The organism is Pseudomonas sp. B2M1-30, from assembly GCF_025447575.1.
Classification (GTDB): domain Bacteria; phylum Pseudomonadota; class Gammaproteobacteria; order Pseudomonadales; family Pseudomonadaceae; genus Aquipseudomonas; species Aquipseudomonas botevensis.
In genome coordinates, this window is sequence record NZ_JAOEJT010000007.1 from 1 (window position 1) to 56,265 (window position 56,265).

The 56,265-nt window shown below is 61.8% G+C and carries 56 protein-coding genes and 1 pseudogene (1 of these 57 only partly in view); 25 read left to right on the top strand and 32 right to left on the bottom strand.

The features are described 5' to 3' along the window. Positions 1–246 precede the first annotated feature (246 nt). Positions 247–1,221 carry a D-glycerate dehydrogenase gene (locus N8H74_RS15265; RefSeq protein WP_262148540.1) on the top strand — a complete coding sequence of 325 codons (975 nt, stop codon included), beginning with the start codon at positions 247–249 and terminating at the stop codon, positions 1,219–1,221. A gap of 143 nt (positions 1,222–1,364) precedes the next feature. Further along, a complete protein-coding gene (locus N8H74_RS15270) occupies positions 1,365–1,874 on the top strand; it encodes a DUF2165 domain-containing protein (protein ID WP_217830893.1) in 510 nt (169 codons plus the stop codon). A gap of 20 nt (positions 1,875–1,894) precedes the next feature. Here the strand turns inward: N8H74_RS15270 and N8H74_RS15275 are convergent, their stop codons facing one another. Then, positions 1,895–2,797 (bottom strand): DMT family transporter, encoded by a 903-nt coding sequence (locus tag N8H74_RS15275; RefSeq protein WP_217830894.1) that lies wholly within the window; start codon positions 2,795–2,797, stop codon positions 1,895–1,897. Positions 2,798–2,936: 139 nt separating this feature from the next. Between N8H74_RS15275 and N8H74_RS15280 the strand changes: the two genes are divergently transcribed. Further along, positions 2,937–3,812: an AraC family transcriptional regulator gene (locus N8H74_RS15280; RefSeq protein ID WP_217830895.1), complete on the top strand. Its 876-nt coding sequence runs from the start codon at positions 2,937–2,939 to the stop codon at positions 3,810–3,812. Between the two features lie 213 nt (positions 3,813–4,025). Here the strand turns inward: N8H74_RS15280 and N8H74_RS15285 are convergent, their stop codons facing one another. The 6 genes from N8H74_RS15285 to N8H74_RS15310 all read right to left on the bottom strand — a co-directional run bounded on the left by N8H74_RS15285 (position 4,026) and on the right by N8H74_RS15310 (position 10,369). Next, positions 4,026–6,455, bottom strand: a complete 2,430-nt coding sequence (locus N8H74_RS15285; protein ID WP_262148542.1) for a TonB-dependent receptor — start codon at positions 6,453–6,455, stop codon at positions 4,026–4,028. A 141-nt stretch (positions 6,456–6,596) separates the two neighbouring features. Next, positions 6,597–7,586, bottom strand: a complete 990-nt coding sequence (locus tag N8H74_RS15290) for a FecR family protein (RefSeq protein WP_262148544.1) — start codon at positions 7,584–7,586, stop codon at positions 6,597–6,599. Continuing rightward, positions 7,583–8,149 carry an RNA polymerase sigma factor gene (locus N8H74_RS15295; RefSeq protein WP_262148546.1) on the bottom strand — a complete coding sequence of 189 codons (567 nt, stop codon included), beginning with the start codon at positions 8,147–8,149 and terminating at the stop codon, positions 7,583–7,585. Before N8H74_RS15295 ends, N8H74_RS15290 begins: the two co-directional genes overlap by 4 nt. Position 8,150: 1 nt before the next feature. Continuing rightward, positions 8,151–8,477, bottom strand: coding sequence for a DUF3325 domain-containing protein (locus N8H74_RS15300; protein WP_217830899.1), 327 nt, complete (start codon positions 8,475–8,477; stop codon positions 8,151–8,153). Then, positions 8,478–10,067 (bottom strand): PepSY-associated TM helix domain-containing protein, encoded by a 1,590-nt coding sequence (locus N8H74_RS15305; RefSeq protein WP_262148548.1) that lies wholly within the window; start codon positions 10,065–10,067, stop codon positions 8,478–8,480. Continuing rightward, positions 10,064–10,369: a DUF3649 domain-containing protein gene (locus N8H74_RS15310; protein ID WP_217830901.1), complete on the bottom strand. Its 306-nt coding sequence runs from the start codon at positions 10,367–10,369 to the stop codon at positions 10,064–10,066. The genes N8H74_RS15305 and N8H74_RS15310 overlap by 4 nt, the downstream gene beginning before the upstream one ends. Before the next feature lie 175 nt (positions 10,370–10,544). On the opposite strand from N8H74_RS15310, the gene N8H74_RS15315 reads away from it, so the two are divergent. From N8H74_RS15315 to fecA, 3 genes are all read left to right on the top strand, one after another. After that, on the top strand, positions 10,545–11,033 hold the full coding sequence (locus tag N8H74_RS15315) for a sigma-70 family RNA polymerase sigma factor (RefSeq protein WP_217831113.1): 489 nt from the start codon (positions 10,545–10,547) through the stop codon (positions 11,031–11,033). Then, on the top strand, positions 11,030–11,968 hold the full coding sequence (locus N8H74_RS15320) for a FecR domain-containing protein (RefSeq protein ID WP_262148550.1): 939 nt from the start codon (positions 11,030–11,032) through the stop codon (positions 11,966–11,968). The genes N8H74_RS15315 and N8H74_RS15320 overlap by 4 nt, the downstream gene beginning before the upstream one ends. 111 nt (positions 11,969–12,079) lie before the next feature. Beyond that, entirely contained in the window at positions 12,080–14,413 is a 2,334-nt protein-coding gene (gene fecA, locus N8H74_RS15325) for a TonB-dependent Fe(3+) dicitrate receptor FecA (RefSeq protein WP_262148552.1), read from the top strand. Positions 14,414–14,498: 85 nt separating this feature from the next. Here the strand turns inward: fecA and N8H74_RS15330 are convergent, their stop codons facing one another. Together N8H74_RS15330 and N8H74_RS15335 are read right to left on the bottom strand one after the other, a co-directional pair. After that, the gene (locus N8H74_RS15330) at positions 14,499–14,906 is read right to left on the bottom strand and encodes an HPF/RaiA family ribosome-associated protein (RefSeq protein ID WP_217830904.1); all 408 of its coding nucleotides are present in this window, start codon (positions 14,904–14,906) and stop codon (positions 14,499–14,501) included. A gap of 200 nt (positions 14,907–15,106) precedes the next feature. Next, on the bottom strand, positions 15,107–16,054 hold the full coding sequence (locus N8H74_RS15335; protein ID WP_262148554.1) for a LysR substrate-binding domain-containing protein: 948 nt from the start codon (positions 16,052–16,054) through the stop codon (positions 15,107–15,109). Between the two features lie 135 nt (positions 16,055–16,189). Here N8H74_RS15335 and N8H74_RS15340 point away from each other — a divergent pair, with 135 nt between their 5' ends. Further along, a complete protein-coding gene (locus N8H74_RS15340; protein ID WP_262148556.1) occupies positions 16,190–17,566 on the top strand; it encodes an L-serine ammonia-lyase in 1,377 nt (458 codons plus the stop codon). A 24-nt stretch (positions 17,567–17,590) separates the two neighbouring features. Here N8H74_RS15340 and N8H74_RS15345 read toward each other — a convergent pair whose 3' ends face one another. Further along, positions 17,591–17,773, bottom strand: coding sequence for a hypothetical protein (locus N8H74_RS15345; protein WP_262148558.1), 183 nt, complete (start codon positions 17,771–17,773; stop codon positions 17,591–17,593). A gap of 23 nt (positions 17,774–17,796) precedes the next feature. Here N8H74_RS15345 and N8H74_RS15350 point away from each other — a divergent pair, with 23 nt between their 5' ends. Then, positions 17,797–18,114: a DUF3509 domain-containing protein gene (locus N8H74_RS15350; RefSeq protein WP_217830907.1), complete on the top strand. Its 318-nt coding sequence runs from the start codon at positions 17,797–17,799 to the stop codon at positions 18,112–18,114. Here N8H74_RS15350 and N8H74_RS15355 read toward each other — a convergent pair. Continuing rightward, complete coding sequence (locus N8H74_RS15355) at positions 18,111–18,611, bottom strand: phosphate-starvation-inducible PsiE family protein (RefSeq protein ID WP_262148560.1); 501 nt, start codon at positions 18,609–18,611, stop codon at positions 18,111–18,113. The two genes, N8H74_RS15350 and N8H74_RS15355, sit on opposite strands and share 4 nt — an antisense overlap. A 302-nt stretch (positions 18,612–18,913) precedes the next feature. Here N8H74_RS15355 and N8H74_RS15360 point away from each other — a divergent pair. After that, positions 18,914–19,153 (top strand): annotated as a pseudogene (locus tag N8H74_RS15360) (YebG family protein); the annotation flags it as partial. Between the two features lie 171 nt (positions 19,154–19,324). Here the strand turns inward: N8H74_RS15360 and N8H74_RS15365 are convergent. Further along, positions 19,325–20,344: a Glu/Leu/Phe/Val dehydrogenase dimerization domain-containing protein gene (locus tag N8H74_RS15365; protein WP_217830910.1), complete on the bottom strand. Its 1,020-nt coding sequence runs from the start codon at positions 20,342–20,344 to the stop codon at positions 19,325–19,327. Between the two features lie 185 nt (positions 20,345–20,529). Here N8H74_RS15365 and N8H74_RS15370 point away from each other — a divergent pair, with 185 nt between their 5' ends. Further along, the gene (locus tag N8H74_RS15370; RefSeq protein WP_217830911.1) at positions 20,530–21,333 is read left to right on the top strand and encodes a transglutaminase family protein; all 804 of its coding nucleotides are present in this window, start codon (positions 20,530–20,532) and stop codon (positions 21,331–21,333) included. On the opposite strand, the gene N8H74_RS15375 is transcribed toward N8H74_RS15370, so the two are convergent. From N8H74_RS15375 to hmgA, 4 genes are all read right to left on the bottom strand, one after another. Continuing rightward, positions 21,257–22,651 (bottom strand): aromatic acid/H+ symport family MFS transporter, encoded by a 1,395-nt coding sequence (locus N8H74_RS15375; protein ID WP_262148563.1) that lies wholly within the window; start codon positions 22,649–22,651, stop codon positions 21,257–21,259. The genes N8H74_RS15370 and N8H74_RS15375 overlap by 77 nt on opposite strands. A 91-nt stretch (positions 22,652–22,742) precedes the next feature. Then, positions 22,743–23,378 carry a maleylacetoacetate isomerase gene (maiA, locus tag N8H74_RS15380; RefSeq protein ID WP_262148565.1) on the bottom strand — a complete coding sequence of 212 codons (636 nt, stop codon included), beginning with the start codon at positions 23,376–23,378 and terminating at the stop codon, positions 22,743–22,745. A gap of 12 nt (positions 23,379–23,390) precedes the next feature. After that, positions 23,391–24,695 carry a fumarylacetoacetase gene (gene fahA / locus N8H74_RS15385; protein ID WP_262148567.1) on the bottom strand — a complete coding sequence of 435 codons (1,305 nt, stop codon included), beginning with the start codon at positions 24,693–24,695 and terminating at the stop codon, positions 23,391–23,393. 3 nt (positions 24,696–24,698) lie between these two features. Further along, complete coding sequence (gene hmgA, locus N8H74_RS15390; RefSeq protein ID WP_262148569.1) at positions 24,699–26,003, bottom strand: homogentisate 1,2-dioxygenase; 1,305 nt, start codon at positions 26,001–26,003, stop codon at positions 24,699–24,701. 163 nt (positions 26,004–26,166) lie between these two features. Here hmgA and N8H74_RS15395 point away from each other — a divergent pair, with 163 nt between their 5' ends. Further along, complete coding sequence (locus N8H74_RS15395) at positions 26,167–26,958, top strand: IclR family transcriptional regulator (protein ID WP_262148571.1); 792 nt, start codon at positions 26,167–26,169, stop codon at positions 26,956–26,958. Between the two features lie 3 nt (positions 26,959–26,961). Here N8H74_RS15395 and N8H74_RS15400 read toward each other — a convergent pair whose 3' ends face one another. The 9 genes from N8H74_RS15400 to N8H74_RS15440 all read right to left on the bottom strand — a co-directional run bounded on the left by N8H74_RS15400 (position 26,962) and on the right by N8H74_RS15440 (position 39,886). Next, positions 26,962–29,355, bottom strand: a complete 2,394-nt coding sequence (locus N8H74_RS15400) for a DUF6543 domain-containing protein (protein ID WP_262148573.1) — start codon at positions 29,353–29,355, stop codon at positions 26,962–26,964. Positions 29,356–29,508: 153 nt separating this feature from the next. Then, positions 29,509–32,049 carry a LuxR C-terminal-related transcriptional regulator gene (locus N8H74_RS15405; RefSeq protein ID WP_262148575.1) on the bottom strand — a complete coding sequence of 847 codons (2,541 nt, stop codon included), beginning with the start codon at positions 32,047–32,049 and terminating at the stop codon, positions 29,509–29,511. 139 nt (positions 32,050–32,188) lie between these two features. Continuing rightward, positions 32,189–33,565 (bottom strand): DUF1329 domain-containing protein, encoded by a 1,377-nt coding sequence (locus tag N8H74_RS15410; protein ID WP_262148592.1) that lies wholly within the window; start codon positions 33,563–33,565, stop codon positions 32,189–32,191. 14 nt (positions 33,566–33,579) lie between these two features. Then, positions 33,580–35,373 (bottom strand): DUF1302 domain-containing protein, encoded by a 1,794-nt coding sequence (locus N8H74_RS15415; RefSeq protein WP_262148594.1) that lies wholly within the window; start codon positions 35,371–35,373, stop codon positions 33,580–33,582. Between the two features lie 563 nt (positions 35,374–35,936). Continuing rightward, positions 35,937–36,848 (bottom strand): SDR family oxidoreductase, encoded by a 912-nt coding sequence (locus N8H74_RS15420; RefSeq protein WP_217830921.1) that lies wholly within the window; start codon positions 36,846–36,848, stop codon positions 35,937–35,939. Between the two features lie 159 nt (positions 36,849–37,007). Further along, a complete protein-coding gene (locus N8H74_RS15425; protein ID WP_262148596.1) occupies positions 37,008–37,910 on the bottom strand; it encodes an alpha/beta hydrolase in 903 nt (300 codons plus the stop codon). Further along, entirely contained in the window at positions 37,910–38,692 is a 783-nt protein-coding gene (locus tag N8H74_RS15430; RefSeq protein ID WP_262148598.1) for a class II aldolase/adducin family protein, read from the bottom strand. The genes N8H74_RS15425 and N8H74_RS15430 overlap by 1 nt, the downstream gene beginning before the upstream one ends. A 131-nt stretch (positions 38,693–38,823) precedes the next feature. Then, positions 38,824–39,510 carry an LrgB family protein gene (locus N8H74_RS15435; protein ID WP_217830924.1) on the bottom strand — a complete coding sequence of 229 codons (687 nt, stop codon included), beginning with the start codon at positions 39,508–39,510 and terminating at the stop codon, positions 38,824–38,826. Beyond that, a complete protein-coding gene (locus N8H74_RS15440) occupies positions 39,500–39,886 on the bottom strand; it encodes a CidA/LrgA family protein (RefSeq protein WP_262148600.1) in 387 nt (128 codons plus the stop codon). The genes N8H74_RS15435 and N8H74_RS15440 overlap by 11 nt, the downstream gene beginning before the upstream one ends. A gap of 96 nt (positions 39,887–39,982) precedes the next feature. On the opposite strand from N8H74_RS15440, the gene N8H74_RS15445 reads away from it, so the two are divergent. Then, entirely contained in the window at positions 39,983–40,870 is an 888-nt protein-coding gene (locus N8H74_RS15445) for a LysR family transcriptional regulator (RefSeq protein WP_217830926.1), read from the top strand. Here the strand turns inward: N8H74_RS15445 and N8H74_RS15450 are convergent. Next, positions 40,860–41,315: a flavodoxin gene (locus N8H74_RS15450; RefSeq protein WP_262148601.1), complete on the bottom strand. Its 456-nt coding sequence runs from the start codon at positions 41,313–41,315 to the stop codon at positions 40,860–40,862. The genes N8H74_RS15445 and N8H74_RS15450 overlap by 11 nt on opposite strands. A gap of 153 nt (positions 41,316–41,468) precedes the next feature. Here N8H74_RS15450 and N8H74_RS15455 point away from each other — a divergent pair, with 153 nt between their 5' ends. Further along, positions 41,469–41,942 (top strand): PAS domain S-box protein, encoded by a 474-nt coding sequence (locus N8H74_RS15455; protein WP_217830928.1) that lies wholly within the window; start codon positions 41,469–41,471, stop codon positions 41,940–41,942. 54 nt (positions 41,943–41,996) lie between these two features. Further along, entirely contained in the window at positions 41,997–42,602 is a 606-nt protein-coding gene (locus N8H74_RS15460) for a hypothetical protein (RefSeq protein ID WP_217830929.1), read from the top strand. Positions 42,603–42,605: 3 nt separating this feature from the next. Here the strand turns inward: N8H74_RS15460 and N8H74_RS15465 are convergent, their stop codons facing one another. Continuing rightward, entirely contained in the window at positions 42,606–43,565 is a 960-nt protein-coding gene (locus N8H74_RS15465) for a MerR family transcriptional regulator (protein WP_217830930.1), read from the bottom strand. 212 nt (positions 43,566–43,777) lie between these two features. On the opposite strand from N8H74_RS15465, the gene N8H74_RS15470 reads away from it, so the two are divergent. The 6 genes from N8H74_RS15470 (at position 43,778) to N8H74_RS15495 (ending at position 46,837) form a co-directional block, all read left to right on the top strand. Next, positions 43,778–44,347 (top strand): antibiotic biosynthesis monooxygenase, encoded by a 570-nt coding sequence (locus N8H74_RS15470; protein ID WP_217830931.1) that lies wholly within the window; start codon positions 43,778–43,780, stop codon positions 44,345–44,347. Between the two features lie 128 nt (positions 44,348–44,475). Then, a complete protein-coding gene (gene folM / locus N8H74_RS15475) occupies positions 44,476–45,186 on the top strand; it encodes a dihydromonapterin reductase (RefSeq protein ID WP_262148604.1) in 711 nt (236 codons plus the stop codon). Between the two features lie 22 nt (positions 45,187–45,208). Beyond that, the gene (folE, locus tag N8H74_RS15480; RefSeq protein ID WP_217830933.1) at positions 45,209–45,769 is read left to right on the top strand and encodes a GTP cyclohydrolase I FolE; all 561 of its coding nucleotides are present in this window, start codon (positions 45,209–45,211) and stop codon (positions 45,767–45,769) included. After that, positions 45,770–46,141, top strand: a complete 372-nt coding sequence (folX, locus tag N8H74_RS15485; protein ID WP_217830934.1) for a dihydroneopterin triphosphate 2'-epimerase — start codon at positions 45,770–45,772, stop codon at positions 46,139–46,141. Between the two features lie 68 nt (positions 46,142–46,209). Continuing rightward, a complete protein-coding gene (locus N8H74_RS15490; RefSeq protein WP_217830935.1) occupies positions 46,210–46,506 on the top strand; it encodes a DUF1244 domain-containing protein in 297 nt (98 codons plus the stop codon). Then, complete coding sequence (locus tag N8H74_RS15495) at positions 46,499–46,837, top strand: HopJ type III effector protein (RefSeq protein ID WP_262148608.1); 339 nt, start codon at positions 46,499–46,501, stop codon at positions 46,835–46,837. The genes N8H74_RS15490 and N8H74_RS15495 overlap by 8 nt, the downstream gene beginning before the upstream one ends. A gap of 70 nt (positions 46,838–46,907) precedes the next feature. On the opposite strand, the gene trxB is transcribed toward N8H74_RS15495, so the two are convergent. Next, positions 46,908–47,870 carry a thioredoxin-disulfide reductase gene (gene trxB / locus N8H74_RS15500; protein WP_217830936.1) on the bottom strand — a complete coding sequence of 321 codons (963 nt, stop codon included), beginning with the start codon at positions 47,868–47,870 and terminating at the stop codon, positions 46,908–46,910. Positions 47,871–48,180: 310 nt separating this feature from the next. On the opposite strand from trxB, the gene cysZ reads away from it, so the two are divergent. Together cysZ and N8H74_RS15510 are read left to right on the top strand one after the other, a co-directional pair. Continuing rightward, complete coding sequence (gene cysZ, locus N8H74_RS15505; RefSeq protein ID WP_262148610.1) at positions 48,181–48,933, top strand: sulfate transporter CysZ; 753 nt, start codon at positions 48,181–48,183, stop codon at positions 48,931–48,933. A 51-nt stretch (positions 48,934–48,984) separates the two neighbouring features. Next, positions 48,985–50,184 (top strand): glycosyltransferase family 1 protein, encoded by a 1,200-nt coding sequence (locus tag N8H74_RS15510; RefSeq protein WP_217830938.1) that lies wholly within the window; start codon positions 48,985–48,987, stop codon positions 50,182–50,184. A 64-nt stretch (positions 50,185–50,248) separates the two neighbouring features. Here N8H74_RS15510 and N8H74_RS15515 read toward each other — a convergent pair whose 3' ends face one another. From N8H74_RS15515 to N8H74_RS15525, 3 genes are all read right to left on the bottom strand, one after another. After that, entirely contained in the window at positions 50,249–51,352 is a 1,104-nt protein-coding gene (locus tag N8H74_RS15515) for an NADH:flavin oxidoreductase (RefSeq protein WP_262148612.1), read from the bottom strand. Positions 51,353–51,510: 158 nt separating this feature from the next. Then, complete coding sequence (locus N8H74_RS15520) at positions 51,511–51,993, bottom strand: glutathione peroxidase (protein ID WP_217830940.1); 483 nt, start codon at positions 51,991–51,993, stop codon at positions 51,511–51,513. Positions 51,994–52,117: 124 nt separating this feature from the next. Further along, positions 52,118–52,603, bottom strand: coding sequence for a peptidylprolyl isomerase (locus N8H74_RS15525; RefSeq protein ID WP_262148615.1), 486 nt, complete (start codon positions 52,601–52,603; stop codon positions 52,118–52,120). Between N8H74_RS15525 and N8H74_RS15530 the strand changes: the two genes are divergently transcribed. From N8H74_RS15530 to N8H74_RS15540, 3 genes are all read left to right on the top strand, one after another. Next, the gene (locus N8H74_RS15530) at positions 52,602–52,910 is read left to right on the top strand and encodes a DUF3565 domain-containing protein (protein ID WP_217831114.1); all 309 of its coding nucleotides are present in this window, start codon (positions 52,602–52,604) and stop codon (positions 52,908–52,910) included. The two genes, N8H74_RS15525 and N8H74_RS15530, sit on opposite strands and share 2 nt — an antisense overlap. A 61-nt stretch (positions 52,911–52,971) precedes the next feature. Continuing rightward, positions 52,972–55,071: a phosphate acetyltransferase gene (gene pta, locus N8H74_RS15535; protein WP_217830942.1), complete on the top strand. Its 2,100-nt coding sequence runs from the start codon at positions 52,972–52,974 to the stop codon at positions 55,069–55,071. Next, the gene (locus tag N8H74_RS15540; RefSeq protein ID WP_262148618.1) at positions 55,072–55,977 is read left to right on the top strand and encodes an acyltransferase; all 906 of its coding nucleotides are present in this window, start codon (positions 55,072–55,074) and stop codon (positions 55,975–55,977) included. A gap of 72 nt (positions 55,978–56,049) precedes the next feature. Here N8H74_RS15540 and cysN read toward each other — a convergent pair whose 3' ends face one another. Further along, on the bottom strand, positions 56,050–56,265 hold the 3' end of the coding sequence (gene cysN, locus N8H74_RS15545; protein WP_262148620.1) for a sulfate adenylyltransferase subunit CysN. 1,683 nt of this gene lie beyond the right edge of the window; the window shows 216 of its 1,899 coding nt (coding positions 1,684–1,899); its start codon lies off the right edge, out of view; its stop codon occupies positions 56,050–56,052.

Genomic DNA, 56,265 nt, shown 5'->3' on the forward strand with positions numbered 1-56,265 from the left:
CGAGCCACAGCGAGGGGCCGTACGCCGGGGCCCAGACCTTTGCTTCCTTTGGGGCGTTTGCCAAAGGGAGTCGCCGTAAGGGCGAAACCACCAGCCAAAACACCCCAAAAAACGGATATTCACCCCAACCCCCCAAAGCCTGGTCGGCCCAGAGGCCGCCAAGGCACAAGCCAAACCCCACAAAGAAATGTTAGCTTGCTTGGCATATAGGAAATCGAATCCAGCCCAGAGCCGAGCCCAAAGCCAATGAAAAAAACCATCCTGGCCTTCAGCCGCATCACCCCACCCATGATCGAACGCCTGCAACAGGAATTCGACGTCATCGTCCCCAACCCCAAAACCGGTGACATCAACGCCCAATTCAACGAAGCCCTGCCCCACGCCCACGGCCTGATCGGCGTCGGTCGCAAACTCGGCCGGGCACAACTGGAAAACGCCGCAAAACTCGAAGTCGTCTCCAGCGTCTCCGTCGGCTATGACAACTACGACCTCGACTACTTCAACGAACGCGGCATCATGCTCACCAACACCCCGGACGTGCTCACCGAAAGCACCGCCGACCTGGCCTTCGCGCTGATCATGAGCAGCGCCCGCCGCGTCGCCGAACTCGACGCCTGGACCAAGGCCGGCCATTGGCAGGCCAGCGTCGGCGCCCCGCTGTTCGGCAGCGACGTCCACGGCAAGACCCTGGGCATCGTCGGCATGGGCAACATCGGCGCGGCCGTCGCCCGGCGTGGGCGCTTGGGTTTCAACATGCCGATCCTCTACAGCGGCAACAGCCGCAAGACCGAACTGGAGACGGAACTCGGCGCACAATTTCGCAGCCTCGACCAACTGCTGGCCGAAGCCGATTTCGTCTGCCTGGTGGTGCCGCTCAGTGACAAGACCCGCCACCTGATCAGCCACCGTGAACTGGCGCTGATGAAACCGGGCGCGATCCTGGTGAACATCTCCCGTGGCCCGGTGGTCGACGAACCGGCGCTGATCGAGGCGCTGCAAAACAACCGCATCCGTGGTGCCGGCCTCGATGTCTACGAAAAGGAACCGCTGGCCGAATCGCCGCTGTTCCAGCTGAAAAACGCCGTGACCCTGCCGCACATCGGCTCGGCCACCCACGAAACCCGCGAGGCCATGGCCAACCGGGCGCTGGCCAACCTGCGCAGCGCCTTGCTCGGCGAACGCCCGCAGGATCTGGTGAACCCGCAGGTCTGGCGCGGATAAACAAAACGGGCAAGTGCCTTGCAGCACTTGCCCGTTATCGGCCGAGCGGTTATTTGCACACAACTTGCAATTGAACCTGAAACCGAAACAAATACAGCCGCTATAAACTCCCCGGAAATCAAACTCTCTGGAGAGTATTAATCTTGAAAGGCCTGACCACCAACCAACTTGTCCGTTACAGCAAAGTCATTCTCATGGCTTACATCAGTTTTTTCGGCCTGTTGGTGATGTACAGCAACTTCTCCGACTACCCGTCAAACTATGAATACGTCGGACATATCCTCAGCATGGACACTACCCAGATCAACGAGAACATCCGTTATCGGGCAATCACCTCACCCACGCTGCACCACCGGATTTACTGGCTGATCATCACACTGGAAGTGATTTACACCGTATGTTGCCTGCTCGGCACTTATCATTTGTATCGAAAAATCAACGATTGCCCGGATACCTTTCACGAAGCCAAGAAGTTCTCGATCATCGGTCTGTTGATCGCCATGTTCGTTTATTACATATGCCTGCAAACCATCGGCGTCGAATGGTTCGACATGGATACTTCACAAGCATGGAATGCCAAGGACTGGGCCAGACATATTGTCGACTTCCTGTTTCCCTTATTGATTTACATCGTCATGAAAGTTGAGCGCTGAATATCCAGCGCTCACCGGTTTCAGGCCAGTTTGCCGTGACCCGGCACGACCGGCGTGCGGGGTTTGCGGAACACCAGCACGTTGCCCAGCATCACCAGCGCCAGACCGATCAGTGCCGGCGCGGTCCATTGGTAACCCTCGACAAACGCCGAGACGTTCAGCGCCACCACCGGGAACAGCACCGTGCAATAGGCTGCGCGCTCAGGTCCCATGCGCCCGACCAGGGTCAGGTAGGCGGTGAAACCGATCACCGAACCGGGAATGACCAGATACAGCAGTGCGCCGATGTAACGCGGCGTCCATTCCATGTCGAACGGAATGCCTTTGACCAGGCACCACACCGACAGCATCGCCGCCCCGTAGGCCATGCCCCAGGCATTGGTGGTCAGCGGTTTGAGCCCGGCCTTCTGTTGCAGGCTGGAGAGCATGTTGCCGGCCGAAAAACACAGCGTCCCGCACAGCGCCAGGCCCAGGCCGAGCAAGGTCTGCGGACTGGCCTGATGCCCGGCCAGTTCCGGCCAGAACAGCAACCCCAGGCCGCACAGGCCCAGCGCGCCGCCCATCAGTACATTGCGCGCGATGCGCTGGCCGAAGAACACCCGGGCATTGAGCGCGTTCCACAGGGTGGCAGTGGAGAACACCACAGCGACCAGGCCACTGGGAATCCACTGGCTGGCGGTCAGGAAGCACATGAAGTTGACGCAGAACAGGCACAAACCCTGCGCCACGCAGATCAGGTGCCCGCGCCGGTTCATCGGTTGCAGGCGTCGGCTGAGCAGCAACAACGCAAACAGCACCAGCGCCGCGAGGCCGAAGCGATAGACGATCGACACCGGAATCGCCACCACCCCCAATTGCCATTTCAGGGCGATCCAGGTGGTGCCCCAGATCAGCACGGTCAACAGATACAGCGAAAGGTTCATGGCAGACACTCCTCAATTGGCTTTCAGTGTCCGCCCCGCCTCGCCCTTCGCGCTTGCAAAAACTTGCGCTTTTGTCGGGCCGCAGGCTGGCAGCACGACGGCTACGGAGTAGGATGCAAGGCGTTGGAGAGAACCGATCATGGCCGCAATCGATACCCTGCAAATCTTCAAGGCGCTCAACAGCTCGCCGAACTCGCGCCTGGTACACAGCGCCGAGCTGGGTGACGGCTTGTCCGCCGCCCTGTGGACCAATCATCACGACGCCCAGGAATACGAGGCGCCCAGCCACCACACCCTGTCCTGCTACATCGCCGGTGGCACCGGGACTTTTCGCCGGGATCAGCCGGGGCAAAAAGGTGGCCCCGACAAGCTGTGCATCCTGCCCGCCGAGCATGAGTCAGGCTGGGTCATCAATGGCGACATTCGCCTCGCTCATCTGTATTTCAGTGCCGAACAATTCGCCCTCGGCTGCGTCACGCTGCTCGACCGCGAACCTCGGGAATTGCAATTGCGCGAGCAGACCTTTCTCGAAGACCCGCAACAGGCCCAGCGCTTTCGGCAGTTGCTGACGCTGAACTGGGACGAACCCGGCGAACGCCTGCTGACCAGCAGCCTCGCTCACGAATTGATCAGTCATACCCTGCTCAGCCAGGTCGGCGTGCGCCAGGGCTTGCGGTTGAAGGGCGGACTGGCGGCGCATCAGCGCCGGCAATTGGTGGAATTCATCGACGGGCATCTGGCCGACGCGATCAGCCTCGGGCAACTGGCCGGGTTGTGCGCGTTGTCGGAATATCACTTTGCGCGAATGTTCCGCACCAGTTTCGGCCTGCCGCCGCATCAGTACGTGCTGGCGCGACGTTTGAGCCGGGCGCGGGAATTGTTGCGCGGCACGGCGTTGCCGCTGGGGGAGATTGCACTGGCTTGCGGGTTTGCCAGTGCGAGTCATTTCACCAATCGGTTCAGGCAGGTATTGGGCGGGACGCCGGGGGAATATCGGTTGGCGTTTTTGCGGTAGTTTTGTGGTGAGCCCTTTTCCCCTCACCCCAGCCCTCTCCCGGAGGGAGAGGGGGCCGATTGGGGGATATTGAAGAAATACGCCGACCTGAACGATTGGCTATGAATCCATAATCGACTCGATCTTTCAGGTCGATGTATCGCCCAAGACGCCTCGGTCGGCCCCCTCTCCCTCTGGGAGAGGGCCGGGGTGAGGGCCGCTTTGGGCGCAGTCTCAGAACTCCAGCGTGCTCGACAAGGAAATCTGCCGCGAATCCCCCATCGACACAAAGAACCGGCTCGCCGCCGACGTGTAGTAAGTGCGATCAAACAGGTTCTTCACATTGAGCTGGAATTTGACCTTCTGCCCTTCCACGTGGGTGTCGTAGGTCGCAAATGCATCGGCCACGGTATAGCTCGGCAGGTCGAAATCATTGACCGCGTTCCCCGCCCGCTCACCGACATAGCGCGCCCCGGCGCCGACCCGCAACTGGTCGCCGCCGATCACGCTGCCGAAGTCATACACCGCCGACAGCGAGCCGGTGTTCTTCGCCACGTTTTGCAGACGATTGCCTTTGTAGTCCGGATCTTCCGTGACCTCGGCGTCGGTGTAGGCGTAGCTGCCGATCATGCTCCAGCGGTCGCTGAGCTGACCGGTCAGGTCCAGTTCCAGACCACGGGAGCGCACCTCGCCGGCGGCGCTGTAGATCGTCGTCGGGCCTTCGGCATTGGCCACCAGCACGTTGCGTTTCTTGATGTCGAACAGCGCGATATTGCCGGTGACGCGCCCCGGAATATCCAGCCGCGCACCCAGCTCCCAGGACTTGGCCTCTTCCGGCGCGATGCTGCCGTCGAGCACGGTACTGCTGCCGCTCAGCGGAGCGATGGTCGAGTTCGGCTTGAACGATTCGGTGTAGCTGCCGTAGAACGACAGCGAGTCGGTATAGCGATACACCAGGCCGGCGCGCGGCACCCACTTCTGGCCGTTGCTGTCGGTGTTGGCCTTGAACGGCACGCCTTTGCCGGCGTACTGGTCGTACTCCTGGAAGCGTCCACCGGCCACCAGAATCCACTGGTCGTTGAGGTGGATCGAGTCCTGCAGGAACACCGAGTCGCTGCGCAGCAGATCGGTTTGTGCGCTGTCGGCCGGGCTGACCGTGGTGCCCTCGACCTCGCGACCGTACACCGGGTTGACGTAGCTGAAGGTGCTCAGGCTTTTCTGGCGGATCAGATCGGCGCGGTAGATCTTGCGGTACTCGTCATCGACGCCGAATACCAGGTCGTGCTGCATGCCCAGCACATTGACCTTGCCTTCGAGGCTGGCGGTGGTGAAACGGTCGGTGCTGATCGCGCCCTGAGTGCCGTCCATGCTGCGGGTCAGGGTGCCTTTTTTGGTGTCGATCGCGGTCACGCGGACCTGGCTGGCGTCGTAGGTTTCGCGGTTCCAGCTGTAGCCGAAATGGGCTTTCCAGTCGTCGTTGAGTTCGTGGTCGGCTTCGAAGTGATACAGATCCGAACGCCCTTCCATGTCATTGAATTTCTCGTCGAGACGCTCGTTGCGCGAGATGTCCAGCGGATGGTTGGTGCGCGGATCGATCAGAGTGCCCCGGTCGAACGGCGTGAGGAATTCGCGATGCTCGTAGGCGAACAACAGCTTGGTGCGCTCGCCGAACCACGCCAGCGACGGCGCGATCAGGCTTTCGCGGTGAGTGCCGAAGTTGCGCCAGTAATCCTCGTCTTCATGATCCAGCACCATGCGATAGGCCAGCCCGGAATCGCCCAGCGCACCGGTGCTGTCGAAGCTGCCGCCGCTGCCGTTCTTGCCGTCGCCGTAGGTCGAGCCGCGCAGGGTCAGGGCGTTGTACTGCTCAAGCTCGGGCTTCTTGCTGACCATGTTGACCACCCCGCCCGGGTCCTGAATCCCGTACAGCAGGGACGCCGGGCCTTTGAGCACTTCAACCCGGTCCACCGTGGCGTTCATCCCACGGCCCTGCACCACCGGCATGCCGTCGCGCATGATCGAACCGTTGCGGTTGTCACCGAAGCCCCGGGTCATCACCGAGTCCTGGGTACTGCCCAACGTGTTGCCCTGGGTGATGCCGCTGACGTTGGCCAGCGCATCGTCGAGATTGCGCGGTGCCTGATCGCGGATGACCTGAGCGGGAATGACATTGACGGTCTGCGGGATTTCCTGAAGCGACGCCGATGAGCGCATCACCGAACTGGTGGCCGGTGGCTGATAGCTCATCGGCTGATCCAGCACCGAGGTGATGTTGGTGGCGCCCAGGTTCAACGCGCCTTCGGTGGGTTGCGGCTCGAGCGCCAGGGTGTGGCTGTCGGTACGGCGAAAGCTCAGGCCAGAACCGGTGAGCAAGCGTTGCAGCGCCTGTTCGGCAGTCATCTGGCCGTTGACCGCCGGGGCGGTGAGGCCGTACGGCGCTTCATCGGTGTAGACCACGCTTTGCCCGGTGACGCGACTGAAGTCGCTCAAGGCCTGGGGCAACGGCTTGGCGGCCAGGGCAAAACTGAACTGTTTCTGCGCTTGAGTGCTGACGGATTCAGCACCGAGCGCGACGCTCAGCGGCAACAAGGCCAACGCCGAAATACTGAGTGCCGAAACGCCCAACCACTGTTTGACCGAACCCGATTTTGCCCTGGACTTCATTGCTCATGACCTGTGTAGAACCGCACTGGATGCGAATGGCTCGCAGTTTCAGTCACTACACGAATGGGCTTCGGATTTACCTCACACATTTTTTGAAAATATTTTTCGAGAGATGGGTTGCCCGCAAAGGAAGCGGCCGCCTCAGCGCAAGATAATGAGCTGCCCCAAAAGCCGATGTTGCTCGAATCCCAACACCCCTTGCAGGGAATTCAGCACGGCCTGCGGGTCCTTGCTCGGAAAACTGCCACTGACCTTGCGCGCCGCCAGTTCATCGTTGAGCAACACAATCCGCCCTGGGTAATAGCGCCGCAGATCCTCCACCACATCGGCCAGGGTCGACTTGTAGTACGTCAACCAACCCTGGCGCCAGGCCAGTTGCGCTTCGCTGTCCACGGCGTGAAGTTTTTCCGCCTGGCCATCGCCGTAAGCCACCTGCTGACCGGCGGTGAGAACCTGTTGCTCGGCGTCGCGCTGCGGCGTCACGCCGACCCGCCCGGACAACACCGTCACCTGCGCGCCACGGGGTTGCAGACGCACTTCGAACTGGGTGCCGAGCACCCGTGCCTGGCCCTGCCTAGCCTCGACCACAAACGGCTCGCCGGTATGGGTCACGCTGAAAAACCCGGCACCGCGACGCAGTTGCACATGCCGCTCGCCGTGGCTGAAATCCACGGCAATCGCGCTGTCGGCATCCAGTGTCACTTGTGATTGATCGGCCAGGGTCACGGTGCGGATTTCACCCGGCGCCGACACGTAGTCCGCACCCAGGTCATCGAGCCAGCGCTGGGGCTGCCAACCGCTGCCCAGGCTGATCATCAACAGCAGACACGCCGCCATCGCCAACGCGCCCGACCAACGCCGCAGTTGCGAGCGTCGAGGTCGGTCCATCGCATTCAGATAGCGCTGCATCGCCAATGCGTCTTCGTCGGCCAGGGTGCGCGCCGGTTCTTCGCTCAACTCCCACACCACTTGCGCCTGGGCATAGGCCTCGGCGTGAGCCGGATCGGCGCGCAGCCATTGGCTGAACGTGAGTTGATCGCCGGTGCTGGGGCGGTCGTGCAGCAGGCTCAGCCAGGCGAGCGCCTGCTGCTCCTGAGCGGGCGTCGGGATGACGCGGTCGGTGTGATTCACGGTGCTTTCCCTGGCGTGCGTGGCGCGGGTTCGCGCAGGCTGGCCTTGCAGGCCTCGAGGGCGCGCATCATATGTTTTTCCACGGCGCTTTGGGACAGACCCATGGCTTTGGCGATGTCGGCGTACTTGCGTCCATGGATGCGATTGAGCAAAAAAATCTGCCGGGTACGCTCCGGCAAGGCCCGCAATGCCGCCTCGACATGACGCAGATCGTTGCCCGCCTCCAGCGCGGCCTGCGGTTCGCTGCCGCTACTGTCCGGCTCGTCCGCCTGCCAGCCTTCGTTGACCCGCACCCGCGCGCCCTCGCTGCGCAGATGATCGATAGCGATGTTGCCGGCGCAGCGCAGCAGATAAGTGCTCAGTTCCTCGACCTGCACCAGCGGCCTGCGCCAGAAACGCAGAAACAGATCCTGCACCAGATCCGCCGCCGTCGCCCGGCAGCCAACGCGGCGATTCACCAGCGCTTCCATCTGCGAACGCTGCGAGAGGAACACCTGAAGAAAATGCGCACGGGCGCCATGGGGTTCGTCGTCAGGGGATTTTGGCGGATGGCTGATCAGCATTTCAGTTCATGGCCCACGCAGCGACGGGGCTGCCCAGCAAGCTCACGCCGGCCAGCGCCAATGCCAGGCGCGGGCGATACGGCAGCAACAGCACCAGCGCCAATGCGCTGACCATCAGCACCGCGAACCAGTCCACCAGGCCCAGCCCCCAATCCTTGCTCGACACCGCCGCCCACAACGACAGGCCGAGCAGCAGCCACCCTGCGAGAACCAGACCCCGGCGCCGACGTCGCGACGGCTTGCCACCAAGCAGTTCATCGTGATGCCGGGGCATCGCCAGACACAGCGCCGTGAACCCGGCGTAACAGAGCAGCAGCGCCAGCAGCATTCAGTTCGCCCCTTGCTCAAGCGTGATCGGTCGGGCGGTTTCCCGAGGTGTTTTTTTCAGGCTGGCGGTGGCACCGGCGCGCCACATTTTCCACGCGGCCCAGGTCAGAAACAGGCCAGTCGCCAGGCAGGTCAGGTCAAACCCGGCCAGTGCCCAATCGCCCTGGATCAGGGTCACGCCGAGGTGATACGGGGTGGTCAAACCGTTGAGCACCGGCAGTGCGGCGAACAGCGCGGCAGCCAGCGCCAGTTGCTCGATCCAGGCCTTGCGCCCCGGACGCAGCACCGCATGCACGACGCTCAAGCCCCAGGCCATGAAGAAGGCATTGATCTCCCAGTCCGCGCGCCCGGCCAGACTGACCGGCAACAGCCGATTGGCCCAGAAGAACACCGCCACAGCGCCGACCAGTCCGGCCATGCTGGCGATGTTCAGCACCTCCACCAGCCGCAGTTCGAACGGCATCACGCCGCTTCTGGCGTGTTTGAGCTGGCGCTTGCCGAGCCAGATCACCAACCCGGTGCCGATCATCGCCGTGCCCGCCAGACCAACGATGAAATACAGCCAACGCAGGACCGGACCGGCGAAATGGCCCATGTGCAAACCGTAGAAGCCACCAGCAATTGCCATGGCCAGCGGTTGCTGCGGGGACGCATCGAGTATTTGCCCGCTGACACCGTTGAAGGTCACGGCGCTGCCGAAATCATGCACCACCCGGTCCGATCCGCTGCGCGACACCACCACCGAGGCATTGGCATCGCCCGGATTGTTCACCGACACCCAGCCGGCCTCGCCACCCGACCACTGCTCGCGGGCCTTGCCCAACAGCGGTGCCATCGGTGCCAGAGCGGCCGCCTGATTGGCTTTTTCAGGGACGTTGGAGGCGGGAAACACTTCGTCATAAAACGCCCGGACGTTCGTGCCGTAGGAGGCCAGAATGCTCGCCGGCATCACCATCGACATGAAGATCACCAGGCTGCTGTAGGTGATCATCAAATGAAACGGCAGCACCAGCACGCCCAGCGCGTTATGCCCGTCGAGCCAGGAACGCTGGCCCTTGCGCGGGCGGAAGGTGAAGAAGTCCTTGAAGATTTTCTTGTGGGTGATGATCCCGCTGATCAGCGCCACGAACATCACCATGGCGGCGATGGTCGAGAGCCAGCGGCCCCACGGGTAAGGCATTTGCAGCTGGAAGTGGAAACGGTAGAAAAACTCGCCGCCCATGCTTTCCCGAAGCTGCAATTCGGCGCCGGTTTGCGCGTCGAGGGTCTTGCTGGTGAACTGCCCGCGCTCGCCGGGTTTGGCCGCAGACTGCTGCCAGCGCACTTTCAGGCCGGGGTCGCGAGCGTCGGGCAGGCCGATGATCCAGCGCGAGGCGTCGGGGGCATGTTGTTGCAGATAGTGCTGGGCCAGGGTCAGGCTCGCCTCGGCATTCAGCGCGCGGGCAGGGATTTCCGGCTGCATCCAGTGATTGGTTTCGTCCTTGAAATAGGCCAGCGTCCCGGTCAGGAAAATCGCGAACAGCAGCCAGCCGAACAGCAGTCCGGCCCAGGTATGCAACCAGGCCATCGCCTGGCGAAATCCCTCTTTCATGCGTAACCCAATCCACGGGCGACGCCGGAGACGGTCGCCATGATCACGCTCGGCACCAGCAGCCCGACCCAGGCCGACCATGCGCTGCGGCAGGCGAAGCACCAGAGTACCGCCACCAGGTAGACCAGGAACGAGACGGTCATGCCGGTCACCACCGCTTCGGCGCGGTTCAACGGCAACCACACGGTCAGCGTGACGCTGGCGAGCGCCGCAACCAGATAACCGCCGAAAACCGCCGCCAACACCCGCGACGTGACGGCCAGACGATAGGACATGGGAAGTGCGGCGAGTTTGGCTTTCATGTTTCGACCTTGAAACGGGAGCGTCCGACAGACGAGTCAGACTGATGGGTGTCGATATTAATGATAAATATTCTCATGTGCAAAAGAGGTTGATTGCCGGTAGCCACTCATCACCCCTACAATGCGAACAATTCTTGTTTGCTGACGCATGCCCTTTGCGCTCGGAGTGATGCCGTTGTCGTCCGCCCATCCCGTCGAATCGCTCTACCAGGCCCACCACAGCTGGCTCACCGGCTGGTTGCGGCGCAAACTCGGCTGCCCGGAAAGCGCCGCCGATCTGGCACAGGACACCTTCATCCGGGTACTCACCGCTCGCGAACCGCCGGTGATCATCGAGCCACGGGCATTTCTCACCACCCTGGCCAAGCGCGTGCTGTTCAATCACTACCGCCGGCAGGACATCGAACGGGCCTACCTCGAAACCCTGGCGCAGATGCCGGAGGTGGTCGCCCCGTCGGAAGAAGAAAAAGCCATCATCCTGCAGACCCTGATCGAGCTCGACGAACTGCTCGATGGCCTGCCCGGCCCGGTCAAACGAGCCTTTTTGCTGGCGCAGGTCGACGGCCTGACCTACCCGCAGATTGCCACGGAACTGGGCATTTCCGTCGCCACGGTCAAGCGTCATCTGAACAAGGCAGCCATGCGCTGCTACTTCGCCCTGTGAATCCGCCGATGGATTTTTCCGCCCAGGTCGCCGAACAGGCGGTGCACTGGCTGCTGGAAATGCAGCAAGGCCCGCTGAACCCACGTCAGCAACAGGCGTGGCAGCAATGGATCGACGCCCACAGCGAGCATCGCCGGGCCTGGGAACACATTCAGCGGGTCAATTCGCGGCTGCGCGGCTTGTCCTCGCCGTTGGCCCATGCCGCATTGAATGCGCCGAAGTCGAGCAATCGGCGCCAGGCGCTCAAACTGTTGCTGCTGCTCGGCGCCGGCTCGGCAGTCACCTGGGGACTGCGCGAACACACGCCACTTCCTGCGTTGCTCGCCGATTACCGCAGCCCGGTCGGCCAGCGCCGCAAGATCGCCCTCGGCAACGGCGGCCAGTTGCAGCTCAACACCGCCAGCGCGGCTGACGTGCGGGGCGACGGGCCACAACGGCTGATTCGCCTGCTCGAAGGCGAAATGCTCCTGACCGTCACCCAGCCTTTCGAAGTTCAGACCGCCCAAGGCCTGCTGCGCACTCAAGGCGCGCGGCTCAACGTGCGCCAGTTTGCCGATCACACCCAGGTCGCGCTGTTCGAAGGGCGGGTCGAACTCAGTGCCAATGGCCGCGCGCCCATGCTGCTGCCGGTGGCCCGGCAATTGAGCTTCAGCGCCAACACCCTCGGCGAAGCGAAACCTCTGGATGCCAACAGTGGCGCCTGGGCCGACGGCATGCTGGTGGCCGCGCACATGCGCCTGGGGGATTTCCTCGACGAACTCGGCCGTTACCGGCGCGGGCAACTCAAGTGCGATGCCAAGGTCGCCGACCTGCTGATCTCCGGGACTTATCCACTGGACGACAGCGAGCGGATTCTCGATTTGCTGGAAATCAGTCTGCCGGTGCGGGTCAAGCGTTTTACTCGTTATTGGGTCAGCGTCGAAGCCAAGGCCTGAGCAGCAGTGCAACCACTGAAAAATATTTAAATAAACATGAGCCGTTTTTCAGATCTGACGTGACAGAGAAGGAAAGCCCCCCTTGATTCAACCTTCTCAGGATCACCGTCCATGCACCCCACCCGCCTCACACCCCTGGCCCGCAGCCTGCGCAATCTCGTCCTCGGCGCCAGCCTGAGCTTCAGCGCGCTGCCACTTGCGCAAGCCGCCGACGCCAAGGCCTATCACATCGCCCCTTCGTCGCTGGAGAACGTCCTCAACCAGTTCGGCCGTGAAGCCGGTGTGTTGATTTCGTTCGGTTCGCAAGTCACCAGCGGGGTGAAAAGCCAGGGCCTGGAAGGCAATTACACGCCGGAACAAGGGCTGAATGCGCTGCTCGAAGGCACCGGCCTGCAAGCCCGCGCCGAAGGTGGCAACGCGTTCAGCCTGCAACCGGTGAGCGACGGCGCGCTGGAGCTGGACACCTCGAAAGTGGTCGGCGACTGGCTCGGTGAAGCGGCGCAGGTCAACGTCTTCGAACATCCCGGCGCACGCGACGTGATCCGCCGCGAAGAATTTGAACGCCAGGGCGCGACCCAGGCCCGTGATGTGCTCAATCGCATTCCCGGCGTCAACGCCCCGGAAAACAACGGCACCGGCAGCCACGACATGGCGCTGAACTTCGGCATCCGTGGTCTCAACCCGCGTTTGGCCGCGCGCTCGACCGTGCTGATGGATGGCATTCCGGTGCCTTTCGCCCCGTATGGTCAGCCGCAACTGTCGTTCGCGCCGATCAGCATGGGCAACATGGATGCGGTCGACGTGGTGCGCGGCGGTGGTGCGGTGCGTTACGGCCCGCAGAACGTCGGCGGTGTGGTCAACTTCGTGACCCGGGCGATTCCCGACGAGCCGACGGTCAAGGGCGGTTTCCAGACGGAAACCAGTCCGTCGTCGAGCCACGACGGCTTCAAGACCAGCGCCAACCTGCTGGCGGGCGGCACCAACGATAATGGCCTTGGCGGCGCGTTGCTGTACTCCGGCACCCGGGGTGGCGACTGGCGTGAACACAGCGACACCGAGATCGACGACCTTATCCTCAAGGGCAAATACCAGCTCGACGAAGCCAACAGTTTCAACGCCATGGCCCAGTATTACGAAGGCAAGGCCGATATGCCCGGTGGCCTGAACGTCGCCGACTACGACGCCGATCCGTATCAGTCGACACGGCCGAAGGACCAGTTCTGGGGTCGGCGCACGATGTTCAACTTCGGCTATCGCTACCAGGAAGATCGCCGCGAGTTCACCGCCAACACCTTCTTCACCAAGACCTTGCGCAGCGGCTACCTCGATCAAGGCACCTTCCTCTCGCTGTCGCCGCGCGAGTATTGGGTTCGCGGCCTGGAAACCCGCTTCGCCCAGGGCTTCGACCTGGGCGCGACCAGCCACGAAGTCGGCGTCGGCTACCGCTACATCAACGAGGCCGGTCACGAACTGCGCTATCGCACGCCGATCGCCAGCAACGAATATCCGACCACCAACAGCCGCAATGACCGCGACACCCGTGGCGGCACCGAGGCCAATGCATTCTTCGTCGACGACCGGATCGATATCGGCAAATGGACGATCACCCCGGGTGTGCGCTACGAGATGATCGAGTCGCAGCAGACCAACAACCTGACCAACGTCAAATACAAAGGCGACTACAACACTGCGCTGCCGGCGCTGAACGTGCTTTATCACCTGACCGACAGCTGGAATCTGTACGCCAACACCGAAGGCTCGTTCGGCAGCGTGCAGTACAGCCAGATGCCCAACCGCGTGACCAGCGGCGAAGTGAAACCGGAGAAGGCCCGCACCTGGGAGCTCGGCACCCGCTACGACAACGGTGCGTTGCGCGCGGAAATCGGTGCGTTCCTGATCAACTTCGACAACCAGTACGAAAGCAACCAGACCAACGACTCGGTGATCGCCCGGGGCGAAACCCGTCATCAGGGCATCGAGACCAGCGTCAACTACGCCCTCGATGACTTGAGCCCGGCACTGGCCGGTTTCGATGTGTACGCCACTTATGCCTATGTCGACGCGACCATCCGCGAAGACGGGCCGAACAAGGGCAATCGCGTGCCGTTCTCGTCGAAGCACAAGGGCACTATCGGCGTCGGCTACACCGAAGGGCCATGGAAGCTCAACCTCGACAGCAGCTTCCAGAGCGATCAGTTCGCCGACAACGCCAACACCTCGAAGGAAAGCGCCGACGGCAGCACCGGCAAGATCCCGGGCTACATGCTGTTCAGCAGCCGCGCCGGCTACGACTTCGGCCCGCAACTGTCGGACCTGAACGTGGCGGTGGGGGTGAAGAACATCTTCAACACCCAGTACTTCACCCGCTCGTTCGATGACAACAACAAGGGGAAATATGTGGGTGAGCCAAGGACGGTGTATGTGCAGACGTCCGTGGCGTTCTGAGGATTCTTCCTCACCACCCACACCACAAAACAAAACGGGCCTGCAATCGCAGGCCCGTCTTCATTGGGGGGATTAAATCAGCGCATCAACTATTGATCGCTGCCTGTTCATTCTCGAGAAATTCTTCCTCCAGCAGCCGGTCGTTGGCTTTGCTCTGAAGTGGCACCACAGTGGCTCGTGGTTTGCCGCGCAATCTGCCGAACTTGTGTTCCAGCGCGTGTTCGAGTTTTTCCGCCGCACCGTCGAGCGCCTGTTCCAGCGTGTCGGCCTTGTGGGTCACGGAAATCGGTGGCTGGCCTTTCGGCCGCGCTTCCAGTTGGCAGCGCAAATCATGGGGACCCGGTTTGTCACCGTTCTCGTCGCTCAGATGGACTTCGACACGGGTCAGGTCTTCCTCATAACGGTCGAGCGTGCTCTCAATGGTTGTACGTACCCACTCCTCCAGTCGTTTGCTGCTTTGAATATGGTTGTCGCTGTTGACTTGGATTTGCATAGTTCATCCCTTATTTCAGCTAGCTCGCAAGAGGCCTTGAACAGATTTTCGTGACCTCTTGGTTACAACAATCGGCCCGCTTGCCAAACATTTCAACCCCTGAAAAAAGATAAATATTCATACGCAAAAAAAGCCGGACAACCGGGCAAAGCACTGGTAAGGTCGGGAATTGCCTCGGCCCCTCTCGCTGAAAAATCTGCTCACAATTGCCCGTCATTCAGCGGGTGCAGCGTGCGAAAAGTCCCTGCTTCCTCCACCAGCCAGTCATGCACCGCGCGCACACCCGGATGGCTCAGCGCACCCGGCGCATAGAGCAATACATAGCGCTTGTGATTGGGCACCGACAGTCCGAACGGCACGATCAGCGCGCCCCGCTCCAGCTCATCGTTGAGCAACGTGCGCCGGGCGATCGCCACGCCCATGCCGGCAATTGCCGCCTCGATGGTCAGGTGATTGCGATTGAACGTGTGCCCGCGCCGCACGTCGGCACCTTCGAAGCCGATGGCGTCGAGATAGAACTCCCACTCCGCATGTTCATAACTGCCGCGCCAGGCGGTGATGTCATGCAGCAACGGGAAATGCACCAGATCCGCCGGCCCGTGCAGCGGTGGACGCCCGCGCAACAGGCTCGGCGCGCACACCGGAAAAATCTGCTCGTCGAGCAAGGCTGTGGATAACAATCCCGGATAACTGCCGTCGTTCAAGTCGATGGCCAGATCGAAATCCCCTTCATGCAGCGGCACGCTGCTGTCCTCGGCCACCAGGCGCAACTGGATGTCCGGGTAACGCTGCTGCAAACGCGGCAGACGCGGGGTCAGCCATTTGCTGAGGAACGACGGAATCGAACGCACCCGCAGCGTCCCGCTGATCATCCCGGCGTCGAGGCGACGCAGTTCAGCGTCGATGCTGCCATAGGCCTCGTTGACCGTAATCGCCAGTCGCTGGCCTTCCGCACTCAGCTCCACTCCACGCGCCCGGCGATGAAACAGACGAAGGCCCAGGCGCTCTTCCAGCTGTCGGATTTGTTGGCTGACCGCACCGGGGGTGATGTGCAATTCCTCGGCACAGCGGGTGAACGACAGGTGCCGCGCGGCACAGGAAAACACCTGCAGCCAGACGTAGGTCTGGGCGTGCAATTGACGACTCATTGTTTAGTCCTGCTAAAGGCTTTCTTAGGAGGTTTCGTTGGTCACGTCGGACTCAGGACGTCAGTATCGCCGACATTGCGCTTGTCCGACAAAAAATGGCGGCGATTCCTACTCCATTGCTTGTAAGGCTTTAGCATGGCTATCAGTGTTTTTGATCTATTCAAGGTCGGCATCGGCCCGTCCAGTTCCCACACCGTCGGCCCGATGCGCGCCGCCGCGACCTTCGCTCAGGCGCTGATCGAGCAGCATCTTTTGCTCGACGTGCAGCGTGTGGAAATCCGTTTATACGGCTCACTCTCGGCCACTGGCGTCGGCCACGCCACCGACCGCGCCTGCGTCATGGGCCTGATGGGCGAATGGCCGGACAGCATCGACCCGACGACCATCGATCCGCGCATCAAGCAACTGCGCGAAAGCGGTGAACTGTCCCTCGCCGGTCAACGCACAATTGCCTTCAGTTGGCCGCACGATGTCCTGCTGCTCGACGAGAACCTGCCCTACCACCCCAATGCCATGTCGCTGACAGCCTTTGGCGCCAGCGGCCTGTTGTTCGAGCAAACCTACTACTCGATCGGTGGCGGTTTCATCGTCGAAGCGGCGGAAGTCGAGTCCGGCGTAGCGGCGACGGGCGATGTCACCCTGCCCTACGATTTTTCCAGCGCCGCCGAATTGCTGACCCTGTGCAAGCAACACAATTTGCGCGTGTCCGAATTGATGATGGCCAACGAGCGGGCCTGGCGCAGCGACGACGAAATCCGTAAGGGCCTGCTGCATATCTGGTCAGTGATGCGCGAGTGCGTCGAGCACGGCCTGCGCCACGAAGGTGTCCTGCCCGGCGGCCTGAATGTGCCGCGTCGCGCGGCAAAACTGCACCGCAGCCTGTTGGAAATCGGCAAGCCGAACGTCATCAGCTCAACCCTGTCAGCGATGGAATGGGTCAACCTGTACGCCCTCGCCGTCAACGAAGAAAATGCCGCTGGCGGGCGCATGGTCACCGCGCCGACCAATGGTGCGGCCGGGATCATTCCGGCGGTGCTGCACTACTACATGAAGTTCAACCCGCAGGCGTCGGACGATGACGTCGTCGCGTTCTTCATGGGCGCCGCCGCCGTCGGCATCCTGTGCAAGAAAAACGCCTCGATCTCCGGCGCCGAAGTCGGCTGCCAGGGCGAAGTCGGCTCGGCCTGCGCCATGGCCGCCGCCGGTCTGGCGGAAGTGCTCGGCGCCACCCCGGAGCAACTGGAGAACGCCGCCGAAATCGGCCTGGAACACAACCTCGGCCTGACCTGCGACCCGGTCGGCGGCCTGGTGCAAGTGCCATGCATCGAGCGCAATGCCATCGCCGCCGTGAAGGCGATCAACGCCACACAGATGGCCCTGCGCGGCGACGGCAAGCACTTCATTTCCCTCGACCGGGTGATCCGCACCATGCGCGACACCGGCGCCGACATGCACGACAAATACAAAGAAACGTCACGGGGCGGTCTCGCCGTGAGCTGGGTGGAGTGCTGACCGGCCTGACTGCACCGTCAACGGTCAGCCGCCCTGAAACGGGCCACAAATGAACAAGGCGAGCCATGGCTCGCCTTTGTTTTTGCCGGTTCCATTGTTCGACAATTTTCCCGGCATGCGCCTTGCTACATCCGCAGCAGCGGCCAGGGAAAAGCCGATGGTCAGGTCTGGCGAACCAACCCGATCACGGCCGGTCAACAACTGCACGTTCAATCAGGCGGTGACGCATCATGGACAATCCTTTTCAGCTCATTACCGATGCCTTCGCGCCGGACTATCAGATCAACCTGAGCATTCAGGGCCTGGACGGCAGCATCATGCTGACCCTCTCCAGAAGCGGCCGGATCGTGGCCAAACGCATGATCAGCGCTGAACAGCGCAATGATCCCAAACGGCTTAAGCGCCTGGTGCAAAGCATCCAGTTCGGCATCGCCATCGAGCAGGGCCACAGTGCCGTGGCCATCCTCGAAGCCATGACCAGCGGCGACGGGCAAAACCCGCCACCGCCGCGGATCGTCGGCCTGCCGCGCCACTCGATCGCGCTTTAAAGCTCGCCCTTCTCCACCTCGGGATGTTCACCGGAACCCGCGCCGATCTTGCGGTGCGGGTTTTCGATCTTCACCGAGGGGAATTGCGACGAGGCGTAACGCACCACCAGGATCGAGAACGCCAGCAACAGAATCCCGCCGCACAGGTAGATGATGCCCATGTCCGGCGGATTGTGGTGCGACACGTTCGAGATCAGCAGACGGGTCAGTGCGGTGATCGCTACGTAGATCAGGAAACGCACCGGCATGTGGTTGGTCTTGAAGTAAATCCCGACCATCGCCCCGAGTTCGAGATAGATGAACAGCAGCAGAATGTCATCGATCTTGATATGGCCCTCTTCGAGCATCCCGAGAAATTCCATCACCGCTGCCCATGCCGTGACCGCACCAATGGCGAACAGCGCCAGGTAGTGGAAGGTCTCGACGAACAGGTTGCCCAGGGACTCGGCCAGTTGATGCACGTTTTGCCGCAGTTTCTCGGCCCAGTTGATTTTCACGATGAGGTTCCTTAGCCCGGTTCGAGCGGATGATGCGTGTTGGACGTGACGGTTTTTCTGTAGAACGGTGTGCCCGCATGCAGAATCAGGGCCACGCCATCATGGCGAGCCGCCGCAGAACACGCGCCGTGGCGTTTAGCCGCACCCGGGCGCCAGCGCGACGCGCTCGACCTGACAAACCCCGAATCCGGTCTACATTAAAAAGCCACTACCCATGGCGCAGGGATTCGCTTATCCTTTTCGCTGTATATGGATACAGTAGTCGTCAAGACAACTTAACGTGAAGGCATGTGAGGTGGTGAATGGCCGTCGAAGTGGTATACCGCAGCAGCCGAGATCTGGAGCGCTTGTTCATGGATAAAGCCGAAGCTGACCGTCATGACAAAATGCTCGAACTGGCCGAATTGCTGGCCGATGTGTTGCAAAAAGCCGTTCCATCGCTGAACGAGCAGCAAGTGGAAGAAGTCGGGATCTACATGGCGAAGAATCGCGATGTGTTCGCCAAGGCGTTCAAGAGCCAGCCCGATGCCCTGTCGGAGCTGATCAACGCACCGGCCGAGCCGAGTGTCGCCAAGGCCGAAGTCGCCGAAGTGGCGGAACCGGCAGAAGCACCGGCCAAACCGGCCAAGGCGAAAGCCGCGAAATAATCGATGCCCAATTGAACAGGCCCTGAGTCAATGACTCAGGGCCTTTTTCATGCCTGGCGAATGGGCCTATCGGTACAGGACTTTCTCCGCCAACTCGTCCGCCACCCGTGCCGGTGAACGTTTTTCCGCCTGGGCGTGGGCGAAGACCTCGGTCAGCCGCGAGCTGATCTTCGACAGATGCGCGGTGATCGTCGCCAGTTCCTCGCCCCGGTGCTTGAGCGACACATAGATCAAGCCACCGGCATTGATCACATAGTCCGGCGCGTAGAGGATGCCGCGCCGCTCCAGTTGATCGGCGACGTCGAGGTGGGTCAGTTGATTGTTCGCCGAACCCGCCACCGCCGAGCAGCGCAGTTGCGTCACGGTATGGCTGTTGAGCACGCCACCCAGGCCACACGGCGCGAGAATGTCGCAAGGCGTGCTCAGCAACGCATCGTTGGCGATCGGATGGGCATTGAGCTGTTCCATCGCCAGTTGCACCTTGCCGTGGTCGATATCGCTGACCAGCAATTCGGCTCCGGCGGCGTGCAGTTGTTCAGCCAGCGCATATCCGACGTTGCCCAAGCCCTGGATCGCCACCCGCAAGCCTTCGAGGTTATCGCTGCCCAGACGCGCCATGGCGGTGGCACGAATACCGGTGAACACCCCCATCGCCGCATGCGGCGCCGGATCGCCGGCCGAAGTGGTGCTGGTGACATGCCGGGTCTGCTGGGCGATGCAATCCATGTCCGCCACCGAGGTGCCGCTGTCGATGGCGGTGATGTAGCGGCCGTCGAGCTGTTCGATGCAGCGCCCGAAGGCCTCGAACAGCGCGGCGCGGTTTTCCACATGGGCCGGACGGACGATCACCGCAACGCCGCCACCCTGTTCCAGACCGGCCAGCGCGGCCTTGTAGCTCATGCCCTGGGCCAGACGTATGGCGTCCTCGACAGCGGATTCGTCGTTCGGGTAGGCAAGATAACGACAACCACCCAGGGCTGGTCCCAGGCGACTGTTATGAATGGCAACGACCGCCTTCAATCCGCTGACCGGATCGACGCTGAGGTGCAGCGATTCCAGGCGAGTGCTTTGCATGAGAGCAAACATCGTAAGGCTCCCGAATCACTTCCGGTAAGTCGCCAGTATAGGCTTGCGCCTGAAAATTGCAGAAACGCACCGGAATAACCCGCGCCCTCTACCGCGCTTTGCGGAATAACCTGATTGCAGAGCGGCGCGGCACTGGACGAAAGCCGAAGACGGGGCTAAAAACGAGGCATCCCCCGGAGATTTCAATGACCCCGCGCCAACGTTTTTTCGACTGCCTGCACCGCTCGCCGCCCGCGCTGTTCGAAGCCGCGCTGTGGATGGCGGCCGAGCACGACAAAGACGTCGATCCCGAGGCGGTGTTGCAGGACTTCAAGGAACTGCAATTGAAGGTCAGCTACGGCTTGCCGATGCTGCCGGTCAGCGAGCTGGCGCAACCGTTATTGCGGCGGCTGAACGATCTGGGTTTTGCCAAGGACGACTTCACCCCGCTGCGCCCGCAAGCCGCGCTGCTGCCCAAGGTGTTGCAGACCCGGCGCGGCCAACCGCTGGCACTGGCGCTGATTACCCTGGAACTGGCCCGGGGCCTTGAGATTCCATTGGTTGGCGTCAACTTCCCGGGGCATTTCCTGTTGCGCGTGCCCGGCGCCGATCATTTGCTCGATCCCTGTGGCGGGCGGCGTCTGTATCCCAACGACTGGCGCGAACTGCTGCAACGCCAGTACGGCCCGCAGATGAAGCTCAACGCCGATCACCTGCTGACCGCCACGCCGGTGCAGATGCTCCAGCGCCTGTCACGCAACCTGCGCCAATTGCACCTGACCCACGACGACTTCATCGCCGCGCTGATCGACGCCGAACGCGTGCTCGAACTCGGTGACGCAAACGCCGCCGACTACCTCGCCCGCGCCAGCCTGTACCAACGCCTCGACTGCCCGAACGCCGAACGCTTCGATCTCGAACACGCGTTGCTGCTCAGCGACGATCCGATCCAGCGGCTGCGCCTGACCGAACGGCTGGGTCACCTCCCGCCAAATTCAGTGGTTCACTGACAGCCTCCAACGGTGAGCGCACCTGGATAATCAGCAGCGCCGCGATCACCGCTGGAATCGCGCAGAAGAAGAAAATCTGCTGCACCGGAATGTGCATCGCCAGCAGCAGGCTGCCGAACAGCGGCCCGAGAATCGAGCCGAACCGCCCCACGCCCAGAGCCCAGCCGGTGCCGGTGGCGCGAACGTGGGCCGGATAGAAATTGCTTGCGAACGCGTTGAGCGTCAGCTGCCCGCCGATGATGCAGAACCCGGCCGCGATCACGCAGGCCACCAGGTAACGCGGGTTGTCGTGGTTCAGACCGAGCAGGATGGTGCACAAGGCAGCGCCAGCCAGCACAGCGGACAACAGGCGCACCTTGCGCTTGAGCCGGTCGGCGAACCAGGCCATACAGATCGCGCCCAGGGTGCCGGCGAACAGGAACATCGAGGTCACCAGATTCGCTTCATTGAGCTTCAAGCCACTTTCGAGCAACAGCGAGGGCAGCCAACTGATCATGAAATACAGCAGGATCAGGCTGACAAAAAACGTTGCCCAGATCAGCAGGGTCGGTTTCGCGTAACCGTTGCGAAACAGCTCGACGACCGTCAACTTGCTGCCCTGCTCGCGCTGGTTCTGCTCGACCGTCGCGGCGGGTGGTTGCCAGTCCGGCAGCATGCGCGCGGTGACCTTGCGCAAACGCGCATAAGGCGACGCATCACGCAGCAGGCGCGGCAGGGATTCGGGCAGCAGCCACCAGAGGAATGGGAACAGCAGCAACGGCGTGACGCCTCCGGCGAGGAACACCGCTTGCCAGCCGAAACGGTCGATGAATCCCGCCGCGACAAAACCACCCGCCGCCCCACCGAACGAGAACCCGCACGCGGCCAGCGTCACCATCAGCGTCCGCAGGCGCGGCGGCGAATATTCGGACATCAGCGCCATGGCACTGGGCATCGCGCCACCCATGCCGATGCCGCAGATGAAACGCGCGATCATCAGAGTATTCAGGGAATCGGCGAAAACCATCAGCACAGTGAGGCTCGCGTAGATCAGCACACAGGCGAGCAGAATCCGTCTGACACCGAAGCGGTCGGCCAACGGCGTCACCGCGAGGGAGCCGAGGGTCAGGCCCAGCAGGTTGGCGCTGAACACCGGGCCGAACGCGGCTTTTTCCAGACCCCAGTCCTGGGCCAGCGCCGGCACCACATAACCGAGCACCTGGGCATCGTAGCCGTCGGTGACCAGAAGCAAGGCGAGCAGGATCAAGAGCAACCACTGATAACGGGACACAGGACGGGCGTCGAGTGCCGCCCGAAAGCTGGCAATCTGGTTGTGCATCGCAAGTTACCTGTTTTGTTTTTATGTTTTGAGGTGCTGCATGAAGCTTTTGTGGGAGCGGGCTTGCTCGCGAAGGCCGCTCCCACCGGTGTTACGGGGTATCCGGCTGATTCGCCGGATGGGCCTTGATGAACGCCGGATGCCCGGCCGCCAGCGCAGCGACCCGGCGAATCCGTGGATAAGCCTGCAGCGAGACGTTGAACCGTTCGGCCGCGTACAACTGCGGAATCAGGTACACGTCCGCCACGCCCGGCGCTTCGCCGAAACAGAAACCGCTGTCGCCGATCAACTGTTCCACCGTCGCCAGCCCCTGGCTGATCCAGTGGCCGATCCACTCCGTCACTTGTGGCTCATCGTGGCCCGACTGACGCAGACGATTGAGCACGCTGACGTTGTGCAACGGATGCACATCGCAGCCGATCACCGCCGCCACACCTCGAACCCGCGCACGGGCAACGAGGTCGTCAGGCAGCAACGGCAGCTGTGGATAACGTTCCTCCAGGTACTCGATGATCGCCGGCGACTGAATCAGCAACGCGCCGTCATCCGTGCGCAACGCCGGCACCCGGCCCTGCGGGTTGAGCGCCAGGTACGCCGGTTGCCGATGCTCGCCACCCGGCGGCGCGATCAGGTTGACCGGCAACGCCTGATAATCGAGGCCCTTGAGCGCGAGGGCGATGCGCACCCGATAGGACGAGGTGGAACGGTAATAGGTGTAGAGATCCATGAGCCGCTCCTGTCAGCGCGCCGCCAGCACTTTGCCACGGCATTCGCCGAAGCCGATCGAGGCAAAACCGTCGCGGGCGCAGCGGGCGCGCAGGATGATTTCGTCACCGTCCTCAAGGAACTTGCGCACTTCGCCGGAGGCCAGTTCGATCGGTTTTTTGCCGCCCTCGGTGATTTCCAGCAGGCTGCCGAACTGACCGTTTTCCGGACCGGACAAGGTGCCCGAACCGAACAGGTCACCGGCCTGCAACTGGCAACCATTGACGCTGTGGTGCGCGACCATTTGCGCAACGGTCCAGTACATGTAGCGGGTGTTGCTCAGGGTCAGGCGATGGGCCGGCAGGTTCTGCTCGCGCATGGCTTCGGTGAGCAGCAGCACTTCCAGTTCGATGTCGAAGGCACCGCCGGCCTGATCGCGTTTGTCGAACAGGTACGGCAGCGGCTGCGGATCGCCTTCCGGGCGGGCCGGTTGCGCCGCGCGGAACGGCTCCAGCGCCTCGGCGGTCACCACCCACGGCGACACACTGGTGATGAAGCTCTTGGACAGAAACGGCCCCAGCGGCTGGTATTCCCAGGCCTGGATATCACGGGCCGACCAGTCGTTGAGCAGGCAGAAACCGGCGATGTGTTCGGCGGCGTCGCCAATGGCGATCGACTCGCCCATCTCATTGCCCTGACCGATCCAGATCCCCAGTTCCAGCTCATAGTCCAGACGCGCGCACGGGCCGAAGGTCGGCTCGCTCGCCCCGGCCGGCAGGGTCTGGCCTTTCGGACGACGCACATCGGCGCCGGAGGCGCGCACGGTGGACGCGCGACCGTGATAACCGATCGGCACATGCTTGTAGTTGGGCAGCAACGGGTTGTCCGGACGGAACAGTTTGCCGACGTTCTGCGCGTGCTCGATGCCGACGTAGAAGTCGGTGTAGTCACTGATCCGCGCCGGCAGATGCAGCTGGCAATCGGCGGCCGGCGGCAGCAGTTTCGCGCCCTGGGCTTCGATCTTGCCGCGCAGGCTCGAACCTTCGCTGAACAGTTCCAGCAGGCGCTCGCGCAGGGCGACACGGGCCTCGCGGCCGAGTTCGAAGAATGCGTTCAGTTGACCGCCACGGGTGGCCTCGACCGCCGCGCGCGCGGTGCCGTCGAACAGTCCGGCCTCCAGCGCCGCTTGCAGATCGAAGATGTGTTCGCCAATGGCCACGCCGCTGCGCGGTGCCGAGCCGTCGACGCTGAACACACCCAGCGGCAGGTTCTGCAACGGGAAATCCGCATGGCCGTTGGCCGAAGCAACCCAGCTGCGGGTGATGGAAGTCTGAGTCATGGGTTATCTCCGGGTCGGGTCGAACGTGGCGGGCAGCGTGGCCCAGCAGGCGTCGTAAGTGGATTGCAGTTGTGGGCAGTCGAGGGCGAAGCGGCTCGGACGCAGCACCTGGCTGGTCTCGAACATGAAGGCCATGGTGTTGTCGATCTTGGCCGGTTTCAGATCGGCATTGATCGCCTTTGTGCAGGTCTCGCCGTCCGGGCCGTGGGCGCTCATGCAGCTGTGCAGGGACGCGCCGCCGGGCACGAAGCCTTCGGCCTTGGCGTCGTATTCGCCCTGGATCAGGCCCATGAATTCATTCATCAGGTTGCGGTGGAACCATGGCGGACGGAAGGTGTTCTCGGCCACCATCCAGCGCGGCGGGAAGATCACGAAGTCGAGGTTGGCCAGGCCGTGGACGCTGGTCGGCGAGGTCAGCACGGTGAAGATCGACGGGTCCGGGTGATCGAAACTGACAGTGCCGATAGTGTTGAAACGGCGCAGGTCATATTTGTACGGCACGTTGTTGCCGTGCCAGGCGACCACATTCAGCGGCGAATGATTGAGCTCGGTGCCCCACAACTGGCCGAGGAATTTCTGCACCAGGGTGGTCGGTTGCTGCAGGTTTTCGTAAGCGGCGACCGGGGTCAGGAAATCCCGTGGATTGGCCAGGCCGTTGCTGCCGATCGGCCCCAGATCCGGCAGACGCAGCGGTGCGCCGTGGTTCTCGGCGATATAACCGCGCGCCTGTGGGTCGAGCAGTTCGACGCGGAATTTCAGACCGCGCGGCAGCACGGCGATTTCCAGCGGCTCGACATCCAGCACACCCAGTTCGGTGGCGATGCGCAGGCGCCCCAGTTGTGGCACCAGCAGCATTTCGCCGTCGGCGTTGAAGAACACCCGCTCCATCGAACGGTTGGCAAGGTAGGTATAGATGCTGATGCCGGCCGGTTTTTCTGCAGCGGAGTTGGCGGCCATGCTCACCAGGCCGTCAATGAAGTCGGTGGGCTCGCCGGGGATGTCCAGTGGATTCCAGCGCAGGCGATTGGGGGTCACGTCACCCAACGGACCACCGGCCAGTTGCCGTTCCAGTTTGACGAAGGCCGGGTGGTTGGCCGATGGCTGGATCCGGTACATCCAGGTGCGCCGCGCTTCGCTGCGGGTCATGGTGAACGCGGTGCCGGAAAACAGTTCGGTGTACAGGCCGTAGGGGGCTTTTTGCGGGGAGTTCTGGCCGACGGGCAGTGCGCCGGGCAACGCTTCGCTGCTGAATTCGTTGCCGAAACCGGACTGATAAACCAGATCCGACGCGTTTGAATCGAGGTTCATGGAGCCTCCTGAACAGGGAGTCGGCATGGCCGAACGCTCTGGGACAGAGGTCTTGGCACGCCGGGGTTATTTTTATCGTAATTCAATTACGCATAACGTAATTTGCTCGCTATTCAGCGTCAAGCTATAAAGACGCCCATTCGTTCCGGGATACCGCCTCACCATGGAAAAAACCAGCGACAGCAACGGCAAACAGAAAGTCCGCTCCGCCGAAGTCGGCACCGACATCCTCAAGGCCTTGGCCGAGTTGTCACCCGCCACCTCGCTGTCGCGCCTGGCCGAACATGTGCAGATGCCGGCGAGCAAGGTGCACCGTTACCTGCAAGCGCTGATCGCCTCGGGGTTCGCCGAGCAGAACGCCGCCACCAACCATTACGGTCTCGGCCGTGAGGCGTTGCGGGTCGGCCTCGCCGCTCTGAACAGTATGGACGTGCTGAAAGTCGCCGCTCTGCCGCTGGCCGAGTTGCGCGACGAACTCAACGAAACCTGCTTCCTCGCGGTGTGGGGCAATCAGGGCGCCACCGTGGTGCATATCGAACCGGCGGTGCGCGCGGTGACGGTGGTCACGCAATTGGGCTCGGTGTTGCCGCTGCTCAGTTCCTCGACAGGACTGGTGTTCAGCGCCTACCTGCCGCATCGGGAAACCGACGAATTGCGCGAACAGGAAACCGCCGTCGACCGCCATCCGCTGGCGGATGAAAAGGCCTACACGACCCTGTGTGAACAGATCCGCGAACGCGGTCTGCATCATGTGCATGGCTTGCTGATGCCGGGGGTGGACGCCTTGTCCGCACCGGTGTTCAACGCGGTCGGGCAGATCGCCGCCGTGTTGACCATCGTCGGCCCGACCTCGCTGTTCCACGCCGACGAAAACGGCCCGGCGGCGCAGCGACTGCTGGCGGCGGCGCGGGCCGTGAGCTGGCGGATGGGCTATCAGCCCGCCGACCTGACCTGAGCGTTATCTCAGGTACGTCTTGCTGGTGAAGGATTCCGGGTCATCGAGAACCGACTGAATGATCGCCAGGGCCTGCAGCGGCAAACGCTTCTGCCCTGTGGCCTGAGAGAAGAATTTCTCGATGCTGTATATATCCCCGAGCAGGCCAATGACGTCCTTCTGCAACTTCGTCGGGCGTAGCTTGCTGATACCGGCCTTGCCCAGCGAGGCCAATTCAACCAATGCCGACAGGAAGTGAACCTGCGCCGTGGCACGGTCGCCATCCTGATAAGCCTCGGCCGCTTCCCACAGGCTTTTTGTCAGCAGCACCACGCTCATCGCAATGCCCACTGGCGGTACGACCACACTGATCACCGTAGCCGCCGCCTCCACCGCGTTGAAGACCAGTTTGAACATGATCTCGTTGAGACTTTCAGTCTTCTCATCGACATCGGAGACGGTCCGCGCGATCAAACCATCGAAGTCACCGCTGAAGTCCGTAACTCGCGCATATTGCTGTATCACCGGCATCTCGGTGAAGTTGCTCAGTTGCTCAAGATCGGTGATATAGGTTCCAACGACCCGCTGATCCTTGTATGCCACCCGTTGGTAAAAATACTGGCCAAGCCCCAGCGACTTGACTGACGAAACGAATTCCGAAAACGGACGGATCCAGCGCCCGTCAGGTGCATCCGGGGTAAACAGATAACTTTCAACTTTGCCCTCGTTCACACAGCGTAAAACAAACACCCCCACGACCAGTCGATTCCTGATTTGCAGATGGAACAACCCTGGGTCATCCAGCGCGACCGTGAACACCGAGCGGTTATCAACGTTCTCGCTGGCATCGATAATCCGCATGAGCTCCTTGAACTGCGCGGTCTGCAGACGCCCATGAAAATGCTCTTGCAGAACGCCGATCTGCATTTGCCGCCGCGCAACCTGTTTGTGAACAAGGCGCTTGAGAACACCTTCGGCATGGGTGCGATCCAGGTACTTCGCACGCAGCATGGCGATGTATTTTTCACCCGGACGCAAGGTTCGCGACCAACCGGCAATGTGGCGGATATCCAGATTTTTCACCGCGGGATGATCCTGGGCCAATGTGAAACGTGGATAACTCCAGGCCGACCCTGCGTCGTTTGCATAGAAATGGGTTTCAGTGACGATCAGCCGGGTCAACGTCATATGAGCGTCCGGACTGACATCGACCAGTATCCGGTCGGGATTGACCGCAACCTGCTCGCCTTTCTCGCGTAAAACCTGCTCGACCCTTTGCTTGATCAAGTCAAAGCAGAACCGCTCATACGAGATGAATCCGCCCTCACGCGCCGCCAGTGTCTGCAACGCCCTGAGCTCGCAATTGATCCTGGCGAAACTCTGGCGCTGCGGCATCGGCGCGTTTCGAAAGCCATAGGGGCGCACGCTTTCCTCTTCGGAAATGCGCCAGGCGCGGGCATTTTCGACGATGCCATTCAACACCTGATCGCCCATGTGCGGAGTGGTCGCCAGGGTGATGCCCCTCCAGAGCGTGGGCATCTGCTCAAGCCCTTTGAGATAGCCGACAATCTGCACACGATTCAACGCATGCGCACGCGACGCAATAAAATCGCGCCCAGCCTGCTTCTGGGTCCATTCGATGACGGTGCTGTCAACCTGCCGCAGGCTTCGACATTCGTACCAGGTCTGGTCACCGGGGGATCCCGGCGCATACAGGAACATGAATTCGCCATCGCCCTTGCGGGCTCCGATCACCAGCATCTGCGCCAGGGGCCGGGTGTTGTGGAGAAAACGAATGCCATCGATCACAAAAGCGCTATCGCCAGTCACGGCACGCTGGATGCGCGCCAGATGTTCGTCGTTGCTGATGTGCCCCTGATGGCGAGCCGCCAATGCCGTCAACAGAAGCTTTTCCCGCAGGGCATTCTTCATCGCGGCGATAACCTCAGCACGCAGGAACAACCGACCGAGTTCGGCGCTGTGGGCCCACTGGCCGTCAAAAGAAAGAGTCGCCTCCAACCATGGCTGATTCAGGTTCGCCGGCAGATCCCGGCCTTTGAACGAGAACTCAGCCCTGTGCCCTTCGTCATGCACACCGGCGATCATCTGTTCGGTCAGTGACCGGCTCTCTTCCTGCACGACTTGCCGCCCGCCCACCATGAAGGAGTACCGCGAGTTGCACAGGATTTCATCCGGATCCAGTTCCAGCCCGAACTTAAATCGCAGAATCTCTTTCCCCCTCTGGCGGGCAAAGTTTTGCAGCGAACCAAAAGGCGCCAACAGTTCTTCAAGCCTGGCGTCAGTGGCTTCGGATGCACGTTGCTGATCGAAGTAAGTATTTCGCTGCGTCTGATCAAGCCGTTCAAGCCATACGGGGCGGCTGTCGAGCAGATGTCGTTGATTCAATGCGATGTTCATTTCAATTACCTTGGATTTTATTTAAACAATTCAGGCATCCACCCGGTGTTTATAAAAACTATCCAAAGAAAAAAAACGCCGACAGCCGACAATCAACACAAAGCATTTAGAGTCTTGCCTATTTATTACCAGCCCCTAAAAAGCCACTCCCCCTCAACCACATAAACCAAGCATTCTTGCCCGTGCCACCGCATGAGTCCTGCGTTCCACGCCCAACTTTGCGTGAATCCGCCGGACATGAGTTTTAACCGTATGCAACGAGATGAATAATTTCTCGGCTATTTGCTGATTGGAATTCCCTGAAGCAACCAGTTCGAGGACTTGTGACTCTCTGAAACTCAGCGAACTTTCCTGATCATTCTTTTCCGTCAGTTCATTTCCCGCATCGAGCATCATCTGCGGACAACTCTTTTCAAACTGCATGATCAGCCATGGCAATTCACAGGCAGTGGCCAGGGTCTTGCCGCGATTGAGCAACGACCAGGCCGTATCCCGTTCATTGAGCAGATAAGCCGCCGCAGCGCTCGCCAGCAGCAGTTCGGCTTCGAGACTGACCATTTGCCGGGCACGCGCCTGATCGAGCAGCACCTGCAGTTGCTCCAGAGGCTTGTGCGCCTGCTGAAGATGGATTTCAGCGAGGATCAGCAAATACTCGATACGCGGAACCAGCTCCAGCGAGGCCGGTGGCGCCTGCCGCGCGAGCGGCCCGTGAAAGTGCTTGAGCACCCGGCTCAGGGCTTCCCGCGCCAACTCCGGGCGGCCCTGCTGCAAGCGCAATTGACTGCTGACCTGCAACAGCACGGCGCGATAGACCGTATCCGGGATCTGCCGCTGCTGCATCAGGCGTTCAGCCTCGCGCAAACGCACGAATGCCTGGGCATAGTCGCCACCGTCGGCCGCCAGTTGCGCCAGCCCGAGATAGCCATACAGCACCCGTTTGTCGTGGCTGCGCAGGCAATCGTCGAGACCGCGCTGAAAGAATCCGGCCGCCGCCGCTGCCTGCCCCATGCCCAGCGCCAGCCGTCCTCGGCGCAGGGCAATGCGACCGAGCAATGGCACGGGGCGGTGGGGCCGCTGGCACAGCAACTCGTGCATATCGGCCAGCACGACGTCGGCCCGTGCGGGAGCGCCGCGCTGTTCGAGCAATTGCGCGTGGTCCAGTTCGAGCAATCCCTCGAACAACAGCGAATCCCGAGCCCGGGCCAGGCACAGCGCCTCCCGGTTGATGAGGTGGGCCTGTTCCAGTTCGCCGCGCAACAGCGCTTGTTGAGTCTGCCCGGACAGGCACAGTAACCGGACCGCCCAGGCCTCGCCATCCAGCTCGGCCAGGGCCTCGCGAAAATGTTCACGGGCCGGCTCCATACGGCCCTGCAAATGCAGCAGCCAACCCTGATGCGCCTGCCAGCGGGCGATCAACTGACGCTGCAAAGACGCCGACGGTTGCGGCACAAAACGTGAAAGGTGTCCGATACACGTCTCCACCTGCTCGAAACGCCCGGCGAACATCAGCGCCGCGCTGATCAGCCCCACCAGTTGCGGCGAGCCGAGGGTCAGTTCCCCGCCCTGCTGCTCATGCAGGTGCAACAGCAACACGACCATTTGGTCCTCGAACAGATGCTCGATGCTCAAGTGCTGCAACAGGCTGACCGCCACTTCGTACTCTTCGGCGAGCAACGCCTGTTCGAACGCCGGCTTCCAGTCCTCGCGGGCGGAAAACCACTGGCACGCGCGCCGATGCCAGGAGCGGCCCTCCGGCCAGCGTTCGGCCTGCATCAGACGCGACAGCGCCGGGTACACCTGCAACCAGTCCGGCGAATCCTGCCAGGGCTCGATGAAGCAACCCAGCGTCTGCAACGTGAGCAGCAGTTGCGCGCCTTCGCCGGTGCCGAACAGATGTTCGCAGAGTTCGCCATTGAAGCGCGGCATGTGCGCCAACACTCGCCAGACTTCGGCCAATTCGGCGGAAAGGCTGCTGAACAACTCGTGATCCAGATAATCGAGAAAGGTGCCGACGCGCTGCTGCAACTGATGCTTCTGCGCCCAATCGCACTTTTGCAGCAACGCCATGCGCACTCCGGCGCACCAGCCACCGGTGCCACGCACCAGCCGCCCCGCCACGCTGCCGGCCTGCTCGGCGGGCAAGTGATGCAACAGACGGACAATCTCGTCGGCCGTGAGCGCCAGGGTCGCGGCTTCACATTCGTACAATTCGTCGTCGAGCAACAGCCGTGGCCAGTTGCATTGCGGACGGCGGCGCGTGCCGATCCACCAAGTCAGCGCCGGATTGCCAAGCGCCAACAGCCGATCGAGCAGCGCATCGAGAAACGAATCCGGCGTGCGGCAGTAGTCATCGATAAACAGCCAGGTGGGGACCGAGCGAGTCGCCAGCGCAGCCATCAGCGCCGCTTCATCGACGCCGTCCGCGCCCACCGCGTGGGCCAGACGCCGACAGAACTCATCGACACTCAATGGCGTGCCTGCCAACGGCAGCCAGCTCACCGCGATGTCCTCGGGGGCCTGGGACAGGCACTCGGCCAACAGCGCGCTCTTGCCGCTGCCGGCAGGTGCGCAGAGCAATTTCACCCGGGCGGGAGATGCCAGCAACGGTTCGCTCAAACGACTGCGCGACACGTGATGGGAGGACAGTCGGGGCAAACATCCGGATCGATCCAGACCTGGCGTCTTGGCAGTCATTGCAGTGGCCTTCTTATCGTTATGCGCCCACCCTAGCCCTCTCCCGCGCCCTTGTTGACGAGTATTCAGCACGCTGATTGACGCCCATAAAAAAGGCGACCGAGCGGTCGCCTTTTGTCCTGCGAATGTATCGAAACCCTTACCGAACGCCCTCCGCGCGCAGTGCCGACGGGGTGTAATCGGCAGCCCGTGCTTCGAAGCCGAACTCGAAGCTGTGCTTCTCTTCGTTCTTCATCCCCAGGGCAATGTAGCGACCGGCGATGATGTCGTAGAGCGCTTCAAGGGTGTAGGCCTGGGCCTGGTGATCGTAGTAGTACTGGGCATGACCTTCGCCCACCCGCCACAACTGCCCACGACCGTCGTAGTGGTCGGCCAGCGCCACTTGCCAGCTGTCCTCGTCGAGGTAGAGATGGCGCTTGGCGTAGATGTGCCGCTCGCTCGGCTTGACCGTCCCGATCACCTCCCAGACCCGGTGCAACTCGTAACGAGTCAGGTCCTGATTGATGTGCCCGGCCTTGACGATGTCGTCGTACTTGAGACTCGGCGAGTCGAGTTTGTAGCTGTTGTACGGGATGTACATTTCCTTCTTGCCGACCAGTTTCCAGTCGTAGCGATCCGGCGCCCCGGAGAACATGTCGAAGTTGTCCGAGGTACGCAGGCCGTCGGCGGCGGTGCCCGGCCCGTCATACGCCACTTGCGGCGCGCGGCGCACCCGGCGCTGGCCGGCGTTGTAGATCCACGCCAGACGCGGCTCTTTCACCTGATCGAGGGTTTCGTGTACCAGCAACACGTTACCGGCCAGACGCGCGGGCGCCGTCACCGACTGCTTGAAGAAGGTCAGCACGTTGGCGGCTTTTTCCGCGTCCAGATCCTTGATCAACTGCGGTACGGCGATCTCTTCCTCGAAGCGGATCGGCGTGTAGCTGCCGTTGGTCTGCGGGGTCACCTGGGTGATGATCCGCCGCAGATTGCCACCGTGGTAACGGGTGATGTGGTTCCACAACACTTCCACGCCGGTCTTCGGAATCGGGAACGCGTAGTAGCGGTTGCCGGTGAAATTCGCCAGGCCGTTACCGTCGTTGATGCTGGTGACGTTGAGCGCGCTGCGCTTGGCCGACTCGTAGATTTCCGGCGGCACGGCCACGGTGCGATGGGTCGGGTAGACCGGGATCTTGTAGGTTTCCGGGTAGCGCTTGAACATCGCCACCTGGCCGTCGGAGAGTTTGTCCTTGTACTTGTCGACGTTCGCGGCAGTGATGGTGAACAACGGTTTTTCATTGGCGAACGGGTCGGCGAGGAAGCCTTTGCTGTCCACCGCCCCGGCGTTTTTCGGGATGCCGCCGGTCCAGGCCGGGATCGAGCCGTCGGCGTTGCCGGCCTTCTCGGCGCCCAGCGGCGTCAGACTGGTGCCGAGCTTGTTGGCTTCCTCCGGCGACACCGCCGCCATCACGTTGGCGGCCAGCAGGCTGAGGGCCAGAACACCGCATTGCAGAATCATCTTGCGCATTGATTTCATCCTTCTCGGGCAGATCAGAAGTTCACGCCGAAGCTGAGCGCCACGAAGTCACGGTCTTCGAGGGTGTTGTAGTCGCCACCGAAAAAGTCGGTGTAACTCAGGCTCGCGGTGTAGGTGTTGCGGTAGTCGGCATCGACCCCGACGCTGATTGCCTTGGCGCCTTCGTTGAACAGGCCGTTGGGGCCGTAGCCGGAAACGTCGTGGGACCAGGACAGGTTGGGTTTGAGGTTGATCCCGCCGATCACGTTGGCGTAATCGAGGATCGCCCGGGCGCGGTAGCCCCAGGAGGTCGAGGTGACGAAGCCGTCGGTGTCGCCCCCGAAACCGTACTGACCGTACACCGAATCGCGGCCATAACGCAGCTTGCTGCGCGCCTCCAGACCACCGACATGCACCACCGCCGCCTCACCCACCACGGTCAGGCGTTCGGCCCCCAGCACCTGATCGAAGAAGTGCGTCAGGGTGCTCTGGATCTGCGTCACTTCCTTGCGCCGGTAGCCCTTGTTGTCGGCACCGGGGGACGTGGTCAGCGGTGACGCCGCACCGCCGGCAATCGGGTTGAGCAGCGCCAGGGTCAGGTCGTTGGTGTTGACCTGCACCGGGGCGTTGGGCCGGTAGCTGAGTTCGCCGGTCCATGCGGTGCCGGTCGGCAGCGTGGTGGAGAAACTCGCGCCGTAGAGGCGAATGTCTTCCGGGTATTCCAGGTAGTACTGGCCGCGTCCGAGCATCACGCTTTGCGCCAGCCCCGAGCCGCTGCCGGGAGCCAATCCATTGGCAATGCCGACCATGCCCGGCAATGCCGCCAGGGTCGACAGGCCGGCGGTGGTGGTGCCGACCGTTGGCGTGCGGCTGTGGTAGTTCATGAAGTAGAGGCCGTACTCGGTGTCGTCGCCGAGCCAGCGCAGTGCCGTGCCCCATTGCCCGGAGTCCCGCGCATCACGGTCGCCGCCACGGGGCACGACCACGCCTTCGCGAGTCACCTGAATCGGTTGCCCGAACGCTGCCGCCAATGGCGCCAGCGGGGCAATCGCCGGGCTGCCGACGGTGTAGCCGTTATTGCAGCCATCCGCCGCCACGTCGACGCCGAAGAAAGTGCCGCAGTTGTCGAGAACGGTCTGATCCCACTCCAGTTGGTAGAAACCTTCGACGGTCAATCTGTCGGTGAGGCCCTGGGAGGCGAACAGCATGTTCACCGGAATCAGGCCTTCCTTGATCTCCGCGCCTGGGCGGCGGAACGCCGAGACGTCGATCGGGTTGATGCTGTTGATCGAGTTGCCGATGAAGGTACTTTCGCCCCAACTGACCACCTGCTTGCCGGCGCGCACGGTGCCGGGCAGATCGGCGATGTTGTAGTTGTGATAGATGAAGGCGTCGAGAATCTGCGCACCGGACGACTTGGCGCCCTCCTTGCGGCCCTTGTCGCTGATCTGCTTGAACTCGCGGTCTTCGTCCTTGAGCTCGAAGTCGTACCAGTACTTGCCACGCACGAACACGCCGGTGTCGCCGTACTTCAACTCAAGGTCATGGATACCCTTGAAGATCTTGGAGAACGTCTCGCCTTTCTTGAAGTTGAGGCGCCCGTCATCACCGGTCGAAGACTGGCCCGTACCGCCATTGACCGTACCGACCAGCGACTTGTCGACATCGCGCATGCCCCAACTGGCGCCGACCGACAGCGACGAGTCGAACGTGCCTTCGATTTCCCCGATATTGAACGAAACCGCGTGCGCCTGGGCACAGCAACCCAAGGCCACCGCAGCCGCCAGCGCTTGCGGTGTGAAGATGGCGCGCATTGTTGTTTTTGTCATGCGTCTTCCCCGGTGAGTGACAGAAGGCCCCACCCTACTGCCGCCACACCGGGACGATAAGCGCACCAAGGAGGTATTCGCGCTGTCGCTCCAAAGGATGAATGCCCGCCTGCGACGGGGCCTGGCGCGGGCCATCGACAGGCTGGATGACGCAGGATCAACGCGACGGATAATGCCCGCGCCAGCGCACCGCAACTGTTACACGCACCGTAACAGTGCATGTCCGGAATCGGTATTTTTCTGTAGGCCTCAAGCCCTTATTCTGAGCGGGCTTTCACGGCAGACCGCGAGAAAGCACGAAGCCCCGGCCGTGAGTCATTCACGCCAGCGGCGACAGATTTCAGATGAGTCGAAGCATTTTCGGCTGATCGCCCCGGTGTTCACTGACGTTGATTTGTAGCTCCTTGATCCAACGTCTTACCTTGGCCGCTGCGTTTGCAGCGGCCTTTTTTATGGGCGGTGTTTTTTGTCGTGCATGCGGGCAGCAGCGGACAGGCAGGATGAAAGCAGTACGTCTGGCGGGAAGTCGGGCCACCGGGCATTGGCTGGGTGGCCCGCCTCGCTTACAACGAATACTTCTGCAGATTCCCCATCATTTCCTTCAGTGCCTCGATGTTGTCCTTCGGATGCGCCGCACCTTCGAAATCACAGATCTGCTGCCAGTGCGCCGCGACGTCTTCCGGGGAAAAACCGACGCGAGGATCGAACCCGGCGCCCAGGCTGCGCTCCCAACGCACCTTGCCCATCCAGCCGCCACCGACCTCGAACAGGCCTGAGGTTTCCTGGCATTGCTCGCTGCCGAGAAACACCACCAGCGGGCTGACCAGTTCCGGCTTGAGTTGTTCGAAAACCTGCGGCGGGATCAGGCCTTCGGTCATGCGCGTGCCGCCAGTGGGGGCGATGGCGTTGACCAGGATGTTGTTCTTGCGACCTTCGATCGCCAGTGTCCGGGTCAGGCCGTAGAGGCCGAGTTTGGCCATGCCGTAGTTGGACTGGCCGAAGTTGCCGTAGATGCCCGAGGTCGACGCGGTGAAGATCACCCGGCCGTAGTTTTGCTCGCGCAGATGCGGCCATGCGGCGCGGGTGACTTTGTAGGCGCCTTCGACATGGACGCGGTAAACCAGGTCCCAGTCGGCGTCTTCCATCTTGTGGAACGTCTTGTCACGCAGGATGCCGGCGTTGTTGACCACCACGTCGACGCGACCGAATGCATCGAGGGCGTTCTGCACCAGTTTGTCGCCGTCGGTGACGGAGTCGTGGTTGGCTTCGGCGATACCGCCGGCCGCGCGGATCTCGGCCACCACGCGGTCAGCGGCCGACGCGTTGGCGCCCTCACCCTGAGTCGAGCCGCCGAGGTCGTTGACCAGCACTTTGGCGCCCTGCCGGGCGAACAGCAGCGCGTGCGCCCGCCCCAGGCCGCCGCCGGCTCCAGTCACGATCACGACTTTATCTTCGAAACGCACAGACTCATTCATCGGGGAACTCCAGCAGGCCTGAGGGGGACAGTGATCCCGAGTGTCAGGCACGGCGCTTTCGGTCACAACGAACACGGCTGAGGCTGAATGGTGCGCAATAAGGCAGGGGGATGATGCGGATGGAAATCCAGAGATCGCAGCCGGCGGGCTGCGATCCGTTCAGGAACACGCCACTTTGAGCGGCGGTAAAGCCTGGCGCTCGCGAAATGCCAGGTAGTGCTTGAGCACCTGCATCGGCGCTTCGGTCTGCGGATAGTGGCCGATGCCCGACAACAGCACGGTGTCCGCGTCCACAATCAACTCGCGAAAACGCTCGACCATGTGCGCGCCGGAAATCGGATCGACCTCGCCGTCGATCACCCGCATCGGAATCTCGCCGCGTTGCATCGCCGCGACCCAACGATCCCGCTGCACCCGGCGCTCCGGGATATAGCTGATCAGTTTGTGCATGATGCGCGGGCCGTGATGGGTTTCGATCAGGCTCCAGAAATCATCCATCTCGCTTTCGCTCGGCCGGGTCTGCGGGCCGAACACCTGGCGGAAACTTTTCACCAGCCTGTCCCGGGTGAACGCGCGGCCGATCATCCAGCCCAACGGGCTCAGCAAGAGCTTCTGCATCAGCACCGGCCGGTGGGTTTCGGGAAACAGGCCACCGTTGAGGAACACGCAACTGGCGACGTCGATCAGGCCTTCGTAATGCCGCGCGAGCAACTCCTGAGCGACGCTGTCGCCGTAATCGTGCGCCAGCACATGCACCGATTGCTCGATCTGAAGGTGCGCGAGCAACGCTTGTTGCAGGTCGGCCTGTTCCAGCAGGCTGTAGGTGTGGTTCAGCGGTTTGGCCGAATCACCGAAACCGAGCATGTCGCAGGCAATGACCCGATAGCGCTGCGTCAGCGGCTGCCAGAGGTAATGCCAGTCCCAACTGGCGGTCGGGAAGCCATGGATCAACAACAGCGGCTCGCCCTGCCCGGCGGTCCAGTAACGGATCGACTGACCACGGAAGACAAACGTCTGACTGCGTTTGCGCCAGACACTCAGAGGAATCTCGGAGAGAGGCATTAGAGTTTATAACCCGCGTCTTGTTGATCGAGTTTGCGCAGCAACGCCGGCCAGGCCAGCGCGCCGCCCATGCCTTGAGCGCTCTTGGTGACGCCGGCGATCATCGCTTTGGCCCCGGCCAGAATCTGCGGCTCGATGGCGATCAGTTCGGCATTGCCGGTCTGCGCCATGACCTGAATGTCGCAGGCACGCTGGAAGGTGAACATCATCAGGAAGGTGTCGGCAATGGTGCCGCCGCAGGTCAGCAGTCCGTGGTTGTGCAGCATCAGGAAGTTGCTCTCGCCGAGGTCGGCCTGCAACCGCGCCTTTTCTTCGTGATTCAGCGCCACCCCTTCGTAGGCGTGATAACCCAGGCTCGACAGCACGAACAACGACTGCTGACTGATCGGCAACACGCCCTGCTTCTGCGCCGACACCGCGACACCCGAGGCCGTGTGGGTATGCAGCACACACGCTACGTCGTGCCGCACTTCATGCACGGCGCTGTGGATGGTGTAGCCGGCGGGATTGATCTCGTAGGGGCTGTCCATGAGTTTGTGGCCGGCCTGATCGACCTTCACCAGGCTCGACGCGGTGATCTCGTGAAACATCAGGCCGAACGGATTGATCAGGAAATCTTCGGTGCCCGGCACCTTGGCGGAGATGTGGGTGAAGATCAGGTCATCCCAGCCATGCAAGGCTACCAGGCGATAACAGGCGGCAAGATCGACACGGGTCTGCCATTCCGCGGCACTGACCTGATCTTTGACATTCGGGGGGGACTGGACGGGGGCTACGCTCACTGTATGCACCTCTGCTTTCTTATTGTTTTGCACGTCTCAGCAGTCTAGTCAGCCCCGGGAGTTCACGTAGTTGCGTTCGCAGCCAGCTTGATGACTGAACGAGTCAGCAACGCAAACCCTTTGGATCCATGTCAAAGCAACGACGCCAACAAAGGGGCGGCGAACAGATTGAGCAGCCCGGTCAGCACCATCACCAACCCCGCCACCGAGCCTTCTTCACCCCCCACTTCATGGGCACGACTCACCCCGGCGCCATGGGCGCCAACCCCGAACAATGCGCCGCGCGCCAGGGCGCTGCGCAGGGGCAGCCACTTGAGCAACACACCGCCGAGCATCGCGCCGAACACCCCGGTGAACATCACGAAGACCGCTGTCAGCTCAGGCACGCCACCCAGGTCCTGCGCCAGTGGCATGGCGAAGGGCGTGGTGATCGAACGCGGCACCAGCGACAGCGTAACCGAGCTGTCCAGCGCCAACAGTTTCGCCAGACCGAACGAAGTGCCGATCGACGCCGCGCTACCGGCCAGCATGCCCAGCAACAACGCCGACCAGTGCCGGACCAGCAACCGTCGCTGCTGCCAGATCGGCACGGCAAACGCCACGGTCACCGGGCCGAGTACCAGCATCAGCCAATGGGTGTTGCTGGAGTATTCGGCATACGCGGTGTGCAACGGCACCGCCACGGCCAGCAGCAGCGCCGGCACCAGGATCAATGGAGAGAGCAGATAGCGTCCGGTCCGACGATACAGCCAGCGGCTGAACAGATAGGCCAGCAAGGTGAAGGACAGCCAGAACATCGGCATCAGTTCAAGCTTCATGGGGCCGCCTCAGGCGCACCGCCAGTTCTACCGTGAAGGCCGTCACCAGCATCACCATCAGCGTGCTGGCGCCGATCACCAGGGCGATCCGCCAGCCGTCGTTGCGCAACATCGCGCCGTAGTCGAGCAGGCTCATCAAGGCCGGGATGAAAAACAGCAGCATTTCGGCCATCAACAACCCCGCCCCCAATTGCAGCGCCGCAGGTTTCACCCAGCCGGCGGCGAACGCCAGCAGCAACAGCGCCATGCCGATCACCCCGCCAGGAATCGGCCACCCCAGCCACGCGCCAATCTGGCACCCGAGCAGGTAAAGACCAAGCAGCACGGCCAGTTCGGCGAGCAGCCGGGAGAGGTGTTTGAGCGTTGAAGATTTCATGGGGGGACTCCTGACAGGCGTCCATTTTACGAAGCGCGATGCCATCCCCGAAGCGAATTGTTAGACTCGAAGCCATTCCAATCTGGAATCACCCACATGGATTTCAAACAACTGCGCAGCTTCGTCGAAGTCATGCATCAAGGCGGCTTCACCCAAGCGGCGAAAACCCTGCACATCAGTCAGTCGGCGGTGAGCAAACAGGTCGCGCAACTGGAGCAGAGCCTGGGCACGCCGCTGCTCGAACGGCTCGGCTCGCAACTGCGCCTGACGGCCGCCGGCAGCGTAGTGCTGCAACGGGCCGAGGGCATGCTGCGCCTGCGCAATGAATTGCTCAGCGAGCTGGACGATCTCAGCCACCTGGCGCGGGGCGAGCTGCGGCTCGGGCTGCCATTGCTGGGCAGCGATGCGCTGTTTGCCGGGCTGTTCGCCGAATACCGCCGACGCTATCCGAACATCAGCATCCAGTTGCTCGAAGGCGGCAGCCGCAACATCGAGCAGGCGGTGTTGAGTGGCGAACTGGAACTGGGCGGTGGCCTGTTGCCGAAAGATCCTCAGTTCGACTGCCAGCCGTTCTGCGACGAACCGCTGGATGCGTTGCTGCCGGTGGATCATCCGTTGGCGGGGAAAGGTGAAATCGGCCTGGAGGAACTGGCCGACACGCCCTTCCTGCTGTATCAGCGCAGCTTCGTCCTCAACGACCGCTTGCTCCAGGCCTGCCAGCAACTGGGCTTCACCCCGAAGGAAGGCGGGCGCAGCGGCCAGGCTGATTTCCTCGCGGCGCTGGTGGCCGCCGGACAAGGCGTAGTGCTACTGCCCAGCGTGGTCGCGCGCGGTCTGGTGCGGCCGGGCGTTGTGCGCCTGACCTTGCGCGCGCCGGATTACCTGCGCTGGGACATCGCCTTCATCTGGCGCCACGGTGCCTATCTGTCGAAGGCGGCGCAGGCCTGGCTGGCGTTGCTGCGTGAACCCGCGATCAGTCCTTGAGTGCGGCGATCAACTGCGCCAGCCATGGCTCGGCGTCGGTTTCCGGGGTGACACTTTCGCTGGCGTCCAGACGCAGCATGTCCTGGACTTCGCGCAGGCCCAGTTCGCCGAACAGCTCGCGCATTTGCTCGCCACCGCCGCAGAAGGTGTCGCCGTAGCTGGCATCACCCAGCGCGATGACCGCACCCGGCATGCCACGCCAGGCAGCCGGCAATTGATCGCGCAGGGTCGAGTACAGCGGTTGCAGATTGTCCGGCAGCTCACCCATGCCAGTGGTCGAGGTCACCGCGAGAAACGCTTCGGGGCCGAAAGCCTGGATGTCCGCCAGACTCGCGCGGGCGTTGTAGAAGGTTTCGAAACCGGCGGCTTTCAACAGGCTCTGGGCGTGACGGGCGACTTCTTCGGCCGTGCCGTAGACCGAGCCGGAAAGGATGGCGACTTTCATCAATCTGATCCTGAAACTGAAAAAAAGAGCGGCGATATTAACAGCCGTAAGGACAAAGTTGCGATTGGCTCTCAACTGACGCTGATAGCCAGTAGACAGCACCGGGCGATCTTCTAGAATGCCTGTCACCGCCCACCTTGAACGGATTCAGAGATGATTAATGCCAGCCTGCTGCAAATGGTGATCAACGCGTCGAACGATGGAATCGTGGTCGCTGAAAAGGAAGGCGACCAGGACAACATCCTGATTTACGTGAACCCGGCGTTCGAACGCCTGACCGGTTACACCAGCGAGGAAATCCTCTATCAGGACTGCCGTTTTCTCCAGGCCGGAGATCGCGATCAGGCAAACCTGGGGCTGATTCGTGACACGCTGCAGAACGGCGGATCGTGCCGCGAGATCCTGCGCAACTATCGCAAGGACGGCACGCCGTTCTGGAATGAACTGTCGCTGTCGACAGTGAACGCAGACGACGGCCAGACTTATTTCGTCGGCGTACAAAAGGACGTCACGGTGCAGGTCAAGGCGCAGCAGCGGGTGGTACAGCTTGAGGCGCAAGTGGCGGCACTGGAAGCCGAACTCGCCGCCCTCAAAGCGACGAACGGCGCAAACAAAACTGCGAACTAATGGTCATTAACTACAATCACCAATAGCTTTGTAACTATTTCTTTCGAGTTGACCATGCAACGCGACGCCCTCCTTACCCAGGACGAGCTGGATTTCATCCAGACCATGCAGCACAACCCGCAACTCAATGTGCGGGATGCGACGTCGAGTCTGCTGGTCAACGGCGGTTCGCAGATCCGCGACCTGCTCACACGCCTCGCCGCCCATGAAGGCGTGACGATCCAGGCCAACTTCGACAATCACAAAATGACCTTCCCGCTGTCGCTGGTCGAGGACGAGTTCCACGCCATGCATTTGCGCCTGGGCGTGCCGAGCATTTACGAAGATGGCCCGATGGTTCGCCCATGGCGCCTGGCACTGGAAGAGCCGGTGGCTCTGGAAAACGCCAAGGGGCAGCCGGGGACGTTATGGGTGCATGAGGTTTCGCACAAAGGTGTGCTGCTGGAAGTGCGCAACAAGACCAAGGCACCGAAGCATTTCGCCCTGTGGTTCAGCCCGTCGGGTTATGAGCGGATTTCCCTGCGCGGTACGTTCGAACGGGAAACCGAAAACGGCTTCTACGCCTATGAACTGAGCCAGACCGACGCCGATGAAACCGAGCGTCTGCGCCAGTTCATCCTGCAGCAACACCGCCTGACCCATCCTGCCCTGCACACCTGAGTTTCAGGTATCGAGGGCACCCGCCAGAAACTGCACCATGCGCTGGCGCATGGTCGCGCCTTCATTGCCCAGGCAAGCCACTGACGATCCGGCCAGGCTGTCCTGCACCAGGTCGGACGCATCGCCTGCCAGCATCAGCTGACAATCCAGACTCAACGCCAGCCGGTTCAGACGCCGTGGCAGTTCAGGGCCGGGTGCGTGATTGGAAAACAGCACCAGCGCTTGTGGCTTGATCTTTTCGCAGACCAGTGTCAGCTCGTCGAACGGCTGGCCGGTAGTCAGCACGCGAACACCCGAGTCGTTGTCGCTCAGAAACAGCGCCGCCACCAGCAGCTCCAGCTCACGGCATTGCCCGGACAGGGCACTGACAATCACCCGGCGCGGCTGCGAGCCACGCAGCATGATGATCCGGTGCAGCACCCGCGCCCGCAGGAAGCCGTCGAAGAACAACCATTCGCTGGTCTGTCCGAACGCCTCTTGGCGTTGCAGCAATTGCAGCCACAACGGCATCAGGATGTCCTGGAACACTACGGGCAAGGGATAGGAAGAAAAAATCTGTCCATAGACCCGGTCCAGTTCCTGATCGTCGAACGAACTGACCGCCCGCTGGATCTGTTCCTGCCATTGCAGGTAATCCGCCTGCACCTGGTCGTCGGAAATGATGTTCGCCAGGACCTTGCGCGGTTCGGTCTTCGCCAGGATCTTGCCGACCTTGCTCACCGCCACACCGCGATCGATCCAGTCGACAATGCTGCGCACGTGCTCGATATCGGTCATCGAATACAACCTGTGCCCACTTTCGGTGCGCGTCGGCTGGATCAGACCATAGCGTCGTTCCCAGGCACGTAACGTCACCGGGTTCACGCCAGTGAGCCGGGCCACTTCGCGGATGGGGAAAAGATCGACGCGATCAAGCGCAACAGGAGCCTCGGAATCAGGACGGATATCGGCAATGACAGGCATATGTACGTACACGTCCACTCGGCGTATTTGGATCCCATTCTACTCCTGATGCCCCATACCGATTCAAGCGCTGAACGGGTGCGGACGTCTGGAATTCGATCACCGTAATCAGGAATAATCCTTGCTTGTCAAAAAGCGCAGCCCAGCACCCCGGCGCTGCGTCAGGCGAAACTCTTATCCGGAGCGACGCCCCCGAAATACGGAGATACACAATGTCTACTTCCCCCGTCACGCTGATGGTTGCGCGTCGCGTCGCCGACGGCCGCTATCAGGACCTGATTGCCTGGCTGCGCGAAGGCGAGCAACTGGCGACCGACTTCCCCGGTTATCTCGGCTCCGGCGTGCTGGCACCGCCGCCCGGCGATAACGAATTCCAGATCATTTTCCGCTTCGTCGACGAACACACATTGCACGCCTGGGAACACTCCGCGTCACGCACGGCCTGGCTGGCCCGCGGCAGTGACCTGTTCGCCCATCCCAAAGAGCATCGCGTCAGCGGCATCGAAGGCTGGTTCGGCGCAGCCGGTCAACGTCCGCCACGCTGGAAACAGGCCGTGGCGATCTGGCTGGCGTTCTTCCCGGTGTCCCTGCTGTTCAACTTCGTCCTCGGCCCGCTGCTCGCAGAGATGAGCCTGCTGCCACGGGTGTTCGTCAGTACCCTGTGCCTGACACCGTTGATGGTTTACTTCTTCATTCCGCTGTCGACCCGGTTGCTGGCCAACTGGCTGAACGGCACGCCTGTACGTCAGTTGCCAGCCGCGCCTTCGGCACAGAACCGGTAAAGCGATCGCCAGCGCGTTTCACGCGACAGCTCCTACGGGTTCTACATCACCTGATGCAGGAGCTGTCGGCAATCTTTTGAAGCGTCTCGCTGTTATAGTTTTTGCACCCACCGCGACGCGAGCCGTTCATGACCACATCCTCCGCTCCGATCCTGATCACCGGCGCCGGCCAGCGTGTCGGCCTGCATTGCGCGCAGCGCTTGCTCGAGGACGGCCATCGAGTGATCTTCACCTATCGCAGCGAGCGCCCCGGTGTGCAGGCGTTACGCGATCTCGGCGCTATCGGCGTGTTCGCCGACTTCTCCAGCGAAGCGACGATCCTGGCCTTCATCGCCGAATTGAAGACCCGCACCGACAGCCTGCGGGCCATTATCCACAACGCGTCCGAATGGCTGGAGGAAACCCCGGGCAATGAAGCCGAGGCCTTCACCCGCATGGTCACCATTCACATGCTGGCGCCGTATCTGATCAACCTGCACTGCGCCGATCTGCTGCAACGTTCAAGCCCGGCCGACATCATCCACATCAGCGATGACGTCACACGCAAGGGCAGCAGCAAACACATCGGTTATTGCGCCAGCAAGGCCGGGCTCGACAGCCTGACCCTGTCCTTCGCCGCCCGCTATGCGCCGGCAATCAAGGTCAACGGCATCGCGCCGGCCCTGCTATTGTTCAATCCCGACGACGACGCGGCATACCGCGCCAAGGCACTGGCAAAGTCGGCGCTGGGCATCGAGCCCGGCAGCGACGTGATCTACCAGAGCCTGCGTTATCTGCTCGACAACCCTTATGTCACCGGCACCACCCTGACCGTCAACGGCGGGCGGCACGTCAAGTAAAACCGCCCAGCGAGGATGTTCCATGAGCCTGTCCCTGCCCGAGAACTATCGTGAAATCCTGATCGGCCTCGGCGAAAATCCCGACCGCGAAGGTTTGCTCGACACACCGCTGCGTGCAGCCAAGGCCATGCAATACCTGTGTCACGGTTATGGGCAGAGCGTCGACGACATCGTCAATGGCGCGCTGTTTGCCTCCGATTCCGACGAGATGATCATCGTCGCCGACATCGAGCTGTACTCGTTGTGCGAGCATCACCTGCTGCCCTTCATCGGCAAGGCCCATGTGGCTTATATTCCGACGGGCAAGGTGTTGGGGTTGTCGAAGATCGCACGGCTGGTGGACATGTTCGCCCGCCGCCTGCAGATTCAGGAAAACCTCACCCGCCAGATCGCCGACGCGATCCAGCAAGTCACCGAGGCCGCCGGAGTCGCGGTGGTCATCGAAGCCCGGCACATGTGCATGATGATGCGCGGTGTCGAGAAACAGAATTCGACCATGAACACCTCGGTCATGCTCGGCGCCTTTCGCGAGTCGAGCAACACCCGCCAGGAGTTCCTGCAATTGATTGGACGGAGCAAGTAAATGCCACAACTTCAACCGGGAATGGCGCGCATCCGGGTCAAGGATCTGCGCCTGCGCACCTTTATCGGGATCAACGAAGACGAGATCCTCAACAAGCAGGACGTGCTGATCAACCTGACCATCCTGTACGCCGCGCAAGAGGCGGTGCGGGACAACGACATCGACCACGCCCTCAATTACCGCACCATCACCAAGGCGATCATCGCCCACGTGGAGGGCAACCGCTTCGCCCTGCTCGAACGCCTGACCCAGGAGCTGCTGGATCGGGTGATGGCCAATGAGTCGGTGCTGTACGCCGAGGTCGAAGTCGACAAGCCACACGCCTTGCGCTTTGCCGAGTCGGTGTCGATTACGCTGGCGGCGAGCCGCTGAACGAGTCTGGCGCATCAGCCGCCAGGCTTTTATCATCCGCGCCACGATTTGACTGCACAGAGCCCATCATGACCGAGCAACAACGCCTCGAACTCGAAGCCGCCGCCTTCCGCCGGCTGGTCGCCCATCTGGACAGCCGCAAGGACGTGCAGAACATCGACCTGATGAACCTCTCCGGGTTCTGCCGCAACTGCCTGTCCAAGTGGTACAAGGCGGCGGCCGACGAGCGCCAGATCGAGGTCAGCCTCGATGACGCCCGTGAAGTGGTTTACGGCATGCCGTACGCCGACTGGAAAGCCCAATTTCAGCAAGAAGCCAGCGCCGAACAACAAGCGGCGTTCGCCAAAGGAAAACCCAATGAGTGATCTGAACACCCTGCGCGCCAGCCTCAAGAGCGGCGAACACGCCTTCGCCGATACCCTGGCATTCATTGCCGCCGGCTACGACTACCAGCCTCAGGCGTTCAACAACGGCGGCGTGGAAAACGCGGCCGGGCAGAACGAAGGCTCGTGCAAGATCCTCGGACTGGCCCTGCTGGAAGGCCTGAGCGATGAAGAAGCCTTGCTGGCATTCGGCGAGCACTACCGTTCGGTGGTTGCGACGCCTGAAGGCAGCGACCACGGCAATATCCGCGCGTTGATCCAGCACGGGCTGGCCGGTGTGAAATTCACCGCACAACCGCTGACCCGCCGCTGAGTTTCATCTCCCGCAGGCATCTGCGGGCACAAAAAAACCGGCCGAAGCCGGTTTTTTTGTGCCTGGGGTCTTAGAACGAAGCGTTCTGCAGACCGTCCAGGTAACGCTCGGTGTCCAGTGCCGCCATGCAGCCGGCGCCGGCCGATGTGATGGCCTGACGGTAAACGTGGTCGGCCACGTCACCGGCGGCGAAGATGCCTTCGACGTTGGTCGCGGTGGCGTTGCCTTCACGGCCGCCCTGAACCACCAGGTAGCCATCCTTCAATTCCAGCTGACCTTCGAACAGCGACGTGTTCGGGGTGTGGCCGATGGCGATGAACACGCCGTCAACCTTGATTTCATCGAAGCTGCCGTCGTTGTTCTTCAGGCGCGCACCGGTCACGCCCATGTTGTCGCCCAGCACTTCGTCCAGGGTCGCGTTCAGCTTCAGCTCGATCTTGCCTTCGGCAACGCGAGCGTTGAGCTTGTCGATCAGGATCTTCTCGGCGCGGAACGTTTCGCGACGGTGAATCAGAGTGACCTTGCTGGCGATGTTGGCCAGGTACAGGGCTTCTTCAACAGCGGTGTTGCCGCCGCCGACCACAGCCACTGGCTTGTTGCGGTAGAAGAAACCGTCGCAGGTCGCGCAGGCCGAAACGCCTTTGCCCATGAACGCTTCTTCCGACGGCAGGCCCAGGTAACGGGCGCTGGCGCCAGTGGCGATGATCAGCGCGTCGCAGGTGTAGGTGCCGCTGTCGCCGGTCAGGCTGTACGGTTTGGAAGCGAAGTCCACGGCGTTGATGTGATCGAAGACGATCTCGGTTTCAAAGCGCTCGGCGTGCTCGCGCATCCGCTCCATCAGCACCGGACCGGTCAGGCCATGGACGTCGCCCGGCCAGTTGTCGACTTCGGTGGTGGTGGTTAATTGACCACCAGCCTGCATGCCAGTGATCAGCAGTGGCTTGAGGTTGGCACGGGCCGCGTAGACCGCTGCGCTGTAACCGGCAGGACCGGAACCGAGAATGATCACTCGCGAATGACGGACTTCAGACATGAATCTGCTCCTGTTGACCGACCAGGACACCTGGCGCGGACGCCGGACGGCCGGCGGAATAAAAAAGGACTGTTGAAAGCCTTGGGGAAGGCTTGGGCACGACAGTCCTGTAAAAAGTTGGGTGCAGCGTATCGAGGGGGGCAAGATTAAGGAAATACGGTTTAACAATCCAGCTCATAGGTGGTCTCTATGCGGACACACTGACGAGATGGACGTCTTTGTTACAGTGAATGTCGATCCCGCCGCCACGCTTTCACAGGCCTGGCAAAGTCGGTAAGGTCGGCGCGTTTTCCCTTGTTCGGAGCACCTTATGCCCGCCCCTGTCCTGTCCGGCCCGCAATACCTGCGCGAAGGCCTCAAACTGGTTCTCAGCCCCGGCCTGCGCCTGTTCGTGCTGCTGCCGCTGGCAATCAACCTGGTGCTGTTCGTCGGATTGATCTATCTGGCCGGCCACCAGTTCAGCCTGTGGGTCGACACCCTGATGCCATCGCTGCCCGACTGGCTGAGTTTCCTCAGCTACATCCTGTGGCCACTGTTTGTGGTGCTGGTGCTGTTGATGGTGTTTTTCACCTTCACCCTGCTGGCCAACGTCATCGCTGCACCGTTCAACGGTTTCCTCGCGGAAAAAGTCGAGGTCGTGGTACGCGGCACGGACGATTTCCCGGCCTTCAGCTGGGGCGAACTGATCGCCATGATCCCGCGCACGCTGGCCCGGGAGATGCGCAAGCTCGGCTACTTCCTGCCCCGGGCGATCGGCCTGTTCATCCTGTCGTTCATCCCGATGGTGAACATCGTCGCCGCACCGCTGTGGCTGCTGTTCGGCGTGTGGATGATGGCAATCCAGTACATCGACTATCCGGCGGACAACCACAAACTCGGCTGGAACGAAATGCTCGCCTGGCTACGGCAGAAGCGCTGGCAGAGCATGAGTTTCGGCGGGATCGTTTATCTGGCGCTGCTGATTCCGGTGGTCAACATCCTGATGATGCCCGCTGCCGTTGCCGGCGCGACCTTGTTCTGGGTGCGCGAGCGCGGGGCCGAGAATCTGGTGACCACTGCGTGATCCGGCGCTGAGCCGGTCACAAATCCATCATCCCGACGTCACAAGCGCGACATGGCCTCAGCCGACACTGAGGTCATGACGACAGCTCTGCATATCACTCTGATCAGCGAAACCTTCCCACCGGAAATCAACGGCGTGGCCAATACCCTTGGCCGCTTGTGCGACGGTTTGCGCGCGCGCGGACATCGGGTGGAACTGGTGCGGCCCCGTCAGGGCGACGATCCGCAGCGCAGTGAAGACGACGCGCTGCTGTTGTGTCGCGGCTGGCCGTTGCCGGGTTATCCGGGGCTGCAATGGGGCCAGTCGTCGATGCACAAGCTGCTGCGTCGCTGGAAGCGTCAGCGTCCGGACGTGCTGTACATCGCCACCGAAGGACCGCTGGGATTGTCGGCATTGCGCGCGGCACGTCGCCTGGGGATTGCGGTGGTCAGCGGCTTTCACACCAACTTCCAGCAATACACCCATCAGTACGGCCTCAGCCTGCTGACCCGTTTGCTCACCCATTACCTGCGCTGGTTTCACAATCGCTCGGCCCTGACCCTGGTGCCGAGCGCCAGTCAGCGCATGGAACTGGAGCGTCGGCACTTCGAGCGGTTGGCGCTGCTCTCGCGTGGGGTCGACAGCCAGTTGTTCCATCCAGCCAAACGCCTGAATGCCTTGCGTGAGCAATGGGGCCTGGGCGAGCAGGACATTGCGGTGATTCACGTAGGGCGCCTGGCCCCGGAGAAGAATCTCGGCCTGCTCAAGCGCTGCTTCGACACACTGCGCAGCACTTATCCACAGCACAATCTGAAACTGATCGTGGTCGGCGACGGCCCGCAGCGCACGACGCTGGAAAAGCAATTGCCCGAAGCGATCTTCTGCGGTTCGCAGCGCGGCGAAGCGCTGGCGGCGCACTATGCGTCGGGGGATGTGTTTCTGTTTCCGAGCCTGACCGAAACCTTCGGCAACGTCGTGCTGGAAGCACTGGCCTCAGGCCTTGGCGTGGTGGCTTACGATCAGGCCGCAGCGGCTCAGCACATTCGCCATGGCTACAACGGCGTGCTGGCGATGCCGGGGGACGAAGAAGCGTTCTGCGATGCGGCGGCGTGGTTGCTGGAAGAGCAGGAAACCCTGCGTTGCGTGCGACTGAATGCGCGCCAGCATGCGAGCCGCCAGGGTTGGGCGACGATCATCGAGCAGTTTGAAAGTCATCTGCGCGGAGCATGCGTGGGGGAGCAGGTGCTGCCGAATGCGCCGACGCTGCGCTGATGTTTCGTGGAGTCTGGAATAGCCTTCGCGGGCAAGCCCGCGAAGGGGTCGATGCCGATGTCGCTTAAACCAGCGTCATCAGCGCGTCACGGCTGAACGGCAGGATGTCCTGCTCGCGGCCTTCACGGACTTTCTGCGCCCAGTCCGGATCCACCAGCAGCGCACGCCCCACCGCCACCAGATCGAACTCGTCGTTGTTCAGCCGCTCCAGCAGTTTTTCCAGGCTGGCCGGCTGCGCCACCTTGTCGGTGTTGACCATGAATTGCAGGAACTCGCCATCCAGGCCAACGCTGCCGACGGTGATGGTCGGTTTGCCGGTCAGCTTGCGGGTCCAGCCCGCCAGGTTCAGCTCGGAGCCGTCGAACTCCGGCTCCCAGAAACGGCGGGTCGAGCAATGGAAAATATCGACGCCAGCGTCGGACAGCGGCTTGAGGAACTCGCCCAGCGCCTCCGGGGTTTGCACCAGACGCGCGGTGTAGTCCTGCTGCTTCCACTGCGAGAAACGGAAAATGATCGGGAAACCTTCGCCGACCGCAGCCCGTACGGCCTGGATCAGTTCGATGGCGAAACGCGAACGGTTGGCCAGGCTGCCACCGTATTCGTCAGTGCGCTGGTTGCTGCCTTCCCAGAAGAACTGGTCGATCAGGTAACCGTGGGCGCCGTGGATTTCCACGCCGTCCATGCCGATGCTCTGGGCATCCTTGGCCGCTTGGGCGAAAGCGCCGATCACGTCCTGGATATCCTGTTTGGTCATGCCGTGGACCACGACCTGACCGTCCTTGAGTTTTTCCGACGGGCCATAACCCGGCACGCTGGCGTCCGGCTCGGTGCCGATACGGCGAACGCTGCCGACGTGCCACAGTTGCGGAACGATCTTGCCGCCCTCGGCATGTACCGCGTCGACGACTTTCTTCCAGCCGGCCAGCGCGGCTTCACCGTAGAAGTGCGGCACGTTCGGATAACCGTTGGACGCCTGGTGACCAACCGTGGTGCCTTCGGTGACGATCAGGCCGACCCCGGCGGCCGCGCGACGACGGTAGTACTCGATCACTTTGGAATTCGGCACGCCGCCCGGAGAGAACGAGCGGGTCATCGGCGCCATGACCACGCGGGTCGGCAGTTCGAGGGCACCGAGATGAAACGGTTTGAACAAGGCTTGAACGGGCATCGGAAAGCTCCACGAAAAGGTTATCGACGGGCAAAAGACATATGACGGCGATAATATGCGCGACGCAGCCGATCCGATAGCACTATTGATCTGAATGATTAAGGGTCAAAAGGCAGGCGAAAAAAAATCGCAGCTCGATGGCTGCGATTTTTGCGGTTTCAGCCCAGGGCTTTTTCGATCGCGGCAATCACGCTCGGATCGTCCGGCGCCGTGCGCGGCGAGAATCGGGCCAACACGCGGCCGTCCTTGCCGAGCAGGAACTTCTCGAAATTCCAGGTGATGTCACCGGGAAACTCAGCGCCCTCGCCCGCCAACAGACGGTAGAGCTGATGACGTTCGTGGCCGTTGACTTCGAGCTTGCTGGACAACGGGAAGCTCACGCCATAGTTCAGGCTGCAGAACTCCTGGATCTCCTGCTCCGAGCCCGGTTCCTGGCCGGCAAACTGATTGCACGGCAGGCCCAGCACGCTGAAGCCTTTGCCCTTGTATTGCTGATAGAGGTTTTCCAGCGCCGCGTACTGGGGCGTCAGGCCGCATTTGGAGGCGACGTTGACCACCAGCACGACTTGGCCCTTGAAGGGCGCCAGCGGTAGCTCCTGACCATCCAGGGCCTTCAACTTAAGGTCGTGAAAAGCACTCATGACGAACTCCAAGATTCCCGTGTTCTACTCGAAAACAGCCACCTGGCGAGAGTAGCAAGGATAGCCGCAGACTAAAAAGGCGCCCTCGGGCGCCTCTCCAGTTCTCTGAGCTTAGCGCAGAAAATCAGTGGTGATGGCCACCTTCGCCATGGACGTGGCCATGAGCGATTTCTTCCTGGCTGGCGTCACGAATGTCGACGACCTTCACTTTGAAGTTCAAGCGCTGACCGGCCAGTGGGTGGTTGCCGTCGACGGTGACGTCGTCGCCGTCCAGGTCACGAATGGTGACGATCTGCATCTGGCCGTCCGGCGCCGAAGCGTGGAACTGCATGCCGACTTCCAGCTCGTCGACGCCTTCGAACATGCTGCGGCTCAGGGTGCTGACCAGCTCGGCGGAGTATTCGCCGTAGGCGTCTTCCGGCTCGACGGCGACGCTCAGTTCGTCACCCTTGGTTTTGCCTTCCAGCGCCTTTTCCAGGCCCGGGATGATGTTGCCTGCGCCGTGCAGGTAAACCAGCGGAGCGCCGCCGGCGGAACTGTCGATGACCTCACCAGCGTCGTTGGTCAGGGTATAGTCGATGGAGACAGCCTTATTGGCGGCGATCAGCATGGGGCGAGACCTTTTGCATAAGAATGAAGAACGGACAAGTCTAAACAAGGATTTGCCCGAAAGCGAACACAACCCGGACAGACGGGATCAATTGGCCAGCGTGACAATCACCGGTTTCCATCAGGACGAGGACGGACACTGGGTCGCCGAGCTGTCCTGCGGCCACACCCAGCACCTGCGCCACCTGCCGCCGTGGCAATCCCGGGCCTGGGTCCTGGACCCTGTGCAACGCATTGAAAAAATAGGCCAACCCTTTGATTGCGGTTGGTGCGCACAAGGCTCGGTTAGCGATAACCTTGGCCCCTGAAAATCGGTAAAAGGCCAGCCATAGGGCCAATGCCGTTGCCATGCACCCTTAGAGAATCCGCATGCAGACTTTTTTTATCGCGCCCACCGATTTTGGTGTGGGTCTGACCTCCATCAGCCTCGGGCTGGTGCGTACCCTGGAGCGGGCCGGGCTGAAAGTCGGCTTCTTCAAACCGATCGCCCAGCCGCATCCGGGCGACACCGGCCCCGAGCGCTCCACCGAGCTGGTGGCCCGCACCCACGGTCTGAAACCACCCAAGCCGCTGGGCCTGGCCCATGTCGAGCGGATGCTCGGCGACGGCCAGCTCGATGAACTGCTCGAAGAAATCATCACCCTCTACCAGCAGGCCGCCGTCGGCAAAGACGTGCTGATCGTCGAAGGCATGGTGCCGACCCGCGCCGCCAGTTACGCCGCGCGGGTCAACCTGCACCTGGCAAAAAGCCTGGATGCCGAGGTGATTCTGGTCTCGGCCCCGGAAAACGAAGTGCTGACCGAACTGTCCGGTCGCGTCGAGTTGCAGGCGCAACTGTTCGGCGGCCCGAAAGACCCGAAAGTGCTTGGCGTGATTCTCAACAAGGTCAAGACCGACGAGAGCATGGACGCGTTCGCCACGCGTCTGAAGGAACATTCGCCGTTGCTGCGCAGCGGCGATTTCCGCCTGCTCGGCTGCATCCCGTATCAACCGGAGCTCAACGCCCCGCGTACCCGCGACGTGGCCGACCTGATGGGCGCGCAAGTGCTCAACGCCGGCGACTATGAAACCCGGCGCATGACCAAGATCATCATTTGCGCGCGCACCATGCGCAACACGGTCGAACTGCTCAAGCCCGGCGTGCTGGTGGTGACCCCAGGCGACCGCGACGACATCATCCTCGCCGTCAGCCTCGCGGCCATCAACGGTGTGCCGCTGGCCGGCCTGTTGCTGACCAGCGACACCCTGCCGGATCCGCGCATCATGGACCTGTGCCGTGGCGCGTTGCAGGCCGGGTTGCCGGTGCTGTCGGTGAGTACCGGTTCCTACGACACCGCCAACCTGCTCAACGGCCTGAACAAGGAAATCCCCGTCGATGACCGCGAGCGTGCGGAAATCATCACCGATTTCGTCGCCAGCCACCTCGACGCCAACTGGCTGCACCAGCGCTGCGGCACACCACGGGAAATGCGCCTGTCGCCAGCGGTCTTCCGCTATCAACTGATCCAGCGTGCCCAGGCCGCCAACAAGCGCATCGTCCTGCCCGAAGGCAGCGAGCCGTTCACCGTGCAAGCGGCGGCGATCTGCCAGGAACGCGGGATCGCCCGTTGCGTGTTGCTGGCCAAACCGGCGGACGTCGAAGCCGTAGCCCGCGCCCAAGGCATCGAGTTGCCGCCGGGACTGGAAATCCTCGATCCGGATCTGATCCGCGAGCGTTACGTCGAGCCGATGGTGGCCCTGCGCAAGAGCAAAAGCCTCAATGCGCCGATGGCCGAGCAGCAACTGGAAGACACCGTGGTCATCGGCACCATGATGCTGGCCCTGGATGAAGTCGACGGGCTGGTGTCGGGTGTCATCAACACCACCGCCAACACCATTCGCCCGGCCCTGCAACTGATCAAGACCGCACCGGGCTGCACACTCGTGTCGTCGGTGTTCTTCATGCTGTTTGCCGAGGAGGTGCTGGTCTACGGCGACTGCGTGATGAACCCGCACCCGAGCGCCAGCGAACTGGCGGAGATTGCCCTGCAAAGCGCCGACTCGGCCGCTGCGTTCGGCATCACCCCGCGCGTGGCGATGATCAGTTACTCCAGCGGCGAGTCGGGCACTGACGAGGAAGTCGAGAAAGTCCGCGAGGCCACCCTGCTCGCCCACGAACAACAACGTGCGCTGCTGATCGACGGGCCGTTGCAGTACGACGCCGCCGCCAACGAAACCGTGGCCCGGCAACTGGCGCCGAACAGCCCGGTGGCCGGTCGCGCCACGGTGTTCGTGTTCCCCGACCTGAACACCGGCAACACCACCCACAAGGCCGTGCAACGCAGCGCCGATTGCGTGAGCCTCGGCCCGATGCTGCAAGGCCTGCGCAAACCGGTGAACGACTTGCCGCGCGGCGCGCAGGTCGATGACATCGTCTACACCATCGCCCTGACCGCCATTCAGGCCGCCAACCGACCTATGGATCTTTAAATGCTGGATTTTCTACCTGCACCGCTGCGGGGTGTGATCGCCTCGCTGCTGTTGGCGCTGAACACGATATTGCTGTGCTCGTTCCTGTTCTGTGTCGCGCTCGTCAAAGCGCTGCCGTTCGCCTTCACCCAACGAATCGCCGGCTGGCTGATGAGCCACACCCACGAAGCCTGGATCAGCAACAACAAGGGCTGGATGAATCTGGTGCGCCGCACCCGCTGGCACATCAGCGGCTTGCAGGGTCTGGACTACCGGCATTCGTACCTGGTCACCAGCAATCACCAGAGCTGGGTCGACATTCTGGTGCTGCAATACGTGCTCAACCGGCGCATTCAGCCGCTGAAGTTTTTTCTCAAGCAGGAGTTGATCTGGGTGCCGGTCATTGGCCTGGCCTGGTGGGCGCTGGGCTTTCCGTTCATGAAGCGCTACTCCAAGGCGTACCTGGAAAAGCACCCGGAGAAAAAAGGCAAGGACCTGGAAACCACCCGCAAGACCTGTGCGAAGTTTCGTGACAACCCGGTGGGCATTTTCAACTTCGTCGAAGGCACGCGCTTCACCAAGGGCAAGCATGCCCAGCAACAATCGCCGTTCAAATACCTGCTCAAGCCCAAGGCCGGCGGCATCGCATTCGTGCTGGATGCCATGGGCGAGCAACTGGAGTCGATCGTCAACGTGACCATCCACTACCCGGGTGGACGTCCGGGGTTCTGGGACTTGTTGTGCGGCAACGTGCGCGATGTGGTGGTGCATTTCGAAGAGCTGAGAATCCCGCCCGCGTTCATCGGCAAGAACTACGATCAGGACGGCGAATATCGCCTGCAGTTCCAGGGCTGGATCAATCAGCTGTGGCATGACAAGGATGCGCTGCTTGCGCAGATGCACCGGGAGTTCCCGGATCGCCACTGATCCGACAGTCGATCAAACAAAAAGCCCGCCGATGATTGCTCATCGGCGGGCTTTTTTGTCGGCCGCCAGCGCTTAGATCATGCCGCGCTTGCGCAACAGATCCAGCACTTGCTTGACGCTTTCTTCCAGCGACAACGACTGGGTGTCGACCACGAGGTCGGCATCCAGGGGCACGTCATACGGGAAGGACTCGCCCGGGATGTTGTCGCCACCGGCCGCGTACAGGCCTTGCGGATCACGCTCGGCGCAGACAGTCGGCGAAGCCTGGACGTAGACCGTCAGCAGACG

Coding starts and splice junctions, on each gene's coding strand:
- N8H74_RS15265 (WP_262148540.1), top strand. CDS start 247: ATGAAAAAAACCATCCTGGCCTTCAGCCGCATCACCCCACCCATGATC.
- N8H74_RS15275 (WP_217830894.1), bottom strand. CDS start 2,797: ATGAACCTTTCGCTGTATCTGTTGACCGTGCTGATCTGGGGCACCACC.
- N8H74_RS15280 (WP_217830895.1), top strand. CDS start 2,937: ATGGCCGCAATCGATACCCTGCAAATCTTCAAGGCGCTCAACAGCTCG.
- N8H74_RS15285 (WP_262148542.1), bottom strand. CDS start 6,455: ATGAAGTCCAGGGCAAAATCGGGTTCGGTCAAACAGTGGTTGGGCGTT.
- N8H74_RS15295 (WP_262148546.1), bottom strand. CDS start 8,149: ATGCTGATCAGCCATCCGCCAAAATCCCCTGACGACGAACCCCATGGC.
- N8H74_RS15300 (WP_217830899.1), bottom strand. CDS start 8,477: ATGCTGCTGGCGCTGCTGCTCTGTTACGCCGGGTTCACGGCGCTGTGT.
- N8H74_RS15305 (WP_262148548.1), bottom strand. CDS start 10,067: ATGAAAGAGGGATTTCGCCAGGCGATGGCCTGGTTGCATACCTGGGCC.
- N8H74_RS15310 (WP_217830901.1), bottom strand. CDS start 10,369: ATGAAAGCCAAACTCGCCGCACTTCCCATGTCCTATCGTCTGGCCGTC.
- fecA (WP_262148552.1), top strand. CDS start 12,080: ATGCACCCCACCCGCCTCACACCCCTGGCCCGCAGCCTGCGCAATCTC.
- N8H74_RS15330 (WP_217830904.1), bottom strand. CDS start 14,906: ATGCAAATCCAAGTCAACAGCGACAACCATATTCAAAGCAGCAAACGA.
- N8H74_RS15335 (WP_262148554.1), bottom strand. CDS start 16,054: ATGAGTCGTCAATTGCACGCCCAGACCTACGTCTGGCTGCAGGTGTTT.
- N8H74_RS15340 (WP_262148556.1), top strand. CDS start 16,190: ATGGCTATCAGTGTTTTTGATCTATTCAAGGTCGGCATCGGCCCGTCC.
- N8H74_RS15350 (WP_217830907.1), top strand. CDS start 17,797: ATGGACAATCCTTTTCAGCTCATTACCGATGCCTTCGCGCCGGACTAT.
- N8H74_RS15365 (WP_217830910.1), bottom strand. CDS start 20,344: ATGTTTGCTCTCATGCAAAGCACTCGCCTGGAATCGCTGCACCTCAGC.
- N8H74_RS15370 (WP_217830911.1), top strand. CDS start 20,530: ATGACCCCGCGCCAACGTTTTTTCGACTGCCTGCACCGCTCGCCGCCC.
- N8H74_RS15375 (WP_262148563.1), bottom strand. CDS start 22,651: ATGCACAACCAGATTGCCAGCTTTCGGGCGGCACTCGACGCCCGTCCT.
- maiA (WP_262148565.1), bottom strand. CDS start 23,378: ATGGATCTCTACACCTATTACCGTTCCACCTCGTCCTATCGGGTGCGC.
- fahA (WP_262148567.1), bottom strand. CDS start 24,695: ATGACTCAGACTTCCATCACCCGCAGCTGGGTTGCTTCGGCCAACGGC.
- hmgA (WP_262148569.1), bottom strand. CDS start 26,003: ATGAACCTCGATTCAAACGCGTCGGATCTGGTTTATCAGTCCGGTTTC.
- N8H74_RS15395 (WP_262148571.1), top strand. CDS start 26,167: ATGGAAAAAACCAGCGACAGCAACGGCAAACAGAAAGTCCGCTCCGCC.
- N8H74_RS15400 (WP_262148573.1), bottom strand. CDS start 29,355: ATGAACATCGCATTGAATCAACGACATCTGCTCGACAGCCGCCCCGTA.
- N8H74_RS15405 (WP_262148575.1), bottom strand. CDS start 32,049: ATGACTGCCAAGACGCCAGGTCTGGATCGATCCGGATGTTTGCCCCGA.
- N8H74_RS15410 (WP_262148592.1), bottom strand. CDS start 33,565: ATGAAATCAATGCGCAAGATGATTCTGCAATGCGGTGTTCTGGCCCTC.
- N8H74_RS15415 (WP_262148594.1), bottom strand. CDS start 35,373: ATGACAAAAACAACAATGCGCGCCATCTTCACACCGCAAGCGCTGGCG.
- N8H74_RS15420 (WP_217830921.1), bottom strand. CDS start 36,848: ATGAATGAGTCTGTGCGTTTCGAAGATAAAGTCGTGATCGTGACTGGA.
- N8H74_RS15425 (WP_262148596.1), bottom strand. CDS start 37,910: ATGCCTCTCTCCGAGATTCCTCTGAGTGTCTGGCGCAAACGCAGTCAG.
- N8H74_RS15435 (WP_217830924.1), bottom strand. CDS start 39,510: ATGAAGCTTGAACTGATGCCGATGTTCTGGCTGTCCTTCACCTTGCTG.
- N8H74_RS15440 (WP_262148600.1), bottom strand. CDS start 39,886: ATGAAATCTTCAACGCTCAAACACCTCTCCCGGCTGCTCGCCGAACTG.
- N8H74_RS15445 (WP_217830926.1), top strand. CDS start 39,983: ATGGATTTCAAACAACTGCGCAGCTTCGTCGAAGTCATGCATCAAGGC.
- N8H74_RS15450 (WP_262148601.1), bottom strand. CDS start 41,315: ATGAAAGTCGCCATCCTTTCCGGCTCGGTCTACGGCACGGCCGAAGAA.
- N8H74_RS15455 (WP_217830928.1), top strand. CDS start 41,469: ATGATTAATGCCAGCCTGCTGCAAATGGTGATCAACGCGTCGAACGAT.
- N8H74_RS15460 (WP_217830929.1), top strand. CDS start 41,997: ATGCAACGCGACGCCCTCCTTACCCAGGACGAGCTGGATTTCATCCAG.
- N8H74_RS15465 (WP_217830930.1), bottom strand. CDS start 43,565: ATGCCTGTCATTGCCGATATCCGTCCTGATTCCGAGGCTCCTGTTGCG.
- N8H74_RS15470 (WP_217830931.1), top strand. CDS start 43,778: ATGTCTACTTCCCCCGTCACGCTGATGGTTGCGCGTCGCGTCGCCGAC.
- folM (WP_262148604.1), top strand. CDS start 44,476: ATGACCACATCCTCCGCTCCGATCCTGATCACCGGCGCCGGCCAGCGT.
- folE (WP_217830933.1), top strand. CDS start 45,209: ATGAGCCTGTCCCTGCCCGAGAACTATCGTGAAATCCTGATCGGCCTC.
- folX (WP_217830934.1), top strand. CDS start 45,770: ATGCCACAACTTCAACCGGGAATGGCGCGCATCCGGGTCAAGGATCTG.
- N8H74_RS15490 (WP_217830935.1), top strand. CDS start 46,210: ATGACCGAGCAACAACGCCTCGAACTCGAAGCCGCCGCCTTCCGCCGG.
- N8H74_RS15495 (WP_262148608.1), top strand. CDS start 46,499: ATGAGTGATCTGAACACCCTGCGCGCCAGCCTCAAGAGCGGCGAACAC.
- trxB (WP_217830936.1), bottom strand. CDS start 47,870: ATGTCTGAAGTCCGTCATTCGCGAGTGATCATTCTCGGTTCCGGTCCT.
- cysZ (WP_262148610.1), top strand. CDS start 48,181: ATGCCCGCCCCTGTCCTGTCCGGCCCGCAATACCTGCGCGAAGGCCTC.
- N8H74_RS15510 (WP_217830938.1), top strand. CDS start 48,985: ATGGCCTCAGCCGACACTGAGGTCATGACGACAGCTCTGCATATCACT.
- N8H74_RS15515 (WP_262148612.1), bottom strand. CDS start 51,352: ATGCCCGTTCAAGCCTTGTTCAAACCGTTTCATCTCGGTGCCCTCGAA.
- N8H74_RS15520 (WP_217830940.1), bottom strand. CDS start 51,993: ATGAGTGCTTTTCACGACCTTAAGTTGAAGGCCCTGGATGGTCAGGAG.
- N8H74_RS15530 (WP_217831114.1), top strand. CDS start 52,602: ATGGGGCGAGACCTTTTGCATAAGAATGAAGAACGGACAAGTCTAAAC.
- N8H74_RS15525 (WP_262148615.1), bottom strand. CDS start 52,603: ATGCTGATCGCCGCCAATAAGGCTGTCTCCATCGACTATACCCTGACC.
- pta (WP_217830942.1), top strand. CDS start 52,972: ATGCAGACTTTTTTTATCGCGCCCACCGATTTTGGTGTGGGTCTGACC.
- N8H74_RS15540 (WP_262148618.1), top strand. CDS start 55,072: ATGCTGGATTTTCTACCTGCACCGCTGCGGGGTGTGATCGCCTCGCTG.